This window comes from Aeromonas diversa CDC 2478-85 (assembly GCF_000819805.1).
GTDB classification, from domain to species: domain Bacteria; phylum Pseudomonadota; class Gammaproteobacteria; order Enterobacterales; family Aeromonadaceae; genus Aeromonas; species Aeromonas diversa.
The window spans coordinates 54,488-102,946 of sequence record NZ_CDCE01000004.1 but is presented as its reverse complement, the minus strand read 5'-3'; the positions used below and the strand labels follow the sequence as shown (position 1 = coordinate 102,946).

Annotated in this window: 33 protein-coding genes and 1 pseudogene (1 of these 34 running past the window's edge); 20 read left to right on the top strand and 14 right to left on the bottom strand. The window is 61.8% G+C overall.

The window, feature by feature from the left end; all coding sequences use genetic code 11:
- Nucleotides 1–415, top strand: a pseudogene (locus BN1121_RS19845) (hypothetical protein); the annotation flags it as partial.
- 9 nt (nt 416–424) lie between these two features.
- Complete coding sequence (locus BN1121_RS19090) at nt 425–763, top strand: RT0821/Lpp0805 family surface protein (protein WP_005355970.1); 339 nt, start codon at nt 425–427, stop codon at nt 761–763.
- Nucleotides 764–790: 27 nt separating this feature from the next.
- On the opposite strand, the gene BN1121_RS00570 is transcribed toward BN1121_RS19090, so the two are convergent.
- Nucleotides 791–2,506, bottom strand: coding sequence for an NAD-dependent malic enzyme (locus BN1121_RS00570; RefSeq protein WP_005355960.1), 1,716 nt, complete (start codon nt 2,504–2,506; stop codon nt 791–793).
- A 386-nt stretch (nt 2,507–2,892) separates the two neighbouring features.
- Here BN1121_RS00570 and BN1121_RS00565 point away from each other — a divergent pair, with 386 nt between their 5' ends.
- Together BN1121_RS00565 and BN1121_RS00560 are read left to right on the top strand one after the other, a co-directional pair.
- The gene (locus BN1121_RS00565; protein ID WP_005355958.1) at nt 2,893–3,390 is read left to right on the top strand and encodes a DinB family protein; all 498 of its coding nucleotides are present in this window, start codon (nt 2,893–2,895) and stop codon (nt 3,388–3,390) included.
- A gap of 36 nt (nt 3,391–3,426) precedes the next feature.
- On the top strand, nt 3,427–3,855 hold the full coding sequence (locus BN1121_RS00560) for a hypothetical protein (protein ID WP_005355957.1): 429 nt from the start codon (nt 3,427–3,429) through the stop codon (nt 3,853–3,855).
- 209 nt (nt 3,856–4,064) lie between these two features.
- Here BN1121_RS00560 and BN1121_RS00555 read toward each other — a convergent pair whose 3' ends face one another.
- Nucleotides 4,065–5,012: a transposase gene (locus tag BN1121_RS00555; RefSeq protein WP_005355956.1), complete on the bottom strand. Its 948-nt coding sequence runs from the start codon at nt 5,010–5,012 to the stop codon at nt 4,065–4,067.
- A gap of 551 nt (nt 5,013–5,563) precedes the next feature.
- Between BN1121_RS00555 and BN1121_RS19085 the strand changes: the two genes are divergently transcribed.
- Nucleotides 5,564–8,140, top strand: coding sequence for an AAA family ATPase (locus tag BN1121_RS19085; RefSeq protein ID WP_005355955.1), 2,577 nt, complete (start codon nt 5,564–5,566; stop codon nt 8,138–8,140).
- Nucleotides 8,141–8,579: 439 nt separating this feature from the next.
- Nucleotides 8,580–9,092: a hypothetical protein gene (locus BN1121_RS19625; protein ID WP_156139380.1), complete on the top strand. Its 513-nt coding sequence runs from the start codon at nt 8,580–8,582 to the stop codon at nt 9,090–9,092.
- Nucleotides 9,093–9,188: 96 nt separating this feature from the next.
- Here BN1121_RS19625 and BN1121_RS00545 read toward each other — a convergent pair whose 3' ends face one another.
- The 3 genes from BN1121_RS00545 to BN1121_RS00535 all read right to left on the bottom strand — a co-directional run bounded on the left by BN1121_RS00545 (nt 9,189) and on the right by BN1121_RS00535 (nt 15,957).
- Nucleotides 9,189–11,585, bottom strand: coding sequence for a YgiQ family radical SAM protein (locus tag BN1121_RS00545; RefSeq protein ID WP_005357352.1), 2,397 nt, complete (start codon nt 11,583–11,585; stop codon nt 9,189–9,191).
- A 188-nt stretch (nt 11,586–11,773) separates the two neighbouring features.
- Nucleotides 11,774–14,911, bottom strand: coding sequence for an efflux RND transporter permease subunit (locus BN1121_RS00540; RefSeq protein WP_005357350.1), 3,138 nt, complete (start codon nt 14,909–14,911; stop codon nt 11,774–11,776).
- Nucleotides 14,911–15,957 carry an efflux RND transporter periplasmic adaptor subunit gene (locus BN1121_RS00535; RefSeq protein WP_005357346.1) on the bottom strand — a complete coding sequence of 349 codons (1,047 nt, stop codon included), beginning with the start codon at nt 15,955–15,957 and terminating at the stop codon, nt 14,911–14,913. The genes BN1121_RS00540 and BN1121_RS00535 overlap by 1 nt, the downstream gene beginning before the upstream one ends.
- A gap of 157 nt (nt 15,958–16,114) precedes the next feature.
- Here BN1121_RS00535 and BN1121_RS00530 point away from each other — a divergent pair, with 157 nt between their 5' ends.
- A complete protein-coding gene (locus BN1121_RS00530; protein WP_043157921.1) occupies nt 16,115–16,990 on the top strand; it encodes a patatin-like phospholipase family protein in 876 nt (291 codons plus the stop codon).
- Nucleotides 16,991–17,040: 50 nt separating this feature from the next.
- Here the strand turns inward: BN1121_RS00530 and BN1121_RS00525 are convergent, their stop codons facing one another.
- Together BN1121_RS00525 and BN1121_RS00520 are read right to left on the bottom strand one after the other, a co-directional pair.
- The gene (locus BN1121_RS00525) at nt 17,041–18,390 is read right to left on the bottom strand and encodes an APC family permease (RefSeq protein ID WP_005357344.1); all 1,350 of its coding nucleotides are present in this window, start codon (nt 18,388–18,390) and stop codon (nt 17,041–17,043) included.
- Nucleotides 18,391–18,619: 229 nt separating this feature from the next.
- Nucleotides 18,620–18,889, bottom strand: coding sequence for a helix-turn-helix domain-containing protein (locus tag BN1121_RS00520; protein ID WP_043157920.1), 270 nt, complete (start codon nt 18,887–18,889; stop codon nt 18,620–18,622).
- Between the two features lie 260 nt (nt 18,890–19,149).
- Here BN1121_RS00520 and BN1121_RS00515 point away from each other — a divergent pair, with 260 nt between their 5' ends.
- The 7 genes from BN1121_RS00515 (at nt 19,150) to BN1121_RS00485 (ending at nt 27,884) form a co-directional block, all read left to right on the top strand.
- Nucleotides 19,150–19,692 carry a hypothetical protein gene (locus BN1121_RS00515; RefSeq protein WP_005357342.1) on the top strand — a complete coding sequence of 181 codons (543 nt, stop codon included), beginning with the start codon at nt 19,150–19,152 and terminating at the stop codon, nt 19,690–19,692.
- Nucleotides 19,693–19,945: 253 nt separating this feature from the next.
- The gene (locus BN1121_RS00510) at nt 19,946–20,977 is read left to right on the top strand and encodes an OmpA family protein (protein WP_005357341.1); all 1,032 of its coding nucleotides are present in this window, start codon (nt 19,946–19,948) and stop codon (nt 20,975–20,977) included.
- Nucleotides 20,978–21,272: 295 nt separating this feature from the next.
- Nucleotides 21,273–22,268 (top strand): OmpA family protein, encoded by a 996-nt coding sequence (locus tag BN1121_RS00505; protein WP_005357340.1) that lies wholly within the window; start codon nt 21,273–21,275, stop codon nt 22,266–22,268.
- A 152-nt stretch (nt 22,269–22,420) separates the two neighbouring features.
- Entirely contained in the window at nt 22,421–23,443 is a 1,023-nt protein-coding gene (locus tag BN1121_RS00500) for an OmpA family protein (protein ID WP_005357338.1), read from the top strand.
- A gap of 257 nt (nt 23,444–23,700) precedes the next feature.
- The gene (locus BN1121_RS00495) at nt 23,701–25,428 is read left to right on the top strand and encodes a potassium/proton antiporter (protein ID WP_005357336.1); all 1,728 of its coding nucleotides are present in this window, start codon (nt 23,701–23,703) and stop codon (nt 25,426–25,428) included.
- A 7-nt stretch (nt 25,429–25,435) separates the two neighbouring features.
- Entirely contained in the window at nt 25,436–26,539 is a 1,104-nt protein-coding gene (locus tag BN1121_RS00490; protein ID WP_005357334.1) for a beta-N-acetylglucosaminidase domain-containing protein, read from the top strand.
- 133 nt (nt 26,540–26,672) lie between these two features.
- Entirely contained in the window at nt 26,673–27,884 is a 1,212-nt protein-coding gene (locus tag BN1121_RS00485; RefSeq protein WP_005357331.1) for a cation:proton antiporter, read from the top strand.
- 31 nt (nt 27,885–27,915) lie between these two features.
- On the opposite strand, the gene BN1121_RS00480 is transcribed toward BN1121_RS00485, so the two are convergent.
- Entirely contained in the window at nt 27,916–28,545 is a 630-nt protein-coding gene (locus BN1121_RS00480) for a LysE family translocator (RefSeq protein WP_005357329.1), read from the bottom strand.
- Nucleotides 28,546–28,744: 199 nt separating this feature from the next.
- Here BN1121_RS00480 and BN1121_RS00475 point away from each other — a divergent pair, with 199 nt between their 5' ends.
- Together BN1121_RS00475 and BN1121_RS00470 are read left to right on the top strand one after the other, a co-directional pair.
- Nucleotides 28,745–29,266 carry a DUF1523 family protein gene (locus tag BN1121_RS00475; RefSeq protein ID WP_005357326.1) on the top strand — a complete coding sequence of 174 codons (522 nt, stop codon included), beginning with the start codon at nt 28,745–28,747 and terminating at the stop codon, nt 29,264–29,266.
- A 41-nt stretch (nt 29,267–29,307) separates the two neighbouring features.
- Entirely contained in the window at nt 29,308–29,610 is a 303-nt protein-coding gene (locus BN1121_RS00470; protein WP_005357324.1) for a winged helix-turn-helix domain-containing protein, read from the top strand.
- Here BN1121_RS00470 and BN1121_RS00465 read toward each other — a convergent pair.
- From BN1121_RS00465 to BN1121_RS00450, 4 genes are all read right to left on the bottom strand, one after another.
- On the bottom strand, nt 29,601–31,811 hold the full coding sequence (locus BN1121_RS00465) for a response regulator (RefSeq protein ID WP_005357322.1): 2,211 nt from the start codon (nt 31,809–31,811) through the stop codon (nt 29,601–29,603). The genes BN1121_RS00470 and BN1121_RS00465 overlap by 10 nt on opposite strands.
- A gap of 3 nt (nt 31,812–31,814) precedes the next feature.
- The gene (locus tag BN1121_RS00460) at nt 31,815–32,276 is read right to left on the bottom strand and encodes a putative pterin-binding protein (RefSeq protein ID WP_005357319.1); all 462 of its coding nucleotides are present in this window, start codon (nt 32,274–32,276) and stop codon (nt 31,815–31,817) included.
- A gap of 69 nt (nt 32,277–32,345) precedes the next feature.
- Nucleotides 32,346–35,483 carry an efflux RND transporter permease subunit gene (locus BN1121_RS00455; RefSeq protein ID WP_005357317.1) on the bottom strand — a complete coding sequence of 1,046 codons (3,138 nt, stop codon included), beginning with the start codon at nt 35,481–35,483 and terminating at the stop codon, nt 32,346–32,348.
- Nucleotides 35,483–36,496 (bottom strand): efflux RND transporter periplasmic adaptor subunit, encoded by a 1,014-nt coding sequence (locus BN1121_RS00450; RefSeq protein ID WP_043157917.1) that lies wholly within the window; start codon nt 36,494–36,496, stop codon nt 35,483–35,485. The genes BN1121_RS00455 and BN1121_RS00450 overlap by 1 nt, the downstream gene beginning before the upstream one ends.
- A 153-nt stretch (nt 36,497–36,649) precedes the next feature.
- Here BN1121_RS00450 and BN1121_RS00445 point away from each other — a divergent pair, with 153 nt between their 5' ends.
- Nucleotides 36,650–38,278 (top strand): tetratricopeptide repeat-containing response regulator, encoded by a 1,629-nt coding sequence (locus BN1121_RS00445; protein WP_005357314.1) that lies wholly within the window; start codon nt 36,650–36,652, stop codon nt 38,276–38,278.
- Between the two features lie 156 nt (nt 38,279–38,434).
- Nucleotides 38,435–39,241 (top strand): exodeoxyribonuclease III, encoded by an 807-nt coding sequence (gene xthA, locus BN1121_RS00440; protein ID WP_005357313.1) that lies wholly within the window; start codon nt 38,435–38,437, stop codon nt 39,239–39,241.
- Between the two features lie 54 nt (nt 39,242–39,295).
- Here xthA and BN1121_RS00435 read toward each other — a convergent pair whose 3' ends face one another.
- Nucleotides 39,296–45,772 (bottom strand): alpha-amylase, encoded by a 6,477-nt coding sequence (locus BN1121_RS00435; protein ID WP_052450247.1) that lies wholly within the window; start codon nt 45,770–45,772, stop codon nt 39,296–39,298.
- Nucleotides 45,773–46,112: 340 nt separating this feature from the next.
- Nucleotides 46,113–46,508, bottom strand: coding sequence for an NUDIX hydrolase (locus BN1121_RS00430; protein ID WP_005361751.1), 396 nt, complete (start codon nt 46,506–46,508; stop codon nt 46,113–46,115).
- A gap of 272 nt (nt 46,509–46,780) precedes the next feature.
- Here BN1121_RS00430 and BN1121_RS00425 point away from each other — a divergent pair, with 272 nt between their 5' ends.
- A complete protein-coding gene (locus BN1121_RS00425; protein WP_005361752.1) occupies nt 46,781–47,992 on the top strand; it encodes an efflux RND transporter periplasmic adaptor subunit in 1,212 nt (403 codons plus the stop codon).
- 9 nt (nt 47,993–48,001) lie between these two features.
- Nucleotides 48,002–48,459, top strand: partial view of an efflux RND transporter permease subunit gene (locus BN1121_RS00420; protein ID WP_005361753.1) — the beginning only. Its footprint extends 2,656 nt past the window's final position; the window shows 458 of its 3,114 coding nt (coding positions 1–458); the start codon lies at nt 48,002–48,004; its stop codon lies off the right edge, out of view.

The following is a 48,459-nucleotide window of genomic DNA, read 5'->3' as shown; positions in this document are numbered from 1 at the left end:
TAGCGGCGGGGGCAGCGACAGCGGCGGGGACAGCGATAGCGGTGGCGGCAGCGATGATAGCAGCAGCCACAGCAGTCATGATGACAGTGGTGACCATGCCGCTGAGGGAGAGCATGCCGGTGGCGAACGACATGCTGGCGGTGAGCGCCACGGGGGAGGCGATCGCCATGGCGGAGGCCGTGGGCTGGGTAACGGTCTAGATGATCACCCCGGCGACACCATTGATGCCAATGGCAACACTCTCAGGGGTGATGGGACTCTGGATGATAACGGCCTCGACAGCAGCACACCCGGGGGGGATGCCCTGGATGATAACGGCACCGACCTCGACGCGAACGGTAACAAGCTGAGGGGCGATGGCACCCTGGATGACGAGCAGGAGCGCCGGGCGATCGAGAGCGGCTTTAGCCGGTAGGAGGAGAAGATGCGAACCCTGATCCCTATATTAACCCTCTGGCTGGCCGCATGCGCCAGCCAGGAGCCATTACCTCTGTATCAGCAAATGAACGGGATGGACGTCCAACTGGCCAACCAGGCACTACAGCAAGCTCTTCAAGTCCGTCCTCGGGGGGAGACCCTTACCTGGAGCAATCCGCAAAACCGCCACTTCGGCAGCCTTACCCCCCTTCGCACTTTCCGCCTGCAGAGCGGGCTCTACTGCCGCGACTATCGTGAAGAGCTCTACATTGGTGATCGCCATCAGGCCTGGCAAGACACAGCCTGCCGCCATCATAGTGGGCGCTGGCTCCCCCTGCGAGGATAGGGATGGCATGAGCCATCCCTTGCCAGATCACACCTTGCGGTAGGGCAGGTAAACCGGCTCCCACATATGGGTGAGGATATGCTGCTCGAGATCCTGACCGATCAGGGGATGACCCGGATCCCGGCGCACGATCTCCTTCAGCACGGCCGTCGCCACATGGACCGAGATGGCGCGCAGAGCACGGATCGGCGGATAGACGCTCCCCTGCTCGAGATCCTGGCTGTCGACACACTCGGCCAGGGCGAACGAGGCGGTAGTAAACATGTCGGGAGTGATCTCGCGCACCTGACCTACGATGGCAGCCAGCCCGACCCCAGGGAAGATGAAGACGTTATTACCCTGACCGATCCGCACCTGCTTTCCTTCATATTCAACCGGCGCGAAGGGGCTACCGGTGGCGACGATGGCGCGCCCCTGGCTCCAGCGATAGATATCCTCGGGCAACGCCTCACAGTTGGCGGTGGGGTTGGAGAGCGGAAACACCATGGGGTGCTCGCTGTGCTCGAGCAGCAGCTGGATGTGACGCTCCTCGAAGGCGCCCCCCGAGCCGCTGGTGCCCAGCAGCACGGTAATGGGCACGTGGCGCAGCACGTCAGCCAGACTGGCCCGGCCCGGCTGCTCCGTCTGCCACTTGGCCAGCAGGGTGCCCGACTTGGCGTAGCGGCGCTTGTACTCATCGAGCCCCTCGCGGTTGTCACACACCAGACCCTGGGTGTCGAGGATATAGATGCGATCGCGCGCCGCCTGGGGATCGAGCCCCTCGCGCATCAGGCCGGCGCAGATCTGATCGGCCACCCCCACCCCGCCGGCACCGGCGCCATAGACCAGGTAGTTCTGCTGGCCCAGGGTCTCGCCCTTGACCTTGACCGCCCCTATGATGCCGGCCAGCACCACGGCCCCGGTGCCCTGAATGTCGTCGTTAAACGAGGGGAGCACCTGCTGATAGCGGGCCAGATTGTCAAAGGCGTTGGACTTGCTGAAGTCTTCCCACTGCAGCACGGCGTTGGGGAAGTGGCGGCGCACCCCCTGCACGAACTTGTCGATGAAGGCTTCGTACTCCTTTCCGCGGATCCGCTTGTGCGGCTGGCCCAGATACATGGGATCATCGAGCAGCTTCTGGTTGTCGGTGCCTACATCGAGGGCGATGGGCAGACAACAGGCGGGATGAATGCCGGCCGCCAGGGTGTAGAGGGAGAGCTTGCCGATGGGGATGCCCATGCCGCCGACCCCCTGATCGCCGATGCCCAAGATCCCCTGGCTGTCGGTGACCACTATGATGCGGATCGACTTGGCATCGAAATGGCGCGCCTGGCTGCCCATGTCATCTACATTAGCCGGTGTGATATAGAGGCCGCGCGGCTTCTGGAAGCGGTGGCTGAACTCCTGACACGCCTTGCCCACGGTCGGGGTATAGATGTAGGGGGTCATCTCCTCTACGTGGCGCGACAGCAGGGCATAGAAGAGGGTCTCGTTTCTGTCTTGCAGCGCACGCAGGTTCTGATACTTCTCGATGTCACTGCATGCGCTCTTGAAGCCCTCATACACCCGCTCGAGTTGGGCCTCGAAGGTCTGCACCTGAGGTGGCAGCAGGCCGTCGAGGTCGAAATCGGCGCGTTCCTGCTCGGTGAAGGCGGTGCCCTTGTTGAGGTAGCGGTTATTGAGCAGATCGGTGCCGGTCAGGGAGACGGGACGAAACGCATTGCCCTCTGCATCTTTCCAGAGCAGATATTGTCCAGTTGCCATAGTCGTTCTCTTGTTTTGGGTGATGGGCTCGTAGCCCGAAGAGCAAGACTCATAATGAAATCAATCATATGACGTTTGTATGGCCGGTTTTGTGAGCCCGGGCATAAAGCCGGTGACGCTTCATCAGACAACACCCTGAACGGGCATAGACGCCACCATCACCAATCCTCATAATGCCCCGCTTTACGCGCTCCCAATGCAAAGACTGCGGCTCAGCGCCCCTGCCCCATGCGGTCTATCCCGCTTGGTATCCCGCTTGGGACAGCCATCATTGTGTACAGGTCATATCCCATTTGGGACACCCACCATTGTGTACAGCTCACACCGCCATCGGAACGCCAAAACATCCCCCATCGCTTCGACCCCTTTTTAGCAAAGGAGTAACCATGACACTGCTTGCCACCGCCCTTCGCCACAAGGCCTGGGCCGACCTCGAACTGCTCGGCGCCATCGGCCGGCTGGACGATACCAGCCATGCCAAAGCCCGCCATCAGGCCATCCGCCTGATGAACCATATCTATGTGGTGGACCGCATCTTTATCGCCCATCTGCGTGGTGAACCCCACGGCTATAGCGCCACCAACACCGAGGAGACCCCTACTCTCGAGGCCCTCACCCACTCCATGGGCGAGGCCCATGCGGCCCTGTTGGTGCTGTGCAATGATCTGACCGATGAGGCCCTCGACACGCCTCGTTCGTTCACTTTTACCGACGGAGACCGGGGCACGATGAGCGCCGCCGAGATGCTGCTGCATCTGGTGAGCCATGGCGGCTACCACAGAGGCGCCGTCGGCCGCATCCTGGCCGAATGTGACCTGGCGCCGCCCCGGGATCTGCTGACTCGCTTCTTGCACAGCAGCGAGCCCGAGCGACGCGGCCACTAACCCCGGTTATTTCTCCTCACCTGGCGAGAGAACAGCATGCCCCTTCTACGTCCCCTGTTGATCACCCTCCCCCTGCTGCTGGGCGGCTGCGCCGCCGCCATCGACTACTACTCGGGGCGCCATCGCGACGCTCTGGCGCCAGAGCAGACCCAAGCCAGTATTCGAGCAGCACTGGGGACGGCGCAGCCCTGCGAGGCGGGGCCAGATGACAGAAAACAAGGGGCTGTGTCCTGCGATCGTTTTGACGTGCTCGGCAAGATGGCTCGCCGGGATGATGGTAATGCCCAGGCGACGGCAAGCGCCGTCACACTGGGGTTGGGAGAACTGATCCTGGTGCCCATGACGGTAGTCAGCGTGACGGCCGACTACACCCAGCGCCACACGGTGACCGTCTATTACGATGAGAAAAGACACTATCTGTTTCACACCCTGCTCGATGGGGCGGGTCAGGAGCGGCGGCAGTGAAATCCCGAGCGATTCTCCAAATTGGGACACCCACAATTTGGATGACGCCATTATCTGGCTCAGCAAAGTGAGGACGCCTGGGTTCACCCCGGCGAAAATGGCCAGGAATTCTGACTGGGTTGGGTCGGTTTCGCTGAACACACCGGTTTGCGCCCAGCCCAGAGCCTGGTGCCTGCAGCACCATTCGTGACCACGAAATTGGAGCAAATTCAGTTAACTGGCTGATGGCATCGCCGCTGCCCGCAGTGGTGGGCATAACGTTCTCGAGCCACACCGTGACCGATGGCCCGGATACCGCTTCGCTTAAACAGCCTCACCTGCTTGAGCCAGTCGTCACCGTCGAGTTGCAACCGTTGCAGGATGGGAGAAAGCGCCTCGGGAATATGGCCCCGCTTGTCGTCGCGAATGGCGCGGCCAGTCCAGTCAACCAGCGCCAGATAGTCGGTGAAGGTGTAGGGCAGTGACTTGGATTCACCCTTCTTGGCAAACGGGAGCAGCAGGGGCGGTAGCTCGGTGGTTTGGGCTCTTCCCAGACGCTGACTGATGCTGGTGTAGTCACTCTCTTCGGGCCGGTCGGCAAGTTTGGCGCGGATAGGATTGAGCTCCACATAGGCCATGCAGGCTAATAGCGCCGACTCTGTCAGCAGGGCCTGACTCTTGAAGCGCCCCTCCCAGAAATGGCCCTTGCAGCTGTCTTCCTGATTGGCCTGACGGGCTAGTCCTTCATTGAGCAGGCGCACGAACCAGCTGATGGAGTAGAGCCGTCCGCGCCACTCCTCTATCAGCCCTTGCACCACCGAGAGCTCTGGCTCAATCAGGGTATCCCCCTGATACCAGCGCCGCACCAGCAGCGGCCACTGAAACAGCCCGGCCCAGCGCTCGGCCACCTCCCGCTCACTCCAGCCCTGCGCCTGCTCGGCATCCACTCTCAGCACCAGGTGGTAGTGGTTACTCATCACCGCATAGGCGCAGATGCCGATGGCAAAGAGCCGCGACAGCTGGCCCAGTCGGTCGACCACCCACTGGCGGCGATGCTCGTAGCTCTGGCCCGAGTGGGCATCTTCCCCACACAGGAAGGCCCGCCGCACACAGCGACTCACCACATGGTAGTAGGGCGTATCCTGCAAACTGATCTGACGTGAACGGGCGATGGTCATGGCAAGTTCCTCGGCAGTGAGACGTCAAGCCAAGCAGAGCTCTACGCCCCTGTCAAAATGGTGGGTGTCCCAGAAAATGGTGCTACCCCACAGCCGCAGGCTGGCCAGCCGCCAGCGCCCGAACACTGTCCGGTTGGCGGCAAGGTCGCAGAGAAAGAAGAGTTTGACAGGTGTCAAAAAGCGAGCAATTTCTGATGGTTACATCACGTTAAGACTCACCTCGGCAGTTTCGTTTGGCTTACCATAGCCATCCAGAACCTGTTGATCTGCGATGGGTTGCTGCCAGCGCGGGTCAAGGGTGCATAGTGGAAGCTGTCATCCACGGGCGGTAGCGTGGGATTTGGTGGTGATACGCCTCACACAGAAAGCTGGGTGTCCCAGAATCATGGGTGTCCCAGAATCATGGCTGTTGGACTGCGATGGGTTGCTGCCATCGCGGGTCAAGGGAGCATATTGGAAGCAGTAATCCATGGGCAGAAACTTGGGACCTGTCTAAACCACGACCGGTACCAGCGATGGGTGTCTCAGATTTACCCTTATGGAGATATCTTATGTCTGTTGAAAGCGTTGTTAGCTGGGCTAACAAGCTGAATAAAAATCTCTGGTGGCGCCATGCCATCAGATTGGCAGCTGAGAAGGGAAAACTAGAAAGTGATAGTTTACAGCTTCTTTTAGCTATCGCCAAAATGGAACATGGTCTTGAAGCGCAAGATGCTAATTATGCCTACTATATTTCTCCATTAACAATCTCTGGATTTGGGGAAGAAAAACAGGCCGTAAAATTAAAGAGCATCAGTAAAGTCAACAATGTATCTTCTCTTGTATCTGATGCAACGCTCGAGTTTAGCTCTGAAGGATTAACGGCTGTTTACGGTGATAATGGGTCTGGTAAGTCAAGCTATGCAAAAATTTTAAAAAATGCCTGTCTTACTCGTGGCAACACACCTAAAATTCTATCTAACATTTACGAAGAAAAATCTGGTGATCCAAAAGCTGAAATCTCAATTTTCATCGGTGAAGATCAGCATGACATTGATTGGACAATCTCGGCCGAACCACGTGAAGACCTTAAGTCTATCCGTATCTTCGATAACACTTCTGCAACCCATTATATCTCCAGTGAGGATGCTGTCGAATACAAACCTGCAGGCATGAAATTACTGACACAGTTGATGCATGCTTGCGAGTTCGTTCGAGTTAGTAGTGACAATGATAAAAATCCTTTTGTCACAGCTATTCCGTTACCAAAGTTTAGTGAAAATGGTCAAGTTAATACTTTTATTTCAACGCTATCATCGAAAACAAAAATAGAATCTCTTGATGCTCTTTGTTTAAGCTCGGAGCAAGACGATTCTATTAAAGTCCATCGTGAAGAACTAACAAAGCTACGCTCTAGCACTCCAGAGCAAATACGGAAAATATATAGTGACCGCTGCAAAGAATTACAGCCCTTGCTCGATCATTTAATTAAGCTTAGGAACAAGCTTGACCAAAAACAGTTGGATGATATTAAGAGTGCATATGACGATTACAAAACCAAGCAAGCTGCTGCAGCCCTTGCACGTACTCAAGCACTTGATGGGCATGAGCTTGCTGGAATTTGCTCACCAGAGTGGGTACAAATGTGGAGGCACGTTAAAACCTTTGTCCAGACACACAATCCTGGGGTAGTTTTCCCACCCATTCAAGGTGACCCATGCCCAACCTGCCTTCAACCAATATCTGATAAAGCAGCAACTAAATTAAAATCATTCAATGACTATCTGCAAGATAAGACTCAAGTTGAGGCCAACAAAGCCAAAAGTACATTTGATTTCTTTATCACAAATCTAAAGTCGCTCAACTTTGATCTAAAGCCATATGAGTTTGCGTTAGAAAAGATTCGTGATCATAACGCTGAATATGCTAAAAACATAATTGTTCTGAACGCAAACTTAGAGATTTGTTGTGCCAATCTACTCAAAGCTGAACCTGATTTCACGCCAATTAAAGTTGAATTTAATGCTGTTAATTGGATTAGTGGTCAAATAGACTCTTGGAAGAAAAAAGAAGCTGAAGTTGCAACTAACGAAGGCCTAGTGAAGCAAATTTCCGACCTTGAATATATACTTGAAGACCTAGAAGATAGAAAAACTCTCACAGCATCAAGAGATATTATATTAAAAGAAATTAACCGACTAAAGATAATCGATTTATATAACAATCTTGCAAACTCCTGCCAATCCACATCGATTACAGCTCAAACAAATTTGATTGCAAGAGGTGGAGCAATTGGCAGTCTGCAGGCAGCTTTTAGTGCAGAGCTCGAAAAACTAAGATTTAAAAACTTTGATGTAGACACCGAAACTCGCGGTCATCGTGGCAAACAAATGCTTAGACTACGACTAACCGGAAAAACAAATGGTATTACAGATGTGGCAAGTGAAGGCGAACAGAAATGTGTGGCCTTGGCTAGCTTCATGGCAGAACTCACTGTCGACGATAGAAAATCAGCCATAATTTTTGATGACCCAATCAATTCCTTAGATCACAAATGGCGTCGAATGTTTGCAGACCGGATTGCTACAGAGTCATTGGTCCGTCAGATTATTGTATTCACCCATGATATGTCATTCCTAAAAATGCTTGAGGAATCTTGTGATGCAGCCCAGTCAAAACTAAATATTATCTCAATAGCAAAGCTTGGTGATACAAGCGGATACCCGTACCCAGAACCACCTTGGGATGTCAAAAACACAGCATCTAGAATTGGTTATTTAAAGAACGAGCTACCGAATCTTAAAAGAATGGAAGCATCTGGCGATTTAAAATATGAGCTCCATGCAAAGCTTATATATAATCAGATGCGTGAGACATGGGAGCGACTTGTTGAGGAATGGCTACTAAGAAAGGTAGTAGAACGTTTTTCTCGTGGTGTAAAAACTCAAAGTTTGAAAGAGATAATGGATGATGTTACCTCTGATGATAACAACATAATCAACGCAGCCATGTCTAAATGTAGTACTTATATGCATGGGCATGATAATGCAACTGAACTAGCCGTTGACTGTCCTCAATATAGTGAAATCGAGCAAGACGTAACAGCTTTGGATACGTACTTTAAGGCGCTAAAGAAACGTCGTAACTAATTAATTTCTACATAAATAAAAGGCGACCATCTGGTCGCCTTTTTATTATCGATCGCTTTCCAATCAGGAAAGCTCACCTTGCCGGTCGCTTGTTACTATTTCCATTACCACATACCCATAACCTGCACCAATCAGAACATTATCCTTCTGGGCAAGCTCATGCCGAGCAAAATTGCCATCAGTCATTACCAAGCAGCAATTAAATATAAAGTTGCATATTACTTTTTCCTCGCTTTTATTGCAGCACTTGCAATACAATACCCATACGAAGCCTAAGGATGAAGACGGATTACAACTTGGTTGATAAAAACTTCTGAGTATTTGTAACCTATCGGTGATCGTGAGCTTCTATCCTACCAACTTAGGTAGATACGAGTATCAACAATAAAGTTCATTTATTATTTATTTGGCCACTACAATGTTCTAAAAAGGATATAAGATGCGATACATACCATTACTCTTTTTACCTATTATATTGCCTGCCTATGCCGTCACATACATTGAACTAGAAGGTAACATTATAAATATCGTTGATAAAACACCAGAACAAACATTCTACAATAAATTTTCGGATGGAAGAGCACACTATGTAATAGAAGTAGATAAGGATAAAAATGGTTGGTGGCTTTCCAATGGAAAAATTCGTTACCCACAAAACTTTAAAAATGAGCGCCATTATGAAGCTACATATGTATGTGGCAATGCTTTGAATAAAGGTTACTTTAATAATGAATACAGGACTGTTATGGATGATTTTTATTCATCAGGACGAGTCAAGATGCATGTAGGGAAAAGCCTTGAGATAGAGTTTAAAAATATAAATCTAGATAAAATAAAAATTGATACACAAGCCACTGGTATCGAGTTACACGATGGTTCAAGCATATCTCGCTCATCTGTTTACTCAGACCTGATCGTTACAAAAATTAGTGATGAGAACCCTTGTGAGTAAACATTGTTAATAAATTTACAGATACGATTACCTTAAATAAAAAAGGCGACCATCTGGTCGCCTTTTTTATTTCTGTCGCTTTCCAGTCAGGAAAACTTACCGATTCGGTCGCTTGGCACCACTCCCTTTGGCTGCTGGCTTGCCACCCTGAACAGCGGGTTTGGCCCCCGGCTTGGCAGAGCCAGCCCGGGTCGGGGCCTTCCCCTTATGGGCAGGTTTCCCCTGGGGTTTGCCCTTCCCTTCACTCTGGGCGGCGGGCTTGCGGCTCCCCTTCTCTAATTTGAGCTCGGCGCCCACCGGCTTGCCATTGCCCTTGCCGCTCTTGTTGGCGCTGGTATTGGCGTTCTGGCCATTGCTCTGGCCAGCCCCATTGCTGCGCTGATGGGTGATGGCGCTATGACGGGTCAGGGCCGGTTTCAGGCCCTTGCTGCGGCTGCGCTCGGCCCCGCCCTTACCTTTAAGTTCGCCACGGCCTTCCGGCGGCACCAGGCAGTCGGGGCCGTTGCCGATGAGGTGACCCTTGCCCATCTCCAGCAGGGCTTCGCGGATCATCGGCCAACCGGCCGGATCGTGATAGCGCAGCAGCGCCTTGTGCAGGCGACGGCGACGCTCCCCTTTCACCACGAACACGTCCCCACCCTGGCGGCTCACCTTGTTGAGGGGATTTTTCTCGGTGTAATACATGGTGGTGGCGTTGGCGAGCGGAGACGGGTAGAAGTTCTGCACCTGATCGAGCTTGAAACGGTTTGCTTTAATCCAGAGCGCCATGTTCACCATGTCTTCATCCGTGGTGCCCGGGTGGGCGGAGATGAAGTAGGGGATCAGGTACTGCTGCTTGCCCGCCTCTTTGGAATACTTGTCGAACAGCTCCTTGAAGCTGTAGTAGCTGCCCATCCCTGGCTTCATCATCTTGGAGAGCGGGCCCTCCTCGGTGTGTTCCGGCGCGATCTTGAGGTAGCCGCCGACGTGGTACTTGGCCAGCTCCTTGATGTAGCGCGGATCTTCCACCGCGATGTCGTAACGCACCCCGGAGGCGATCAGGATCTTCTTGATGCCCTTGAGGTCGCGCGCCTTGCGATAGAGGTTGATGGTCGGGCTGTGGTCGGTGTCCATGTGCGGGCAGATGGTCGGCCAGACGCAGGAGGCACGGCGACAGGTCTGCTCGGCCTTGGGGCTCTTGCAGCGTAAGCGGTACATGTTGGCGGTGGGGCCGCCCAGATCCGAGATGACGCCGGTGAAGCCCGGCACCTTGTCGCGGATCTCTTCGATTTCTTTCAGAATTGACTCTTCCGAGCGGCTCTGGATGATGCGCCCCTCGTGCTCGGTGATAGAGCAGAAGGAGCAGCCGCCGAAGCAGCCGCGCATGATGTTGACCGAGGTCTTGATCATGTCGTAGGCCGGGATCTTCTCGTTGCCATAGGCCGGGTGCGGCACCCGCTGGTACGGCAGGCCGAACACCCCGTCCATCTCGTCGGTCTCGAGCGGGAAGGCGGGCGGGTTGACCCAGATGATGCGATCGCCGTGGGCCTGGGAGAGCGCGCGGGCGCAGCCGGGGTTGGTCTCGTGGTGCAGGATGCGCGAGGCATGGGCGTAGAGCACCTTGTCCTCCTTCACCCGCTCAAACGCCGGCAGCTTGACGTAGGTCAGCTCCCAGGGTTTTTGCTTAGGGGGTTGTACCAGGATGGGCTTGGCCTCCTGCTCCATCGGCGCAGTGCCCTCATCATCAGAGCAGGGGGCCCCTTCCATATAGGGGTTGGGGATGGGGTCGATGCGGCCAATCTGGTCGAGCTTGCTCGAGTCCACCCCGCGCCAGCCCGGCAGCGGCTCGCGGCGAATGACGGCAGTGCCGCGAATGTCCTGCATGGTGTCGATGGTCTCGCCACCCGCGATGCGGTGAGCCACCTCCACCAGGGGGCGCTCGGCGTTGCCGTAGATGAGGATGTCGGCCTTGGCGTCGATGAGGATCGAGCGGCGGATGGTCTCGGACCAGTAGTCGTAATGGGCGATGCGGCGCAGCGACGCCTCGATGCCGCCGATGACCACGGGCACCTCTTTATAGGCCTCTTTGCAGCGCTGGGTATAGACCAGGGTGGCGCGATCCGGCCGCTTGCCGCCCACGTCCCCGGGGGTGTAGGCGTCGTCGTGGCGCAATTTTTTGTCGGCGGTGTAGCGGTTGATCATGGAGTCCATGTTGCCCGCCGTCACCCCGTAGAAGAGGTTCGGCTTGCCCAGGCGCATGAAGTCATCCTTGGATGACCAGTCCGGCTGGGCGATGATGCCGACCCGAAAACCCTGGGATTCGAGCATGCGGCCAATGACCGCCATGCCGAAGCTCGGGTGATCCACGTAGGCGTCGCCTGTCACCAGCACGATGTCGCAGCTGTCCCAGCCGAGCTTGTCCATCTCTTTGCGGGACATGGGCAGGAAGGGCGCCGTGCCGTAGCACTCGGCCCAGTAGCGGGGATAGGAGAAGAGGTTGGTAACCGGCTGCATTTTGACCACCTGGAACATTTCGGGTCGCGCATTATACCGGCTGGCCGCGGTGGTAGCGATGGCTTTTTGCCCCTGTAAAACCCATGGGAATCGGGGTTGGCGCGCCCTCGCCCCCAGGCCGGCCCCTTGAGCATGGGGCGCCGGCCAGGCCGACCGCCCCGTTCACAACAGGCCCTATGCCCGCTACGTCACCCCATTCGCGAAGACCTGGCCTGGGGCGCCTCATCCCCCTTGGCGGCAGGGTCGCTGGCGAGCGCCTCATCCACCTGTTGGCTGCGCTCGCCGGCGATGCCGGTGCGCCGCGCCACCAGGCCATAGAGTGAGGGGATCAGCAGCAGGGTCACCAGGGTCGCCAGGGTGAGCCCGAAGAAGACCACAGTCCCCACCGCCATGCGACTCTCGTAGCCCGCCCCCATGGAGATCATCAGGGGCACGGCGCCTATGATGGCGGTGAGCGAGGTCATCAGAATGGGGCGCAGGCGGCGCAGGCTGGCCTGGATGATCGCCTCCTCAAACTCGACCCCCTTCTCCCTGAGCTGGTTGATGAACTCGACGATGAGGATGCCGTTCTTGGCCACCATGCCGATCAGCATGATCATGCCTATCTGGCTGTAGAGGCTCATCTCCTGGCCGGTGAGCCAGAGCCCGAGCAGGCCACCGAAGAGGCCGAGCGGCACGGTCACCATCACCACGGCCGGCGAGAGGAAACTCTCGAACTGGGCCACCAGCACCAGATAGACCACCAGCAGGGCGAGGCCAAACACCATGCCCATCTCCCCCTGGTTGTCGCGATAATCCTTGGACTCACCGGCGTAATCCACCGTCATCCCCACCGGCAGGTTGGCGTTGGCCCAGCCGTCGAGAAAGTCCAGCGCCTCGCCCAGGGTGTGGCCCGGCATGGGGTCGGCGGTGAGGGTGACCGCCTTCTGGCGCTGGTAGTGGTTGAGACGCTGGGGCGCGGCCACCAGTTCGAACGAGACCAGGGTAGAGAGACTCACCATCTTTCCATCGGCGGCGCGCAGGTAGATGCGGCTGAGATCCCCCGCCCCGTTGAAGTCGCGCCTGTCCCCGCGCAGGTAGACGTCATACTCCTCGCCCCTGTCCACATAGGTGGTCTTGCTGCTGCCCCCGAGCAGGGTCTGCAGGCTGCCCGCCACCTGGGAGAGGGGAATGCCGAGCTGGGCGGCACGCACCCGATCGACGCGCACCCGCACCTCGGGGGTCTTCTCGGCATAGTCGAGATCCGGCGCGCTCATCAGGCCGCTCTCTTGGGCCGCCTGTTGCAGGCGCTGGGCCTGGGCGAAGATCTCCTGATAATCGCCGCCCTGAATGATGAACTGCACCGCCGCGTTGGAGCCGCCGCGAAAGCCGGGCTGGAAGGCGCGCACCATGACGTCGGGAATGGCCCCGAGGCGCGCGGTGAGCTGGCGGGTAAACTCGCTGGCGGTCTGGGTGCGCTCACTCCAGTCGGTGAGCTGGATGATGGCCATGCCGGTCTGATCGCCGCCGCGCCCAAAGGCCGGGGTGCTGAAACTCACCGACTGCACCACCCCCTTGCCAAGCAGCGGCAGCACTACTTGCTCGACCTGCTCCATGTTGCGCTTCATCCGCTCTATGCTGGTCCCCTCCGCCCCCTTGACGAAGACGAAGACCACGCCCCGGTCTTCGGTCGGGGTCAGGCTGGCGGGGATGCGGGTGACGAGCAGGGCGATGCCGCCCAGAAACAGCACGAAGATGAGCGGGGCCCAGCGTCTGTGGTGCAGACTCCAGCCGAGCAGGCGGCGATAGTGCCCCTCGAGGCGAACAAGGCCCCGGTCAAGCGCCGCGCTCAAGAGGTTGGGTCTGTCCTTGGCGCGCATCAGCCAGGAGCCCATGGCCGGCGTCAGGGTGAGGGCCACCAGGGAGGAGCAGATCACGGCCAAGGAGAGCAGGATGGCAAACTCGGTAAAGAGCCGCCCCACCATCCCCTCCATGAAGGCGATGGGCACGAACACCATCACCAGCACGGCGGTGGTGGCGATCACCGCAAAGCCCACCTCGCGGGTGCCGTGCCAGGCCGCCAGCAGGGGCGGCTCGCCGCGCTGCAGATGGTGGTGGATGTTCTCGACCACCACGATGGCGTCATCCACCACCAGGCCGATGGCGAGGATGAGGGCGAGCAGGGTCACCAGATTGATAGAAAACCCCAGATACCAGGCGCCGATAAAGGCACTGATGAGGGAGACAGGCACTGTCACCGCCGGAATGAGCGTGGTGCGCCCCTGGCCGAGGAAGAGGTAGAGCACCGCCACCACCAGGGCCGCGCAGATGGCGAGGGTCTCGTACACCTCGTCGATGGCCTGCTTAATGAAGACGGTGGCGTCGTAGTCGACCTCGAGCTTGGCCCCCTCGGGCAGGAAGCGCTGCATCTGGCCGAGTTTGTGCTCGATCCCCTGGGCCACCGCCAGCGGGTTGGCGGTGGACTGGGCGACGATGCCGAGCCCCAGGCTCTCCTTGCCGTTGCGATGATAGGCGCTGTCTTCGTTCTTGGCCCCGGTCTCAATCTGGGCGATGTCCCCCAGATAGATGGGTTGCCCCCCCTTCCCCAGGCTTATCTGCAGGGCGCGAAAGTCCTCCGGCGTCTTGTAGAGGCGCTCTATCTGCACCGCCATGGTCATGCTGTTGTTGCGGATCTCGCCGCCGGGCAACTCGATATTCTCCCGGGCCAGGGCCGTTTTCACGTCGTCGACCGTGATGCCCCGGGCCGCCATCTCGGCTGCCTTGAGGCGCACATACATCACCTTCTCGAGATCCCCCGAGAGCATCACCTCGCTCACCCCGTCCACCAGGCTCAAGGGATCGACCAGCACCCGGTTGGCGTAATCGGTCAGGGCGGTGCGATCCATCCGGTCGCTGCTGAAGTTGAGCCAGATGGCCACGTCACCGTTGCCATTGTCCTTGGTGACCAGGGGATCGTCCGCCTCGTCAGGCAGGCTGCGTTTGGCGCGCGACAGAGCGTCGCGCACGTCCGATACGCCCTCCACCATGTTCCAGCCGAGATTGAACTCCACCGTGATCATGGAGCGCCCCTTACGGGTCACCGAGGAGATGTTCTTGATGCCGCTGATCCCCGAGAGCTGATCCTCGATGGGCTTGGTGACCTGGGTCTCCATCACCTCGGGAGAGGCCCCCTCGTAGGTGGTGGTAATCGAGACCGACGGGATCTGCACATCGGGCATCTCGCGCACCGTGAGCTTGCCAAAGGCCACCAGGCCGAAGACGGTGAGCAGGCTGCACAGCACCAGGGCCACCAGCGGGCGGCGAACGGAAACGTCAGAGAGCCACATCAGCCTTGCCCCTCTGCCAGATCGCGCACCCGGGCGCCGTCACGCAGGTTGACCAGCCCCTCGACCACGATGCGATCGCCCGCCTTGAGGCCGGCGGCGATCCAGACCGACTCCCCGTGCTGCTCGTCGATCTCGACCCGGGTGCGGGTCACCTGCCCCGCCTCGAGGCGATAGACGAAACGCTCGCTGCCGGAGAACTCCAACGCCTGGGCCGGGATGCGAGTCACCTCGCGCGCCGGCAGGGAGAGGGCCACCTCCATCAGCATGCCGGGCCTGAGGCGACCGTGGGCATTGACCACCTCGATGCGCACCCTGATGTTCTGGGTCCCCTCCACCACGCGCGAGTCGAGGGTGCTGACGGTGCCAGCGAACTGTTCACCGGGCCAGGCGCTGCTCGAGGCGCTCACCTTCATGCCGGGCTCGAGCAGGGCGAGGTAGCGCTCGGGCACCGCCAGATCGAGGCGCAGGGTGTCGATGTCGTCCAGGTGAAGCAGGGTGTCGGCGCTGCCCACCAGGGCGCCGGGACTGAGATCGATGAGACTCACGGTGCCGGAAAACGGTGCCGTGAGGGTCCGCAAGGAGAGCTCGACCCGGGCGGCCTCGAGCCGGGCGTTGGCCATGGCGACGCTTGCCTCCTGCCCCTCCAGCTCGGACTGGGTCACGGCGCCGCGACTCACCAGGCGCCGCATGTCGTTGAGCTTGCGCTCCTCGTCACGCAGGGCCGCCGCCAACTCGGCCTGCACGGCCTGCTGCTTGGCATCGTCGAGGCGCACCAGCTCGCTGCCCGCCTTGACCCGCTCTCCCGAGCGCACCGGGATGGCGAGAATGCGGCCGGTCACCTCGGGCGACAGGGCCACCGAGCGGTTGGCCGCCAGGGTACCGGAGAGGCGCAGCACGGGCTCGGCCCGCACCCGCTCCACCAGCTCGCTGCGCACCGGGATCTGGCGGGACTCACGGGCCAAGGTGTCGGGGGTCGCGGCATAACGCCAGATGAGATAAGCCGAGAGGGGCAGGAGTAGCAACAGGAGTCCGAGGCGCAGTTTCATGGTATCCAGAGTGATGATGGAGTCAGATGACGGCAGTGTACGACTAAAGCGTGCCGGAACTGTGTGGCAAGTGTGACAAAACGTGACAGCCGAGTGCGCTGGATGCCTCATCCCTGGCAGGGTAAGCTGAAGAGCCTGACAGCTTTGGAGAGCACACGTGACAAGAAGACCACGACTGGGGTTGGCGCTGGGGAGCGGCGCCGCCCGCGGCTGGGCCCATATCGGCGTCATCCGGGCGCTTGAGCGCATGGGGATACGCCCCGATCTGGTGGCCGGCTGCTCCATCGGCAGCTTCGTCGGCGCCGCCTACGCGGCCGGCGAGCTGGGCCGGCTGGAGGAGTGGGTGCGGGGATTCACCCGGCTGCAGGTGGTGAGCCTGCTCGATCCCGCCCTCTCGGGGGGACTGTTTCGCGGCGACAAGGTGTTTGGCACCGCCGCCGGCTATCTGGGGGATCCGGTCATCGAGCAGCTGCCCCTCCCCTTTGGCTGTGTCGCCACCGAGCTCGATACCGGCCGCGAGATCTGGCTGCAACAGGGGGCCCTGCGCCAAGTGGTGCGCGCCTCCTGCGGCATGCCGGGCCTGCTCACTCCGACTCGCTATAACGAACGCTGGCTGGTCGACGGCGCCGTGGTCAATCCGGTGCCCATCTCGCTCGCCCGCGCCATGGGGGCCGAGGTGGTCATCGCCGTCAACCTCAACGCCGACATGCATCAACCCTGGGCCGACGAGCCGGACGAGGTGCGTGGTGTGGGGGCCCTGGCCCAGTGGTTCGGCCGCGGTGAGACCCTGGCCACGCCGGGCATGTGGAGCGTGATGAGCGGTAGCATCAACATCATGCAAGAGCGTATTACCCGGGCACGGATGGCGGGGGACCCTCCCGAGGTGCAGCTCACCCCGCGCCTGGGTAGCTTTTCCATCCTCGACTTCCACCGGGCGGCCGAGGCGATTGCCGAAGGGGAGGCCTGTGTCGAGCGCCAGCGTCCCCAACTCGAGGAGGAGCTCTGCCGCCTCGGGGTGCTGAGCCCCAGATAGACCCATGACCGCCAAATAAAAAAGCGCCTTGCGGCGCTTTTTTATTTCTCTTACTCGTCGGCCTCGGGGCGATAGAAGAGCAGACCGAGCAGGATGACCACCACAGAGACACCCAGGTAGAGACCCAGGCTCGGGTTGGTGATCCCGCCGTAGAGGATGATGAGTGAGCCCAGCGCAGCACAGATCGGAATGACGAAGCGTTTGATCCAGCCAAACTCGGTAAAGGTGCGCATGTACCAGACATAGAGGAAGAGATAGAGACCATAGATGAGCACGATCGGCATCTCGTCGAGGGCGATGTAGCGGCCGAAGGTCTCGTTGATGCTGCAATACCAGAGCACCGAGTAGATGACCGAGAGCAGGGCCGCGGCACGGGCCGAGTTGACGGGCATGTGGTGATGCGACTCCACCCGGCTCATCCACTTGGGCGCAGGTCCCTGGTTACGGATGGCTAGGGAGTAAGGAATACGCATGGTCGCCAGCACCAGACCATTGAGGGTGCCGAGGCAGGAGATGATCACAAACACCGTCAGTATGGTGGAGGCGGTGCCGCCAAACAGGCCTGTGGTGGCGATGTTCACCGCATTGTCGCCCTGCTCGACGATCTCGCCGGTGGGCAGCACGCTGGCGATGCCGAGGAAGTAGGAGACATAGACGACGAAGACGATGAGGGTACCTATGATCAGGGCCCGCGGCAGGTTCTTCTTCGAGTCGCGGATCTCGCTGTTGATGGTCACGGCCGCAATCCACCCCTCATAGGCGAAGGCGGTCGCCACCACGGCGGTGGCCAGGGTGCCCCCTGTGCTGCCGATCCCGTCCATCGCCTGCACGAAGTTAGTGGTGGTCACCCCGTTGAGCAGACCCGAGATGGTACCCACCACGGCGACCAGGATGAGGGGCACCAGCTTGATGAGGGTCGAGCCCACCTGCAGCTTGCCCGCCAGCACGGGAGCATAGAAGTTGATGAGATAGGTGGCCGCCATGTAAACCGCCGCCACCACCCAGGTTGCCGTGGAGTTGGTGGGGTTGTCACTGCCGAGCAGGATCATGGTGTAGAGGGAGGCGACCCAGGCCAGAATGGCCGAGAGGGGGGCGTAGTAGAGCACGCCCTTGAACCATCCCACCAGATAACCGAACTTCTTGCCATAGGCGGCCTCGGCATAGTCGACGATGCCGTTCGATTTCTCGATACGCTGGGCAAATTCGGCAAAGACCAGGGCCCCAAAGATCATGGAGATAGCCCCCAAGGCCCATGCCAGCAGGGCGATGACCAGGTTACCGCCGGTCAGGCGCAATACATCGTCGGCCTTGAAGAAGACCCCGGAGCCGATCACGACCCCCACCACCATGGCGATAGCCGTCATCAAGCCATAGCGTTTATCAAGCTCATTACTGCTCATACCAATATTCCATCCCTATTACGACATCATCCTGAATCCAGCTCGTGGTGCCTTGGCCCGGCGTGGCCTCGCCATGGCAGGCGTGACGCACCACGACACGGCCGCGTCTGCAGGGCAGGCGCGACTCGCTGGCTCGAGCGGTTAACTCAAAGTGTGTGGCAAAAACTGACGCTGCGCGGCCTGGAGACAAAAAATGCCGCCCGAAGGCGGCATTTCTCACTGCCAGGTATCAGGCCTTGGCCAGATACTCTTCCGGACCAATCTGACCGATCTCGGCAGATTTTTTGTCGGCCAGCAGCCAGAGGGTGAACTGATGCAGCTCGGGATGATGGGCCAGGGCAACCAGGAAGGCGCCACCGACTTCACGGTAACCCAGCTCATAGTTCTTCAAGGTGGTGGGAGGCACGCCCAGCAGCTCTGCAAACTTAGGACGGCTCAGACCAACCGCTTCGCGGATTTGACGGATTTTTTTCCCTACGGGAACTACGTTAGGACTCATAATGGTTCCATACTCCATGCGCGGATAAACCGCTTTTATTTTTTTCGCGACGACTCGTAGTCAAGTGTATCAGTTATTGCAGGACTCGTTATGGTTCGAGTCTCTTCATCTAAACGCTTAAATAAGCGACAACCCTTCAAAGCAGGGGCATGTTAATGCCTCACTCGGCTCAGGTAAACAGTTGGACTCACCAATCGCTCGATTGAGCACCTATGGCATCAGGTTATAATCCCCGCCTACCCCGATAGAGGAAGTCATTCATGCCAATCCCCGGCGTACTCTCCCGTCTGCATGCCATGCCCTCACCCGAGCAGATGCAAGAACAGCTAACACAGTGCCATGAAACCCGTGCCGAGGCCTTGCTGCTGGCCTCTCCACTGCCCGCCGATCAGGCGACACAGCTGGCGCAAAGCACCCTACCCCTCTATTGCCAGGAGGCCTGTGAGCCCCCCTGTCGCCACCTCGATCCGGCCGAGGTGGCCGCGCAACCCGGTGACGCGACCTGGGCGCCCGAGCAGGCGCTGGACGATCTGCTCCCCTGGTTCGAGGCCGGTCATTGCCACTTCATCGCGCCAGCGACCGTGGTGCCCGTGGTGCGCGCCCTGCTCAACATCTGGCCCCTCGACCCCCACCTGGCCCGCCATTTTCTTCGGGAGTTCACCCCCCTGATGCAGCGGCGCGACGAGACCCTCCTCACGGAGATCCTGACTGCCCGTCGCGACGCAGCCTCACCAAGAGCCGAATGGGTTCAATCCTACCTGAAGCTGGAGCGCCGCCTCTTCCGCGCCCACCTCGATCACTGATTGATTAAATAACAGTGGGTTAGCGCTGCGACATCCCTTGGCTAACCCCATAAGTGTGAGCTTGATCAAACTTACAAATAGGCATAGAGTGCGCGCCGTCATCCAGTGACATGGAGTGCCCCGGTTATCGTTGTACGGGTATTCCCATAACAAAGATGCCGACCAGCTTCTTGTGCTTATCGTAATTAGTGCGGTGTCGGCATGATTCAAGAAGCGAGAATGGCCTGCGTGCTTTCTCCAAGAGGATTGAACAATGATGAAAATGGCTCCTTCCGTAATTGCCATCGCCCTGGCGGCCGTAACCGCTACTGCTGCTAACGCCGCTGACGACATCTACTACGGTGCCGGTGTCGGTGCTGCCCACTTCAACGGTCTGAACAAGATCGGCGGTGGTGGCTACGAGGGTACCGAAGACGCGGCTGCCGCCAACGCCTTCATGGGTTACAACGTCACCGAGAACTTCGGCGCCGAGCTGGGCTACCAGTACGCCGGCCGTGGCAACACCTTTGGTGAGCGTTACGAGAACCAGGGCGCCACCCTGTCCGGTATCGCTCGTCTGCCGCTGGGCGGCGATGTCTCCGCTTTCGCTGAAGCCGGTGCCTACTGGGCCCATACCGACGGCCTGACCGTATCCGACACCAAGGTTTCCCCCCTGGCCGGCCTGGGTCTGACCTACAAGGTAAGCGACGCCCTGGATCTGCAAGCCCGCTATCGCTACATGTGGGACGTGGCTGACCTGCACGTTGACGGTGAGCGCTACAAGTCCAACCAGAGCGTTGCGACCCTGGAAGCCGTCTACCATCCGTTCCGCACCTCCTACGTAGCACCGGCCCCGGCCCCTGTGGTTGAAGAAGCCCCGGCTCCGGCCCCGGCTGCTCCGCAGATGGTCGAGAAGAGCTTCGATCTGAGCTCTGACGTGCTGTTCGCCTTTGGCAAATCCACCCTGAAGCCGGAAGGTGTTCAGGCGCTGAACGCCCTCTATAAGGATCTGGTTGCCGCCAGCCCGAAAGATGGTCAAGCTATCGTCATCGGTTACACCGACCGCATCGGCTCCGACACCGCTAACCTGCGCCTGTCCGAAGCCCGCGCCCGTACCGTGGCCAACGTGCTGATCGCCAAGGGTCTGCCCGCTTCCAAGGTTTCCGTTCAGGGCCGTGGCGAAGCCAACTCCGTGACCGGCACCCAGTGTGACGGCATCAAAACCAAGGCTCAGCTGGTCTCCTGCCTGGCCCCGGATCGTCGCGTAGAGATCCGTGTTCGTGGCGTGCAGGCCGTACAGCAGTAATCGCTGTCAGCCCCCCGACGAGGTGCCCCCGGGCACCTCGTTTTGTTTGTGCCTCCCTTTCCCCTCTCCTCCCCTACCCTTGATCCCGATGGTTGCACGGCATACAGTAGGGCGTCCCAAACAGGCCCTTCTGCATGGTTTTTTCGTCCACACAGACGCAAAGAAGCCGCTTTTGAGGCCATCTTGTCGGGATAATATTCAGATGTCCGGCCAGTCCGGATTGGGCGGGCAGCTCCTGGGTCCGCCGTCATCAGAAAGTGCCGTCGCCCCGGCGACGCAACGAGGAGATATAACGATGAAAATGAAAGTGGCCCCCTCTCTTATCGCCATCGCTCTGGCGGCCATGGGCACCACAGCGGCCCAGGCCAATGACTGGTACACGGGTGTCGGTACCGGCTGGGCAGACATGCGCGATCTCGGCAAGTTTGGCTGGGACGCCGACGAAGACGCGACCGCCATCAACCTGTTCGGTGGTTACAACTTCAACGACAACTTCGGTGCCGAGCTGGGCTATCTCTACGCCGGCAAAGGCGGCGTAGATGGCGTCGACTTCAAGACCCAAGGTGCGACCCTCACCGGTATCGGCCGCCTGCCCCTCAACGGTGTCTTCTCCCTCTTCGCCGAGGGCGGTGCCTACTTCTATCACGCCAACGGCAATGACAACACCGACAACGGCGCAGCGCCGCTGGCCGGTCTCGGCGTCACCGCCAAGCTTTCCGATCTGGTCGACCTACAGGCTCGTTACCGCTACCTGTGGAACGTCGGTGACGAGCCGAAGACCTGGGAAACCGATGTGGGCGTCGCCTCGCTCGAGCTGGTGCTGCACCCCAACCGCAAGAGCTATGTGGCCCCGGTCGCCGCGCCCGTCGAGCCGGCCCCCGAGCCCGTCATGGTCGAGAAAAACTTCGCCCTGAGCTCTGACGTGCTGTTTGCCTTTGGCAAGTCGACCCTCAAGCCCGAAGGCACTGCCGCCCTCAACACCCTTTATAAGCAGATCGCCGACAGCCGCCCGACCGATGGTCAGGCCGTGGTTATTGGCTACACCGACTTCATCGGCTCAGACGCCGCCAACCAGCGCCTCTCCGAGGCTCGTGCCCGGACCGTGGCCGACTTCCTGGTGAGCAAGGGTCTGCCGGCCGCCAAGGTCTCCATCGAGGGACGTGGCGAAGCCAATCCGGTGACCGGTGACAGCTGCGCCAAGGTCGCGCCGCGCGCCAAGCAGATCGAGTGCCTGGCCCCGGATCGCCGCGTCGAGGTCCGCGTGACCGGCGTGCAACAAGTCCAGCAGTAATCGCCCAGTGCCAACACGCCGCCCAACCGGGCGGCGTTTTTCTATCCAGCCTCCCGCTCTCATCCCATTGCCGTCACACCTGATGCCGCGCCAAACCGTCTATAACTAAATGGACCTATGCCGCAGTGGCTTACCCAATGAGGATTATAAAGATGAGAAAAACCGCGATCGCATCCATAGTGCTCGCCCTGAGCTCACCCCTCTACGCCGGGGACTGGTATCTGGGCGGCGGTGCCGGTCTCTCCGTCGGTCACGACATGAAGGACTATGGCAGTGATGCAGACAAAGAGGATACCGCCTATGACCTCTTCGCCGGCTATCAGTTCAACGACTACTTTGCCGGCGAGCTGGGCTATCTGAACACCGGGAGTTGGCAGGGCAGCAACGGCAGCCTCAAGAGCGATGGCGCCACCCTCTCTGCGATTGGGCGCTATCCCCTCAATGACCGCTTCTCTCTGTTTGCCGAGGGGGGCGGCTATCTCTATAGCGCCAGCACTCCCAATGGCAGCGATACCAATCTGGCCCCCCTCGCGGGCCTCGGCATGACGGTGCGCCTGCATCGCTTGGTCGATCTGCAGGCACGTTACCGCTACATGGTGCGGGTCGGCGATGACGCCAGCAACGACAACAACAACAGCGGCACCCGCCGCTGGGTGAGTGATGTCAGCACGGCGACGCTTGAGCTGGTCATCTACCCGAATCGCGATGAGCCCGTGCCGCCGGTCGCCCCCCCGATAGCGGCGCCTGCGCCCGAGCCGGTCCAGGTGGACAAGACCTTCGAACTCAGTAGCGATCTCCTGTTCGATTTCAACAAGGCCAACCTCAAGCCAGAAGGCGAGCAGGCGCTGCAATCCCTCTACCAGCAGATCCAACAGGAGAAACCCAAAGACGGCATGGCCATGGTCTATGGGCACACGGATCGACTTGGCTCCGACGCTTACAACCAGAAGCTCTCTGAGGCCAGAGCCCAGAGCGTGGCCAGTTACCTGATTGGGCTGGGTCTGCCCGCCGACAAGGTGAGCGCCATCGGTCAGGGTGAGGGCAGCCCGGTCACGGGCCAAACCTGTGACGACAAGATGTCCAGAGCCCAGCTCATCCCCTGCCTCGCCCCCGACCGCCGGGTAGAGATCCGTATCACGGGCGTGAGCGGAGCCCCAGCCCCCGATCAAATGTAACCCGCCAACCGACTCAGGCCCCGACGGGGCCTGAGTCCTCTCTGGCGTCGGACTCGACTGCTTTTTAAGTCTTCTGCCCACGGCAAGCGCCACATTGAGCGCGCCAAAGGCCTGATATCGATTTAAAATCTTTTCAATTTGTTAATGCATCTATTGGATTTTTAATAAAAAAAGTATTTTTAGGCGACATTCTCCACACTTGCCATTAAAGTGACAGCGTAGTGCCTATTTAGCTCATTTTAAGGAGGGGACCGGGGGTGGATGCCGCAACCATCAATCACTTCTTTCTGATTGCGGCCTTGCTGGTCGGCATCAGCGTGCTGCTGAGCGCACTCTCGTCGCGCCTCGGTATTCCTATCCTGCTCATCTTCCTCGGCGTCGGCATGCTGGCCGGAGAGAATGGCCCCGGTGGCATTCACTTCACCGACTACTCCATGGCCTATCTGGTGGGGAACCTGGCGCTCGCCATCATACTGCTCGATGGGGGCATGCGAACCAAGGTCTCCTCATTTCGGGTCGCCCTCTGGCCCGCCCTCTCCCTGGCCACCCTGGGCGTGCTGCTCACCACCAGCCTGACCGGGCTGGCCGCCGCCTGGCTGTTTGATCTCGACCTGTTGCAGGGGCTGCTCATCGGCGCCATCGTCGGCTCGACCGATGCCGCGGCCGTGTTCTCCCTGCTGGGAGGGCGCAGCCTCAACCAACGGGTCGGCGCGACCCTGGAGATTGAGTCGGGCAGCAACGATCCCATGGCTGTCTTTCTCACCATCACCCTGATCGAGGTGCTGGCCACGGGTCAGCAGGTGAGTGGAGCCCTCTTCGCCTGGAGCCTTCTCAAGCAGTTTGGCCTTGGCGCCATCCTGGGGCTGGCGGGGGGATGGCTCTTGTGGCGCATCAACAACCGCGCCGTGCTGGCGCCGGGTCTCTACCCCTTGCTCACCGTCAGCTTCGGCCTGCTCATCTTCGCCGTGACCACGGCGCTCGGCGGCAGCGGCATCCTGGCGGTCTATCTGGCGGGCCTGCTGCTCGGCAATCAGGTGGTCCGCAGCCGCAGCACCACCCTCTCGGTGCTGGATGGCCTGACCTGGCTTAGCCAGATCTGCATGTTCGTGGTCCTCGGCCTGCTGGTCACCCCGAGCCAGCTGCTGCCCATCGCCCTGCCGGCCCTGCTGCTGGCGGCCTGGATGATCCTGCTGGCGCGCCCCCTGGCGGTCTGGGTGAGCCTGCTTCCCTTCAAGAACTTCACCAGCCGGGAACGCTGGTTCATCTCCTGGGTGGGGCTGCGTGGCGCCGTACCCATCATCCTCGCCGTCTTCCCCATGATGGCGGGGCTCCCCAACGCCCAGCTCTTCTTCAACGTCGCCTTCTTCATCGTGCTGGTGTCGCTGCTGCTGCAGGGAAGCTCACTGCCCATCGCCTCACGCCTGGCGCGGGTCGAGATCCCGCACGTCCCGAGCCCCATCTCCCGCTCGGCGGTCGAGATCCATCCCGAAAGCGAATGGGAGCTCTTCATCTACCGGCTGGGCCCGGAGAAGTGGTGTATCGGCTCTCCCCTGCGGGAGCTGCAGATGCCGGCCGAGACCCGGATCAGCGCCCTGTTTCGCCAAGAGACCCTGCTGCACCCGAGCGGGAGCACTGTGCTGGAGGCCGGCGACATCCTCTGCATCATAGGGCACGAGAGCTCCCTGCCCGCCCTGGGGCAACTCTTTAGCCAGGCGCCCGAGGCGCAAGAAGATCTGCGCTTCTTCGGTGACTTCCAGCTCGAGGCGAGCGTGCGCCTCGCTGAGCTTTCCCTGCTCTATGCCCTCGATGTGAGCGGCATCGAGGATCAGACGCTGGGTGACTACCTGAGCACGGTATTGGGCGATAAGCTGGTGGTGGGTGATCAGCTGGAGTGGCAGGGAATGCGCTGGACCGTGGCCGAAATGGACGACGAGAGGGTGTGCCGTATCGGCGTGCGCCTTTGTGAAGAGAGTGACGGGGAGTAACAGGATCATGCCATACAACACGCTGCTGACCGGGGGCATGCCCCCCGCCCCGACCCTCGGGGTGATTGAGGGCTTCTTCGGCCGGGGCTGGAGCTGGGCCGCGCGGCGTCGCTACGCCCACTGGTTGCCGAGCCACGGCTACGGCTTCTACCTCTATGCCCCCAAGGAGGACGCCTGCCTGCGTAAACGCTGGGCCGAGCCCTGGCCCGAGGCGACCTTGCATGAACTCAAGGCCCTGGCCGCCGAGTGCCGTGCCAACGGGCTGGCCTTCGGCGTGGGGCTCAGCCCCATGGGGGCCCACCACGATTACGGGAGCAAGCGCGCCGCCCTGGAGGCCAAGGTTCGCCTCATCGATGACGAGCTGGCCCCCGATATCCTGGCGGTGCTGTTTGACGACATGAAGGGGGATACCCCGGATCTGGCCACTCGCCAGCTCACCATAGCCCACGACATCGCCGGTTGGAGCAAGGCGAGCCGACTGCTCTTCTGTCCCAGCTACTACTCCACCGATCCCATCCTCGAGAAGGTGTTTGGCACCATGCCCCAGGGGTACCTCACCGATCTCGGCCAGGCCCTCGATCGCCGCTTCGAGATCTTCTGGACCGGCCCCAGGGTGATGTCCAAGAACTACCCGAGCGATCACCTGGCCCAGGTGAGTGAGTGGCTCGGTCGCAAGCCGTTTTTGTGGGACAACTACCCGGTCAACGACGGTAGCAAGTCGAGCCATTTCCTCTACCTCGACGCCTTCACCGAGCGCCCGGCACGGCTGGCCCAAGAGCTCGCCGGCCACGCGGTCAACCCCATGAAGCAGGCGGCGCTCAGCACCATACCGCTGGCCACCCTGCCCATGAGCTACCGGCTCGGCGAACGCTACGACCCCAGTCAGGCCCTGCACGCCGCCCTGCAGGCGGCCTGTGGCCCCCAGCTGGGACCGCGTATCGAAGAAGATCTTCCCCTGCTTCAGGAGGTGGGCCTCGCGCAGCTCAGTGCCGAACAGCAGGATATGTTGGCCCGCCACTATCGCCCCTTCCGTGGACAGGCCTGCGCCGACGAGATCCTCGGTTGGCTCGGGGGCGACTACGCCTTCGACCCCGACTGCCTCACCGATTAACCCCCGCAGACCCCGGCCCCGCCGGGGTCTGCTCTGTGTGTGGCCGGGCTCCCCCTTTGTTGCCCCGCCTCCTATACTGTTGGTGCAATCAAAGCCGCTGTTTTTCAAGAAGAAACCACGGATAGGAGCCGTCATGGACGCATCCAGCCTGTATCAGAATCTCGCCCTCTTCGCCGCCTTCCTGCTGCTCTACAGCCAGCTGGCCGGACGCTTCGAGTCCCGCCTGGTCAGCGGTCCGCTGCTGTTTATGCTGGTCGGCTGGCTACTTGGGCCCGGCGGCCTCGAGCTGCTCTCCCTGTCGGTCGAGAGCGAGGGGATCAAGCTGCTCGCCGAGCTCACCCTGGTGGTGGTGCTCTTCACCGACGCCGCCAACACCGATTGGCGCGTGCTCACCGCCAACCGCGGCCTGCCGGTGCGACTACTGCTGATAGGACTGCCCCTCACCCTGATCGCCGGCACCCTCTTTGGCCTGCTTATCTACCCCGAGCTCCCCCTGCTCGAGCTCGCCATTCTCGCCACCCTGCTGGCGCCAACCGACGCGGCGCTCGGCAAGGCGGTGGTGAGCAACCCGGCGGTGCCGGCCCCGGTGCGAGAGGGGCTCAATCAGGAGAGCGGGCTCAACGACGGCATCTGCGTCCCTGTGCTGCTCCTGCTGCTCGCCCTCATCGCCCCCACCGAGCAGCATCAGGGCACGGCCTCCCTCGCCATCACCCTGCTGCTGGAAGAGATTGGGATCGGCGTGCTGGTCGCCTGGGCGCTGGCGCGCTTTACCGTTTATCTGCTGCGCCAGAGCACTCTCCACGGTTGGACCCTGCCCCTGTGGCGCCAACTCACCCTGCCCGGGCTGGCTCTGCTCTGCTTTGCCCTGGCCCAGAGCCTGGGTGGCAGCGGCTTTATCGCCGCCTTCGTCGGCGGCCTGCTCATCGGCCGGCGCATGGGGGAGCATCGCCACACCTATCTGGAGAGCAACGAGGGGTATGGAGAGCTGCTCTCCGTGCTGGTATGGATGGTGTTTGGCGCCACCGTAGTGCCGCTGCTGTTGTCGCTCGATGACTGGCGCCCCTGGTGCTATGCCCTGGCCAGCCTGACCCTGCTGCGCATGGTGCCGGTCTGGATTGCCCTGTGGGGGACGACGCTGCGGCCGGGTCTGCGCCTTTTCATCGGCTGGTTCGGTCCGCGCGGCCTCGCCAGCATCGTCTTCGCCGTCATGGTGTTGCAGCACACGCCCCCGCTCGAGGGGCTCTCCCCCATACTCAGTACCGTGCTCTGCACCATAGTGCTGAGCGTGGTGCTGCACGGCATCACCGCCAACCCCTGGGTCAAACGGCTCGGCGGCGGCGCCTAAGCAGACGGGGCGCAATGCGCCCCGTCTCGTCTCAGCCCAGCGCCAGCCAGAGCCCCACCCCCATCATCAGGGTACCGGCGATACGGTTCATCAGCCGCACATTGCCACTCCTGGCGAGGAAGTGACGCAGGGTGCGGCCGCCGCTGGCGTAGAGCACCAGACAGCTGAACTCGATGACCAGGATGAGCGCCACCAGGGCCGTGATTTGCGGGCCCAGAGGCTGAGCCGGGCTGATGAAGGGGGGCAGCAGGGAGACCATGAAGGCCCACCCCTTGGGGTTGGCGATGGCCGTGACAAATCCCTGCATGGCCAGGCTCCAGGGGGTCGAGACCCGGGCGTCACTCTGGGTGGAGAACGCCATGCTGCCGCGCGAGCGCCACAGCTGGATGCCGAGCCAGAGCAGATAAGCCCCGCCGACATACTTGAAGAGATGGAACAGGGTCGGGTAGTTGAGCATCACGGCCGCCACCCCAAGGACCGAGAGCACCGAGACCAGGGCCACGCCGATGAGCTCTCCCCACATCATGTGCAGCGTCCGGCGCAGCCCAATGCTCATGCCGAGGGTCATGGCCAGGGTCATGCACATGCCGGGGGTGACAGAGACGAAAAAGAAGGTGGGGATAAAGAGGGCCAAAATGGCCGGGTCAATCCAGGCTGACACACTATGTTCCTCGACGAGAATGACCCAGCATCATGCCTGCGCCGGCAGAGGGAGGCAAGGCAGCCGCACTCTGGTGCCTCGAAAAGAGCACAGAGGGTTGTTTTAAACGACTTTTTCACGTTTTTGCCACATCCCGCACTGGGCGGACCAGGCGTTCTTGGGTAAGGTATGGCCACGCTCACATACCCATTGAGGCCCCATGAAAGCCAAATTCGAAAAACCCGCCTTCATCACCCTGGGGATCATCGCCCTGCTCTCCGCGCTCTGGCTCGACTACTACCTGCCCGAGAAGCAGATCACCACCATCACAGGGGTGGAGGTGAAGCGCACCGACAAGGATGGTCCCATCAGCAAGAAGAACCCGGCCGACGGCCCCACCACGGACGTCTACTACATCTACACGGAGAACGCCGGCGACAAGGTGCGGGTGTTCCGCAACGAGGACACCGGCTGGGGCTGGCCCTTCTACTTCAAGTTTGACGCCGCCGATGTGCAGGCCAAGGCCAAGTCCATGGAGTTTGACAAGAAGCAGGCCACCATCACCTCCTATGGCTGGCGCATCAACATGTTCTCCATGTTCCCCAACGTCACCAAGGTGCAGGAGGCCACGGCCGATGCCTCTACCTGGAGCTTCTTCCGCTGGCTCTGGTTCGGGGTCTGGGCCCTGGTGATGGGACGTGCCGCCCTGTGGCTGTGGCGTGCCTTCGAAAACGCCGAGTGATCCTTCAGTGGCCCCGCAAGGGGCCTTTCGAGACAGCCCTCATGCATGACGACAAACAGAGCAAGACCAGAACCAGCTTCTTTCGCCGCCTTTATGTGGCACATCTGGTGAGCCGCGGCATCGCCACCGTCCCCGACCTGATGGAGGCGACCGGCATGCCCAGACGCACCGCTCAGGATACCCTGTCGGCCCTGGCCGAGCTCGATATCGTCTGCCTCTTTCATCAGGGGCAGGGGGAGCGCAATAACCAGGGACACTATGTGATTGAAGATTGGGGCCCCATCAACCCCGAGTGGGTGGCCAGCGAGGCGACACGGATCGCCCGTGAGCTCGGCTACGCCTGAACCAGGCTCTCGCGGGCGCAGGCACAACCGGCCTGCTCGAGTGCCTGCATCAGCTTCTCTCGCGAGACGGGTTTGTGCAGCAGCCCCCTCATGCCCGCCTCGATGCAGGTCTGCTCCAGCCCCGGGGTCATGTCCGCCGTCAGAGCAATGATGCAGGCCGGTGGCCGCGCCATCAGGCTGAGCTGACGGCTGGTGGTGATGCCATCCATGCCGGACATGTGCAGATCCATCAGCACCAGGGCGTAGTCACGATGATGACACGCCTCAATCGCCTCTTCACCCGAGGCCACCTGATCGGCCTGCCACCCCAGCCGCTCCAGCATCAGGGCCGCCACGGTCCGGTTGACGCTGTTGTCATCCACCACCAGCACGCGCCCATCCGGGCGTTCATCGCCGGCCGTCACCACTCGCCTCACCTCGTCGAGCAGCTGGGCGCGCTCTACCGGTTTGGGTAAAAAGCCGTTCATGCCGGCCTCTTTGTAGCGTTGGCGCGCATCGTCCATGACATCGGCCGTCACGGCGATGATGGGCACGTCGGCCCAGGGTGTCGCCGCCGAGCGAATGGCCCTGGTCGCCGCCACCCCGTCCATCACCGGCATCTGCATATCCATCAGCACGGCGTCAACCGGCGTCGTGGCCAACATGGAGAGGGCCTCCTCGCCGTGGCTCGCCTCCTGCACCTGATGTCCGGCGCGCGATAGCATCACAGCCACCACTTCCCGGTTGGTGCGGTTATCGTCCACCAGCAGGATGCGCCGCCCTTCACCGGCGTCAGAAGAGGGAGACGGCTCGGCTACGGGGGGGGCAGGCGCGGCGCACGGCTCGCAGCACCAGATCAGGGTAAAGCAGCTCCCCTTGCCCGCCTCACTCTCGACCGAGATCTCTCCGCCCATCAGCTGGGCCAGGCTGCGGGAGATCTCAAGCCCCAGGCCCGAGCCGCCAAATTCCCGGGTGATAGAGATATCGGCCTGGCTGAAGCGCTGGAACAGCAGCGCCATCTGCTCCGGGCCAATCCCGATCCCGGTGTCGCGAATGGCGACCGCTATGTGATAACGCCCCTCCTCGACGGGAGTGGCATCGACGCTCAGGATCACCTCCCCCTCGCGGGTGAACTTGATGGCATTGGAGAGCAGATTGAGCAGGATCTGACGCAGCCGCAAGCCGTCGGCCATCACCCAGCGCGGCACCTGAGGCGGGATCACCCGCTGCAGCGTCAGGTGTTTTTTCTCCCCGCTCGGGCGCAGCAGATCGCAGAGATCCGAGAGCAAGGCATGCAGATCGACCGGCGCCAACTCGAGCCGGATCTTCCCCTCCTCGAGCTTGGAGACATCCAGAATATCGTTGAGCAGCTCCAGCAGGTGTTCGGCCGATTCCCGGGCCGTGCTCAGGTAGTCGCGTTGACGGGGCAGCAACGGCTCATCGGCCAGCAGAGAGAGCATGCCGATCACCCCGTTCATGGGGGTGCGGATCTCGTGGCTCATGTTGGCCAGGAAGCTGCTCTTGGCCCGGTTGCCGGCCTCGGCGGCATGGTTGGCGGCGATCAGACTCTCGTTGAGGCGGCGCATCGCCTCGTGCTGCTCATCGGTACGTTTCTGCTGACGCCAGGCCAGAATGGCAAACAGCGAGACCAGGGTAAATTGCAGGGCCGCGATCAGGGTGGTGGTGATGATCTGGCGCCGCACTGCCTCTCGCCGTCCCATATCGAACTCGGTGACCTTCTGGTTGACCTCCAGCATCAGAGGCTGCAACCGCTCCAGCATGCTCGGCATGGCCTCCAGCATCTCCTGCACCGCACGTCGATCGAGTCTGGCCTCGGGCTTGACCCCGAGCCACACATCCGCCATCGCCATGTAACCGTGCATCACATGGACCACCTCCTGAAACAGGGGGGAATCGCTGAGCAGCTGGCGATCCCGCCCGGTAAAGGCGAGATCGACCCGACTGGCGAAGATGTCGTAGCGCAGTTGCAACTGGCTATCACTGCCGGGTTGCCAGAGCATCAGGGCATTTTGCAGGCGCAGAGACTCACTGTAGAGCTGGGCGTAGTTCCACATCACGCTGTCGTTACCCAGGCTGGTGCTACGGTTGAGATCGACAAACTGGCGATACTGCACCGTACCTATCCCCCCCAGGGCACCCGCCAACACCACCACTATGATGGCCAGAAAGCGGCGACTCGGACTCAGGCTCCAGAACGACATGGGTCACTCCACCCGGATCCGGTTTACCTGCCACACCGAGCGCGCATAGTAGCGCTTGTTCTTGAGATCGGGCAGCTGATCGAAGGGGTAGATGATGATGAAGGGGCCCCGCTCGCGCACCGACATCCGCTCACCGTCGACGCTGTGGGCCAGGATGGGCGAATAGGCCTGCAGGTCGCTCATGGGGATCTGCGCCATATAGTCATTGAGGGCATGCACCCAGAGTATCTTTCCACTGGCATCGGCCTGACGCAGCAGATCGGCCAGCAGAGGCCCCCGAAAGGTACGCGCCCCCGGATACCAGGGGGTATGGGTCCTGATCTCATACTGGGGCAGGCCCATGACCATGCTCTCATCGAAGCGCAGCTGCTCTCCCGGTTTCTCCAGGGTAAGGAGCGTGTCGCTCGCCAGGGCCTGACTCAGCCAGAGCGCACACCACACCATCATCCAGCCTAACCATTTCATACTCGTCTCCCCAACCGACAGGTCAGCTTATCCCATGGCTCCATCGGGGGCCATCTTGCACCCCATCTATCAGCGTATCCCATCCCCACCCACTTTGCGGCACGCCTGATGGGCAGTGTCCCCCTCCTGTGCCAAGGCGGCCTCCAGCTCCCTGCGCTGTGACTCGGGCGAGCGGGTATGGCGCGCCAGCAAGCGATACATGGCGGGGATCAGCAGCAGGGTCAGCAGGGTGGCCAACAAGACACCGCAGAAGACCACTATGCCAACCGCCTGACGGCTCTCGGCCCCGGCACCGCTGCCGATGAGCAGCGGAATGGCCCCGATCACCGTCGTGGCGGCAGTCATCAGGATCGGGCGAAGGCGCCGCACCGCACCGGCGCAGATGGCCTCGTCGAAGGAGACTCCCCGGTCGCGCAGCTGGTTGGCAAACTCCACGATGAGGATGCCGTTCTTGGTGACCAGGCCAATGAGCATGATCATGGCAATCTGACTGTAAAGATTGATGCTCATCCCCCACCACCAGAGGCCAAGCAAGGCGCCCGCCAATCCGAGCGGCACGGTCAGCAAGACGATAAACGGGTGGACGAAGCTCTCGAACTGGGCTGCCAGGATGAGATAGACCACCACCAGGGCCAGCATGAAGATAAACATGACGCTGCCCTGGTTACTGCGGTACTCCAGCGATTCGCCCTTGTAGTCCACCACCGCATAGGGCGGCAACTCCTGTTGCACCGTCTGCTCGAGAAACGCCAGCGCCTCACCCAGGCTGTAATCTTCCACCAGGTTGGCGCTCAGGGTGATCGCCTTCTTGCGATTGTAGTGAGAGAGCTGGCTGGCCGTCCCTTGCTCGGTGAAGCGTACCAGGTTATCGAGGCTCACCAGCCTCCCCTCCTGGGTACGGACATAGATGGAGGCGAGATCCCCCTTGGCGTTGAAGCGATCGGCGAGCCCCCGCAGGTAGACGTCGTACTCCTCCCCCCGCTCCACGAAGGTGGTGGTACGCCGCCCACCGAGCAGGGTCTCCAGGGTCTGGGCGATGTCGCGCACCGGGATGCCCAGACGCGCCGCCCGCTCCTGATCGATCTCTACCTCAAGCTCGGGCTTGGTCTCGTCGTAGTCGATGTCCACATCGCTCAGACCCGGATTGGCCTTGGCCTTCTCCACCAGCAGGTCGGCCCACCCCTTGAGCTCCCCGTATTCGGCGCCGCCTATCACAAACTGGACCGGCGCCCGGGTACTACCGCGGATACTGGAGGGGAGTATGGGTATGGTGATGACGTCGGGCAGGTCCGCCAGCTTGCTCCTCACCTCGGCGACGATGGCCTGCACCGGGCGACGCCCCGTCTCCCACTTCTCCAGGTTGAAGACGACGATGCCCGAGTTGATCCCATCGCCCCAGCCCGGGGTTCGCACCGTGATGTTGGCCACATCCCCCTTGCCCACCATGGGCAGGAGTCGCTGCTCGATGGCCAGCATCGACGACTTCATTCGCTCGTAACTGGCCCCGGGGGCCCCTTTCACCAGCAGGAAGATGGCGCCGCGATCCTCGGGGGGCGTCAGGCTCTGGGGCAACTTCTGATAGAGCCAGACCGAGCCGCCGAGCAACAGGAGCAGAATGGGGGGCACCCAGAGCGAGTGCGCCAGTACCCGCCGCAGCCAACCCTCATAGGTCGCCTCCATGGCGGCGAAGCGCTCATCGAGCCACTGGCTGAAGCGGTTGGGATTGGCCTGGGGCTTGAGCAGCTTGGCCCCCATCACCGGAGAGAGGGTCAGGGCCACCAGGCTGGAGAAGGCCACGGCCGCCGCCAGCAGCACCGCAAACTCGGTGAAGATGCGCCCCAGGGTCCCCCCCATGAAGACGATGGGCAGAAACACCATCACCAGCACGGCAGTGGTGGCGATCACCGCAAAGCCCACCTCGCGGGTGCCGTGCCAGGCGGCCAACAGGGGGGAGCGCCCCCGCTCCAGGTGGTGATGGATGTTCTCCAGCACGACGATGGCGTCGTCCACCACCAGTCCGATGGCGAGGATCAGCGCCATCATTGTGATGAGGTTGACCGAGTAGCCAAAAGCCATGGCCACCATGAAGGCGGCGATGAGGGAGACCGGCACAGTGACGGCCGGGATCAGGGTCGCCCGCACCTGGCCGAGGAAGATATAGATGATGAGCACCACCAGGCTCGCCGTGATGGCGAGCGTCTGGTAGACCTCGTCGATGGCACTCTGGATGAAGACCGAGCTGTCATAGGTGGGCACCAGGCGGGTTCCTTCCGGCAGGAAGGGGGTCACCTCGGCGAGCTCCGCCTTGACGCCGGCGATCACATCCAGGGTATTGGCCTGGGACTGCTTGATGATCCCCAGCCCCACCACGTTGACCCCGCTCGCCTTGAACAGGCTCTCCTCCTGCTTGGCGCCGGCCCACACCTTGGCCACCTCCTGCAGGCGTACCACGGCACCGTTTGGTTCGCGCTTTATCACCAGATAGCGAAAGTCCCGCTCCTGGCTGTAGCTGCGCCGGATCCGTGCGGTGAAGGTCTGCTGGTTGTTCTTGAGTTCCCCGGCGGGCAACTCCACGTTTTCTCGCTCGAGGGCCGCTATGATGTCACTCACCGTGATCCCGCGCGCCGCCATGGCGATGGGGTCGATGCGCACGTTCATCACCCGCTCCTGGCCGCCACCGAGGAAGACCTGGCTCACCCCGTCCACCAGACTCAGGCGATCGATCAGGGTGCGCTTGGCGTAATCGTTCAGGGCCACGCTGTCCATGTGGCTGGATCTCAGGGTCACCCAGAGGATCACCTCGTCATTGGCATCGGCCTTGCTGACCACGGGGGTATCTGCCTCCCGGGGCAGCACCCAGGCGGCCCGGGCCACGGCATCGCGCACGTCGCTGGCGGCCGCATCGAGATCCCGCTCCGGCACAAACTCGATGGTGACGCTCGAGAAGCCATCGACCGTGTCCGAGCTGATGGCCTTGATGCCGGCGATGCCCGAGAACTGATCCTCGAGTGGCTTGGTGATGCGCGACTCGACCACGGAGGCCGAGGCCCCCTCGTAACCCGTCTCGACAGAAACCACGGGGGCGGCCGTGTCGGGCATCTCCCGCAGGGGCAGGGCGCGAAAGGCGAGCACGCCGAAGACGCAGAGCATCAGGCTGATGACGGTGGCGAGCACGGGGCGCTCGAGAGAGAGTTCCGAGAGCCTCATCAGCGCACCTCCACCCTGGCACCGTCATGGAGCTTCACCGTGCCCTTCTCGACTATCTTCTCCCCCGCCTTGAGGCCGGCCACCACGCTCACCCTCTCCCCCAGGTTTTCCCCCACCTCGACGGCGCGCCGGGTCACCTTCTCGCCATCATAGACATAGACGTAACGCTCGGCGCCCGAATAGAGCAGCGCCTGGCTCGGAATGAGGGGATGGGTGCCCGCCGGCAGGGTGACCGCCAGCTTCATCAACATGCCGGGGCGCAGGCGGTGATCGGCATTGGGCAGCGTCAGGCGCGCCGTGGCGCTCAGGGTCTCGGGGTCGAGTCGGGTGTTGACGCCGGTGAGGGTGGCGGTAAAGCGCTCTCCCGGCCAGGCTTCGCTGGTCGCCTCTAGCCGGCTACCGAGTTTGAGGCGGGCGTAGTACTTCTCGGGTACCTGCAGATCGAGCTTCATGGTACCCAGATCATCTAGCGTGGTGAGCACGGTATCGGCCTGCACCAGGGCGCCGGCCTGATAGTCGGAGAAACCGACCACGCCGGCGAACGGGGCGCGCAGGGTCAGGTAGTCGAGCTCGGCGCGGGCGGCCTCCAGCTTGGCCTCGGCCTTGGCCACCTGGGCGCTGGCGGCATCGAGATCGGTACGCGAGAGGGCCTTGCGCTCGAACAGGCGCTGGTTGTTGGCAAGCTGACGGCGCTGATCGGCCAGCTCGGCCTCGGCCTCTCGCACCCGGGCCCGCTCAACCCTGTCGTCGAGCTGCACCAGCAGGGCGCCGGCTACCACCTGCTCCCCCTCCCGAAACGCCATGCGCTCGATGCGGGCATTGACCCGGGAGCCGATATCCACGGAGCGATTGGCCTTGAGCAGCCCGAGCAGCTCGATACGGGCCTGCGTCTGGGACTCTTGCACCTCCACCACCGAGACGAGGGGCAGAGGGCGTCCTGCCGGGCTCCCCTCGGCGTGAACGGCGGGGATCAGCAATACACTCAGCATTGCCGCCTTAATGCTTCCTTTCATTTTGTTTTTTCTCACCTTTCCTGGTCGCAGCACAGCATAACCCAGCTATTGTGCGATACCACAGAAATGTGACAAATGACCTTGGCCCGGGTTATTTGCCGCTGGGCACCTTTGCTGGCACACTCACTCTATGTAACCCGGTATCCTTGCCCTATGTCGACACAGCCTCGCCCCGATCGTGATTTGCACCTGCTGCTGGTGGATGAACAGCGCTCCTTCCATATCATGATGAAGGCGATGCTCCTCAACGCCGGCATCCATCGCATCGCCTACGCCTATTCGGCGGAAGAGGCCCGCCGCCTGTGCGGCAAGCAGCCTTTCGACATCTATCTCATCGACTACGATCTGGGCGCCGGGGAGAATGGCCGCCAACTCCTCGAGAGCCTGCGCGAGAAACGCCTTGTCCCGCCCCAGTCGGTGGTCATCATGGTGAGCAGCGATGCCAGTCGGGCCATGGTGCTGAGCGCCATCGAATCCGAGCCTGACGAGTACCTGATGAAGCCCTTCTCGCAGGAGCAGTTTCGGATGCGCCTCAAGCGCGCCCTGGCACGGCGCCGCGCCCTGGCCCCCCTCTACGAGGCCCTGGCCAAACGCGACGATCAGGCGCTCATCGCCGCCTGTGAGCAGGGCGCCAAGGATCACCCCCGCTACAGCAACTTCTGTTGCTGCCTGCAGGCCGATGCCATGATGCGCCAGGGGCGCCATCAGGAGGCGCGCAGCCTGCTGCGCCAACAGCTGGCCGAGCAGGACAACAGCTGGCTGCGCCTCGGCCTTGGCAAGGCGTGCCACCAGTTGGGGCTCAATGACGAGGCGAGCAGCCACCTGCAGGCCTGCCTCAAGCTCACCCCCCTGATGGTCGAGGCCTATCATGCCCTGGCCGAGAGCTATCTGGCTCAGGGTCGGGGCAGCGAGGCGCTCGAGCAGCTCAAGCAGGCCGTCTCCCTGTCGCCCCAGTCGGTCCACCTCTCCCGACGTCTGGCCGAGATGAGCCTGCAACAGGGAGACTATGCCACCGCCAAGGACGTGCTGTTTAACCTCATCGAGCTGACCCGCAACTCGATTCACCGCACTCCCCACTACCTCGGGGCCTATATCCAGACCCTCACCCTCTATGCCCTCAACAGCAACGACAGCTTTCACATCGCCAACCTGCAGAAACAGGTCAACAGCGCCCTGTCGCGTCTGCGCGATGTGCTCAATGACGGGGAGTTCAACTACCCTGTCTTCGAGCAGCTCTGCCAGGCTCGGGTGCAGATAGCCAGAGGGGAGCTGCTCAAGGGCAAGAAGATGCTCTATCGGGCCAACCAGAACTGGCTCGACAAGCCCGAGACCATGCCCCCCGCCCTGCTCGGCGAGACCCTGCTCGGCCTCTACCAACTCGGCGAGTTTGAGTACGCCGAGACCCTGCAGGGACTGCTCTCGGAGGACGAGGACAAGCTGCTGACCACCTGTATCAACGCCACCCGTGACGACAAGACGGTGCAGGAGCGGCGTCTGCGCTACCAGCAGCTCAACGAACTCGGCATCAAGGCCTATCAGGCGGGTGAACTGGAGCAGGCGCTCGGCCATTTTCGCGAGGCACTGCGCCGCACCCCGGCCAACACGGGGGCGGCCCTTAACAAGATCCAGGTGCTCTTGCAGCTCATCGCCAAGGATCGCAAGAACGGCGAATACGGTGACGAGTGCCGCAACACCATTGGCATGCTAGAGGGGATCCCCCTCAACCCCGCCCAGCAGGATCGCTTTCGCAAGCTGCGCCAGGAGTTCGGCCACATAGGCTAGGCCCCACCCGACGCAGGCGCGGGGGCGCCGCCACCAGGCGAGAGCCCCACATCAGGCCGCCTTCGGGCCCGGGCTGGCGAGAGGTAAGCTGACGCCTTGCATCGCGACCGGATTCCGAGTCCAATACCGGCAAACCACGACATGAGCATACCAACAATGAAGATCGTCTCTTTCAATATCAACGGCCTGCGTGCCCGCCTTCATCAGTTGCAGGCCCTCATCGACAAACACCAGCCGGACGTCATCGGCCTGCAGGAGATCAAGGTCCACGACGAGGCCTTCCCGCTGGCCGAGGTCGAGGCCATGGGCTATCACGTGGCGTTTCACGGCCAGAAGGCCCACTACGGGGTCGCCATCATGAGCAAGCAAAAGCCCCTGACAGTGGAGAAGGGCTTCCCCGGCGACGACGAAGAGGCCCAGCGCCGCATGATCATGGCCACCTTCGAGCGCGAGGGTGGCGGCGTCATCAAGGTGATGAACGGCTACTTCCCGCAGGGCGAGAGCCAGGATCACGAGACCAAGTTCCCGGCCAAGCAGAAGTTCTATGAAGACTTGCAGCACTATCTCGAAACCCACCACTCCCCGAGCGATCAGTTGGTGCTGATCGGGGATATGAATATCTCCCCCACCGATCGCGACATCGGTATCGGCGAGGCCAATCGCAAGCGCTGGCTGCGGGACGGCAAGTGCTCCTTCCTGCCCATCGAGCGCGAGTGGATGGAGCGTCTGAAAGGGTTCGGCCTCACCGACACCTTCCGCGCCGCCCACCCCGACGAGTGCGAACGCTTCTCCTGGTTTGACTACCGCTCCAGGGGCTTTGACGAAAATCGGGGTCTGCGCATCGACCTCATCATGGCCTCCGACGCCCTCAAGGATTCGGTCACCGAGGTGGGGATCGACTACGAGCTGCGCGGCATCGAGAAACCCTCGGATCACGCCCCGATCTGGGCCAGCTTCGCCTGATCCTGTCCATGAAAGAGGGGGAGCCATCGGCTCCCCCTCTCGTTACGCCTCCTCTTAAGGGGCCTCCCCCACCCAGACCGAGACGGCGCCCGGCTTGGTCTTGAACTCGGCCCAGCCGTCACCGTTGGCGCAGACCCTGTCACCATAGTGACCGGTGACATCCTGGAAGCAGCGGTTGCGATGAGCGGGCCCCATCTCCATCCATTTGCGACCCTCATAGCCGTTGTCGGTCATGAGCACGGCCACCCCCCTCGGGTGGGCGCTGTCCCCCTCACGGGTCCAGCCGATCACATCCCGATCGTTGAGATAGCTGCGCTGGGTGCCATAGGCCTGGTCGCGGCGCACCTGCAAGAGGGTGTCGATCACCCCCTGCTGGGAGGCGATGCGGATGTCGTGCTCCTGCCCGTCCCGCCCCTTGTCTCGGTAGCTGGCGCCGTAGTAGTCGGCGTAGAAGAGGTTGGGATACCCCTCCTGGCGCAGCAGGATGAAGGAGTAGGCGAGCGGCTTGAACCAGTCCAGCACCGGCGACTCGAGCATCTGCAGCGGCTGGGTGTCGTGGTTCTCCACCAGGGTCACCGCATGGGCCGGGTTGGACTGCATCAGGGTGCCATTGAGCAGGCTGCCCATGTCGAAGTCGCCGTTGCCCCGGGAGGCGTTGTGGAAGTTCAGGTGCAGGGGGGCATCGAACAGGGCCATGCGATAGCCGGTGGCCTTGAGATACCCCTGTAGCTTGGCCCTGTCGTAGTCCCAATACTCGCCGACCGTGAAGAGCCCCTTGCCGGTGCTGCCGCGCACCCCGTCGAGCCACTCCTTGAAGAAGCTCGCCTTGATGTGCTTGACCGCATCGAGCCGGAATCCATCGAGGGAGGCGGTATTGACATACCAGCGGCCCCAGCGCTTGAGCTCCTCGACCACTTCGGGGTGATCCATGTCGAGATCGGCCCCCATCAGGTAGTCGTAGTTGCCAAACTCGCCGCTCACCTCCCCATCCCACCCCTTGCCGAGACCGCGGAACTTGAAGATGGCCTTCTCCTGCTTGCCGGCATCCCAGTCCACTCCGTCGAAGTGGTACCAGCGCCACTTGAAATCGGAATAGGTGTCACCACGGCCCGGGAAGTCGAAGCGGGTCCAGGCGCTGATCTCGCCATCGCTGCCGTACTCCTGGTTGCGATTGCTCCCCTCCACCCGCACGGCGGTGACGGTCTCGGTCTGATCGGCGCCGAACTTGTGATTGAGTACCACGTCCCCATAGACCTGGATCCCGGCCCGGTGGGCGCGCTCGATGGCGGCGAGATACTGCTCCTTGTCACCGTAGCGGGTACGCACCGACCCCTGCTGGTTGAACTCCCCCAGATCGTAGAGATCGTAAGTGGCGTAGCCCACATCCAGTGAGCCGTCGGGGCGGATCATCGCCTTGCTCGCCGGCGGCAGCCAGAGCGCGGTGACGCCCTTGGCGGCCAGGGTCGACGCCTCATCCGCCACCTTGAGCCAGAGGTTATCCTCCTGGGTGTTGTACCAGTGGAAGTACTGCATCATGACCCCGTTGGCCGGCGTCGGCGACGCGTCCGTGGTCACCGACAGCGTCTTGCTCTGCGGATCATGGGCATCGAGCACGAATCGGTAGAGGCCGGCGCCGGTCACCCGGATCAGGATCTGGCCGTCGTCGCCAGCGTCCAGCAGGGTCAGTCCCCCCTCGGGTGCACTCAGATCCCCGAACTGGAGGCGGACCCGGGTCCAGTCATCGGAGGCGATCTTGAAGCGATACTCCCCCGGCTGCAGGTAGACGCTGGCGCCATATTTACCGTTGCCCACATAGGTGAGCGCGGCGCCAGACTGCCAGTCGGTGAGGGTACCGCGCAGGTAGAGGGCCTCGTCCCCGTAGGGGGGCGGTACCAGAGGCGGCGCATCGGGGGCTGTGATAGTGAGCCTGGGTTGGGCCGGGTTGGCGAGACTCAGCGTGAAGCGGTAGGTACCGCTCGCCGGCGCCTCGATCTGCACATTGCCGCTCACGTTGCGCCACGGCAAAGACCCGAAACCGGCGATCAGGTTGCCGGCACCGAACTGGGGATCCCAGTCGCCGCTGGCCACCTTGAGCTCGTGGGAACCTGCCGCCAGCGTGAGGCTCGACTCATAGACGCCCGCGCCCTTGTAGATCATGGGGGTCGAGGCATCCCAGGGGGTCTTGCTAAAGGAGCCACGCAGGAAGAGGGGCTCGCCGCCCACATCCATGCCGGCCCCTTGCTCACCCTGCTGGGGCTTGGCAAAGACCACGACGCTCAGACCCGGGATCACCAGCTCTCCCTTCTCGACCCGGGCGGCATGCAGCCGCTCGTCGCCACCGGCCGCCAGCACAGGGTGCAGGACGAACCCATCGGCACCGGGAATGGGGACCCGTTGCTCCCAGATGCTGCCGTTGATGGCTACCGCCAGCGCCTGATTGGCGGGATCGAGATCCGCACCGGCCGCCACCCCGTCATCCACCGTCATGACGATGGTGCCGGGGCGGGCCTGGCTGCCGATGGCGTGGAAGCGCACCCGCTTGAGGATCTGATCCGTCTCGCCGAGGCGCAACAGTTCGCTGCCGGCGCGGATAGCAAGCAGCTCCCGGAAACGGGCGTCGCTCCAGGCGATCTCGGCCGGGCCGACCCGGGTGTTGGGGTTGGCGATGATCCGGCCAATCCACTCCCAGTTGCTGCCGTCCTTGTCCTGACGGGGCAGGCCGACGTTCCAGTTGTTGCCCTGCTTGCTGAAGTAGACCCGGTTAAACCAGTCGCCCGAGTCGTAGCTGTCGCGCTCCATGGATTTGGATCGCAGCAGCTCAGAGCCCATGTGCAGGAAGGGCACCCCCTGGCCCAGCAACACGGGGGCGAGCCCCACTATCTGCATGCGGGCCCGGTCCTGGGGTGATACCTCCCCCTTGGCCTTGTACTGGTTGATGTCCCACAGGGTCTGGTTGTCGTGTTTGGAGACATAGTTGACCGTCTCCTGGGGATCGGCCGCATAACCGGCCCCGTGGCCACCAAACTGGTAGTCACGGCCCAGTACTGTGCCGCCATCGGTGGGCAGGGGATAGGTTTGCAGGTTGGCCGCCATGCCGAGGCGGATGAGATCCATCTTGTTGCCCATGGCATCGAAGCGATCGCCGGCGTTGGCGAGGCCCGGCGTGCCGTTCATGGGATCGGAGTGATCCCCGCGCACCGCATCGCGCAGCCGGTCGTTATAGGTGCCGATGCCGGTGCCGGCCATGTTCCACTGGCTCGAGTTGACGCCGCGGGCATTGTTTTGCACCTCGCCAAAGTCCCACCCCTCCCCGTAGAACCAGGTGTCGCCGTCGACCCGTTTCACCGCATCGAACGCCTTGACCACGCTCGACTTCATCAGGTGGCCCATGAGATCGAAACGAAAGCCGTCGATCTTGTACTCCGTTGCCCAGGAGACCAGGCTGTCGGCCACCAGCTTCTCGAACATGCGGTGCTCGGAGGCGGTGTTGTCGCAGCAGGTGGAGCTCTCTACCAGGCCGTTGTCCGGGTTACGCCTGTGGTAGTAACCGGGTACCACCTTGTCGAGCACTGAGGTGTTATAGAGGCTCGAGGAGCTGGTGTGGTTGAAGACCACATCCTGCACCACCCGAAAGCCCATCTGGTGCAGGGCCTGCACCATGCTGCGGTATTCGCGGATCCGGGGCAGGCCGTCGCTCTCGACCGCATAGCTCCCCTCGGGGGCGTTGTAGTGGTAGGGATCGTATCCCCAATTGAAGCCATCTCTCGGGCGGATCTCCGCAAGCAGTGCCTGGACATCGCCGCTGGCGGGATCGAGCCCCTCCAGCAGGCTGCGCAGGGTACCGCTACCGGCCCTGGCGCAGAGGGCTGCCTTGGGATTGAGTCCCTTGGCCGGGTCGCAGAGCTTGCTCACATCGTCGTCGAGATCCATGCGCCGGGCGGCCTCCTCCTCCACTGAGGAGAGATCGAAGCTCGGCAGCAGGTGGATGGTGTTGAGCCCGGCCTCCCGCAGCAGCTTGAGGTGCTGCACGCTGGCGCGCGCCCCTTCCGTGAAGGCAAGGTACTTGCCGTTATAGGAAGGCGTCCCCCCCTTGTCGGAATTGCTGAAGTCGCGGATATGCAGCTCGTAGATGATGCTGTCTTCGGGCTTGGCCAGGGGGGGCACGCTCTGCGCATCCCAACCGACCGGCTTGGCCTGCCCTCCTTCCAGATCCACCAGCTGCGAGAAACGGCTGGCGGTACTCAGGGAGACCGAATAGGGATCCGTGGTGGTCATCCGCTCCAGTTTGCCGCTCTTGTAGTGGTACGCCTCTATCTCATAGCGATAGAAGCTCCCCTCCAGGCTGGCGGCGCCATCGAACGCCCAGATGCCACTGCCGGCGTCCTCGGTCATGGCGACCGGGGATTGGGGCAAGGGGCGTTTTTGCGCGTCGTAGAGGTAGAGTGCCACCTTGCGGGCGGTGGGTGCCCAGAGGCGGAAGTGGGATGCCCCCCCCTCCATCCAGGCCCCCAGCCGGGCCTCATCGGCATCGTTATCGCCCCGGGTGTAGAGGGCATCGATGACGAAGGGGGTCTGCACCTGGGTCGCCGCCATGGCCTTGCCCTCGGCATCGACCGCCACCGCCAGCAGGGACTGCTTGAGCATGGCCCTGGCCTGCTCCGCCGTTGCACTCAGGGTAAAGCGCGAGCGCCCCTTGAGGTGGGGGAAGCGCTCATCCGTGAGTTGTCCGCCGGCGCCGAGCACAAGGCGCTGGAAGCGCTCGGGCTGAGCCAGCTCCCCCTCTCCGGCCCAGAGCTCGTAATGGTCGGCGCCAGGGGGGGCGCTCCAGGCCAGGGTATCGAGAGAGAGCCAGTGGGCAGCGGCCCCCGTCACGGCCACAGGGAGCTCACGTTGGGGCTGATAGTAGAGACTCGGATTGCCATCGAAGGTGTAGGCGACGTTGCCCCGACTCAGATCCAGGTTGCCGTCGCCGCCCCAGGCCCGAACCTCCCCCTTGTGGATGAGGAAGTTCACGCAGGCACCGTGCCCGGGCTTGATGGGGATCCGAAACGCGATGCCATCGGGCCCGGCACCGCCGACGGGTGCCTGGGGCTGGGCCCAGCCGGTGCTGGTCACCACACTGTCACAGCGGGGATCGTTCCACAGATGGATGCCCCAGCCGTCGTAGTTGCCATCGACCCGGCGATAGTGGATCACCGCCTCGTCGTAGTGCGGGACCTGCGCCGTGCTGCCAGTCGGGGTCGGATCCTGGCTGTCGGGGATGCCGTCCCCATCATCGTCGCTGGAGGCCCTGTCTCCCCAACCATCCCCATTGCTGTCGCGGGTCTCGAAGCGATCCAGCGGGAAGGCGTCCTGTTGATCGGGGACGCCGTCGCCATCCTGATCCGGCAGCTGGCTTTGCCCTGTCTCGTCTGGCAAGGGATCGACACCATTGTTGTTCCCACCCTGCTCGGCGGGGTGGCTGGTGGCGCTTAAGGGGTCGCTACCCAGACGCAGCTCGTCGGCATCCAACCAGCCGTCGTTGTCGTCGTCCGGGTCGGCGTTATCGCCGATGCCATCCTTGTCGCTGTCTTGCGACTCTGACTTGTCGTCCGGGAAGGCGTCGGCCTCGTTGTTGACACCATCGCCGTCACGATCGGGGTCTTGCGCGTCGGCTATCTTGTCCCCGTCCCGATCGGCGGGTTGACTGGTGGCGCTTAAGGGGTCGCTACCCAGACGCAGCTCGTCGGCATCCGGCCAGCCGTCGTTGTCGTCATCCGGGTCGGCGTTATCGCCGATGCCATCCTTGTCGCTGTCTTGCGACTCGGACTTGTCGTCCGGGAAGGCGTCATCGGCATCCAGAGTACCATCACCGTCGCGATCCCTGGCCCCCAATACCGGAGCCCCCTCCTGCACGGTGAAATGCCAGTGGCCGGTGACGATGGACTGTCCGCTCTGTTGCTGATTGAGCAGATCGGCGCCGATCGCACTGGCCCCCTGGCTCAGGAGCATTCCCCCCTGCTCGGTCAGCTGCTGCGCCGTTGCCGGTAGCAGCTGTGCCAGGGCGCGCGCCGAGGCGGCGATCACCGGCTCGGGCCTGGCCACGTAATCCTGCGTCGGGTCGAGACTGGGCTGGGTCAGCTCATGGCGTAGTCGGGAGAGCGCCTCCTCGGGTGAGCGCCCCTCCCGCTGCTGCAGGGCAAGATAGGTGGTAAAGGGGGTCACCAGACGGGAATCCGCCGGTGCCATCATCAGAAAGTCGCGCGCGACGGTGCGATCCGGTTCGTCGAGATCCCGGGTCTGACCGGCGATGGCTCTGGCCATCACCATGCCCACCGCCTGCGCCGGCATGGAGAGCCGGGCACGCCCCTGCTCATCACTCCGGGTTTGGGGCTCCCCCGGATCTATCTTGCCGTTACCATTGCTATCGAGCCAGACGCTGGCCCGATGCAGGTAGCCGTCGATGATCCGAAGCTCGACCTCCCTGGTCTGTGGCTGGGGTGCCTGATCCCCCTCGCCGCCACAAGAGACGAGCACCCCGACAAGCGGCATGACTAACCATGTCGCCCGGTGCTTGCTAAATTTCATCGTTATTATTCCCGCTGTAGGTATCTGTGTAGGACAAGCCTGCCGTCATTTTATCCAGCGGGCTCTGTGCGGGCCGTGATCCTGCGCGAGATTCCACTACTGATGAAATGGCTAATAAAAGTGCGGTAGATCCGCATCAGGTGACGGGGTTAAACACCCGAGTGAGAGGGTCTGCAATGGTGGGGCAGGGCCCGAAGCAGGGCGTCGCGCGGCGAGGGGGTGGTCACCCAGGCGGTGAAAAGAGGTGCTAGCGTGGAGACGAAAATGCGACAGAGGGGAGCCCGGCTCCCCTCTGTCGTCATGGTCAGGAGGCCAATGCCCCCTGCTCCCTGAGCGCCTCCATCACCAGACGCGCCGCCACCGAGCAGCGGGGCAGATCGTCCCACCCGAGCCAGGCCAATTCGGCTATCTCGCTCGCCGGCGCCAGGGTGCCACTGTAATCGGCCCGATAACAGGTAAGACGCACCAGGGTGCCCACCGGCTTGCCGTCGGCCTGCGCCTCGAACAGACCGGCGGGGCTTAGCGTCTCGGGAACCAGGACCACGCTCAGCTCTTCGGCTACCTCGCGACAGAGGGCCTCCTGGTCGCTCTCACCGGGATCGCGCTTGCCGCCGGGCAGGTAGAAAAGAGACTTGTTGTGGGAGCGCACACAGAGCAAGCGCCCTTCGCGTACATATACCCAGGCCAGTTTGTCTATCACTGCGACTCACTCCTCGTTATATTGGCACCCAAACCGATAGGATGCTTTTGGACCCGACACATATACCACATTCATCAGGAAAACGTTATGCCGTTAACAGTTTGAAGGTGAAACAGGTTGGGTTCAGTTTCTACCCATACCATGCTTAGCCTGGGCTTAATCCCCGATTAAGTCACAATGAATCCAGCTTGTCCTTTTGGTTGCATCGGTACAGCTAAAACAACGATCGGATTGCCGTCCCGGAGGGGACTTTTTCAGTTAGAGGTAGTCACATGAACAGTTCTGTGCACAGGGACCATTATTTCATCAAGAGCCTGGTTGCGCTCTCTCTCGGCATCCTGCTCTCGGGTTGCGGCGACAAGGGAGAGCAGAAGGCGCAAGCCATCCCCGCCGTCCCCGTGGTCGTGCAAACCGCCACCCCGACGGACGTTCCGCTCACCACCGAGATGGTGGGGGAGACCGCCGGCTATCGCGAGATTGAGGTGCGCGCCCGGGTGAGTGGCATCCTGCTCAAGCGCACCTATGTGGAGGGTCAGCCGGTCAGCGCCGGCCAGGAACTGTTCCAGATCGACCCCGAGCCCTACCAGGTCGCCCTGGAGCAGGCCAAGGGAACCCTGGCCCAGGAGCAAGCCCGTCTCAACAAAGCCAAGGCAGATCGGGACCGTATCATTCCCCTGTTCAAGAAGCAGGTGGTGAGCCGCAAAGACTATGACGATGCCATCGCCAACTACGAGGCGAGCGTGGCCAGCTACCAGTCTGCCGAGGCCAAGGTGAAAGAGGCGGCCATCAACCTGGGTTACACCAAGGTGACCGCCCCCATCGGCGGCATGGCGAGCAAGAGCTCCCAGTCCGAGGGGAGCCTCATCGCCACCGGCGGCAACAGCAGCCTGCTCACCACCATCACCCAGTACAACCCCCTCTACGTCAACTTCTCCTACTCGGAGCAGGACCGTCTCAACTTCGAAAAGTCGGTCAAGAGCGGCAAGATTGAAACCAAGGGTGCCACCGACTGGCGCACCCATATCCAGCTGGCCGATGGCAGCACCTACCCCGAGGCGGGCAAGCTCAACTTCTCCGACAACCGGGTCGACCCGGCCACCGGCACCATCCGTGCCCGCGCCATCTTCGACAACCAGGACGGCGCCCTGCTGCCCGGCCAGTTCGTGCGCATGACCATCGATCTGGGTACCCGTAAAGACGCCATCGTGGTGCCGCCGCGTGCCATCGTCCAGTCCCAGGCCGATCGTCTGGTGATGGTGGTCGACGGCGACGACAAGGTCAGCCCGCGTCCGGTCAAGCTGGGCCCGACTGTCAGCAGCGGCATCATCGTCGAGAGCGGCCTGCAGGCCGGCGACCGCTTCATCGTCGAGGGGCTGATGAAGGCCCGTCCCGGGAGCGTGGTCAAGCCGGTCAGCGCCGAGCAGATGAAGGCGATCAACGCCCAGATGACCCAGGGCGCCGCCGGTAAAGCCGCCGCTCAATAAGGAGTCTCCATGTTTTCCAAGTTCTTCATAGAGCGCCCCATCTTCGCCAGCGTGATTTCGATCATCATAGTGCTGGGCGGGTTGGCGGCGATGCGCTCGCTCCCGGTGGAGCAGTATCCCCAGATCACCCCCGCCGTGGTCTCGGTGACCGCCTTCTACCCGGGTGCCACCCCGGAGGTGATCTCCCAGACCGTGGCCGCTCCCATTGAACAGCAGGTCAACGGGGTCGAGAACATGATCTACATGCAATCCGGCTCCGCCTCCAACGGCCAGATGAACCTCAACGTCTACTTCGACATCGGGGTCGATCCCGATCAGGCGACCATAGACGTCAACAACCGGGTCTCGGCCGCCATGGCCCAGCTGCCGGAAGAGGTGAAGAAGCAGGGGGTGACGGTGCGCAAGAAGTCCACCTCCATCCTGCAGGTGGTGACACTGCAATCGCCGAACGGCTCGTTTGATACCAC

Coding starts and splice junctions, on each gene's coding strand:
- BN1121_RS19090 (WP_005355970.1), top strand. CDS start 425: ATGCGAACCCTGATCCCTATATTAACCCTCTGGCTGGCCGCATGCGCC.
- BN1121_RS00570 (WP_005355960.1), bottom strand. CDS start 2,506: ATGGCAACTGGACAATATCTGCTCTGGAAAGATGCAGAGGGCAATGCG.
- BN1121_RS00565 (WP_005355958.1), top strand. CDS start 2,893: ATGACACTGCTTGCCACCGCCCTTCGCCACAAGGCCTGGGCCGACCTC.
- BN1121_RS00560 (WP_005355957.1), top strand. CDS start 3,427: ATGCCCCTTCTACGTCCCCTGTTGATCACCCTCCCCCTGCTGCTGGGC.
- BN1121_RS00555 (WP_005355956.1), bottom strand. CDS start 5,012: ATGACCATCGCCCGTTCACGTCAGATCAGTTTGCAGGATACGCCCTAC.
- BN1121_RS19085 (WP_005355955.1), top strand. CDS start 5,564: ATGTCTGTTGAAAGCGTTGTTAGCTGGGCTAACAAGCTGAATAAAAAT.
- BN1121_RS19625 (WP_156139380.1), top strand. CDS start 8,580: ATGCGATACATACCATTACTCTTTTTACCTATTATATTGCCTGCCTAT.
- BN1121_RS00545 (WP_005357352.1), bottom strand. CDS start 11,585: ATGCAGCCGGTTACCAACCTCTTCTCCTATCCCCGCTACTGGGCCGAG.
- BN1121_RS00540 (WP_005357350.1), bottom strand. CDS start 14,911: ATGTGGCTCTCTGACGTTTCCGTTCGCCGCCCGCTGGTGGCCCTGGTG.
- BN1121_RS00535 (WP_005357346.1), bottom strand. CDS start 15,957: ATGAAACTGCGCCTCGGACTCCTGTTGCTACTCCTGCCCCTCTCGGCT.
- BN1121_RS00525 (WP_005357344.1), bottom strand. CDS start 18,390: ATGAGCAGTAATGAGCTTGATAAACGCTATGGCTTGATGACGGCTATC.
- BN1121_RS00520 (WP_043157920.1), bottom strand. CDS start 18,889: ATGAGTCCTAACGTAGTTCCCGTAGGGAAAAAAATCCGTCAAATCCGC.
- BN1121_RS00515 (WP_005357342.1), top strand. CDS start 19,150: ATGCCAATCCCCGGCGTACTCTCCCGTCTGCATGCCATGCCCTCACCC.
- BN1121_RS00510 (WP_005357341.1), top strand. CDS start 19,946: ATGATGAAAATGGCTCCTTCCGTAATTGCCATCGCCCTGGCGGCCGTA.
- BN1121_RS00505 (WP_005357340.1), top strand. CDS start 21,273: ATGAAAATGAAAGTGGCCCCCTCTCTTATCGCCATCGCTCTGGCGGCC.
- BN1121_RS00500 (WP_005357338.1), top strand. CDS start 22,421: ATGAGAAAAACCGCGATCGCATCCATAGTGCTCGCCCTGAGCTCACCC.
- BN1121_RS00490 (WP_005357334.1), top strand. CDS start 25,436: ATGCCATACAACACGCTGCTGACCGGGGGCATGCCCCCCGCCCCGACC.
- BN1121_RS00485 (WP_005357331.1), top strand. CDS start 26,673: ATGGACGCATCCAGCCTGTATCAGAATCTCGCCCTCTTCGCCGCCTTC.
- BN1121_RS00475 (WP_005357326.1), top strand. CDS start 28,745: ATGAAAGCCAAATTCGAAAAACCCGCCTTCATCACCCTGGGGATCATC.
- BN1121_RS00470 (WP_005357324.1), top strand. CDS start 29,308: ATGCATGACGACAAACAGAGCAAGACCAGAACCAGCTTCTTTCGCCGC.
- BN1121_RS00465 (WP_005357322.1), bottom strand. CDS start 31,811: ATGTCGTTCTGGAGCCTGAGTCCGAGTCGCCGCTTTCTGGCCATCATA.
- BN1121_RS00460 (WP_005357319.1), bottom strand. CDS start 32,276: ATGAAATGGTTAGGCTGGATGATGGTGTGGTGTGCGCTCTGGCTGAGT.
- BN1121_RS00455 (WP_005357317.1), bottom strand. CDS start 35,483: ATGAGGCTCTCGGAACTCTCTCTCGAGCGCCCCGTGCTCGCCACCGTC.
- BN1121_RS00450 (WP_043157917.1), bottom strand. CDS start 36,496: ATGAAAGGAAGCATTAAGGCGGCAATGCTGAGTGTATTGCTGATCCCC.
- BN1121_RS00445 (WP_005357314.1), top strand. CDS start 36,650: ATGTCGACACAGCCTCGCCCCGATCGTGATTTGCACCTGCTGCTGGTG.
- xthA (WP_005357313.1), top strand. CDS start 38,435: ATGAAGATCGTCTCTTTCAATATCAACGGCCTGCGTGCCCGCCTTCAT.
- BN1121_RS00435 (WP_052450247.1), bottom strand. CDS start 45,772: ATGCCGCTTGTCGGGGTGCTCGTCTCTTGTGGCGGCGAGGGGGATCAG.
- BN1121_RS00425 (WP_005361752.1), top strand. CDS start 46,781: ATGAACAGTTCTGTGCACAGGGACCATTATTTCATCAAGAGCCTGGTT.